Source organism: Bradyrhizobium glycinis, from assembly GCF_016031655.1.
GTDB lineage: Bacteria > Pseudomonadota > Alphaproteobacteria > Rhizobiales > Xanthobacteraceae > Bradyrhizobium > Bradyrhizobium glycinis.
In genome coordinates this window covers 57,672-103,559 of sequence record NZ_JACCHQ010000027.1, presented here as the reverse complement: position 1 = coordinate 103,559, position 45,888 = coordinate 57,672, and the positions used below count along the sequence as shown (strand labels likewise).

General features: G+C 57.9%; 33 protein-coding genes and 5 pseudogenes (1 of these 38 cut by a window edge). 22 read left to right on the top strand and 16 right to left on the bottom strand.

Features of this window, described 5'->3' with window-relative positions:
* On the bottom strand, window positions 1-208 hold a 208-nt coding region (locus HZZ16_RS30020; RefSeq protein ID WP_197947283.1), incomplete at its 3' end, for a transposase family protein.
* Between the two features lie 106 nt (window positions 209-314).
* Here HZZ16_RS30020 and HZZ16_RS38465 point away from each other — a divergent pair.
* Both HZZ16_RS38465 and HZZ16_RS30015 read left to right on the top strand, forming a co-directional pair.
* Window positions 315-425, top strand: a pseudogene (locus HZZ16_RS38465) (hypothetical protein); the annotation flags it as partial.
* A gap of 6 nt (window positions 426-431) precedes the next feature.
* On the top strand, window positions 432-929 hold the full coding sequence (locus HZZ16_RS30015; protein WP_197953506.1) for an ArdC family protein: 498 nt from the start codon (window positions 432-434) through the stop codon (window positions 927-929).
* A 44-nt stretch (window positions 930-973) separates the two neighbouring features.
* Here the strand turns inward: HZZ16_RS30015 and HZZ16_RS30010 are convergent, their stop codons facing one another.
* The gene (locus HZZ16_RS30010) at window positions 974-2,140 is read right to left on the bottom strand and encodes a hypothetical protein (protein ID WP_197953505.1); all 1,167 of its coding nucleotides are present in this window, start codon (window positions 2,138-2,140) and stop codon (window positions 974-976) included.
* A gap of 20 nt (window positions 2,141-2,160) precedes the next feature.
* On the opposite strand from HZZ16_RS30010, the gene HZZ16_RS30005 reads away from it, so the two are divergent.
* Both HZZ16_RS30005 and HZZ16_RS30000 read left to right on the top strand, forming a co-directional pair.
* Entirely contained in the window at window positions 2,161-2,433 is a 273-nt protein-coding gene (locus HZZ16_RS30005; RefSeq protein ID WP_197953504.1) for a hypothetical protein, read from the top strand.
* 148 nt (window positions 2,434-2,581) lie between these two features.
* Entirely contained in the window at window positions 2,582-3,622 is a 1,041-nt protein-coding gene (locus HZZ16_RS30000) for a S1/P1 nuclease (RefSeq protein ID WP_197953503.1), read from the top strand.
* A 31-nt stretch (window positions 3,623-3,653) separates the two neighbouring features.
* On the opposite strand, the gene HZZ16_RS29995 is transcribed toward HZZ16_RS30000, so the two are convergent.
* Window positions 3,654-4,703, bottom strand: a complete 1,050-nt coding sequence (locus HZZ16_RS29995) for an endonuclease/exonuclease/phosphatase family protein (protein ID WP_197953502.1) — start codon at window positions 4,701-4,703, stop codon at window positions 3,654-3,656.
* Between the two features lie 512 nt (window positions 4,704-5,215).
* On the opposite strand from HZZ16_RS29995, the gene HZZ16_RS29990 reads away from it, so the two are divergent.
* From HZZ16_RS29990 to HZZ16_RS29975, 4 genes are all read left to right on the top strand, one after another.
* Complete coding sequence (locus tag HZZ16_RS29990) at window positions 5,216-5,833, top strand: hypothetical protein (RefSeq protein WP_197953501.1); 618 nt, start codon at window positions 5,216-5,218, stop codon at window positions 5,831-5,833.
* 47 nt (window positions 5,834-5,880) lie between these two features.
* Window positions 5,881-6,198 (top strand): hypothetical protein, encoded by a 318-nt coding sequence (locus HZZ16_RS29985; protein ID WP_197953499.1) that lies wholly within the window; start codon window positions 5,881-5,883, stop codon window positions 6,196-6,198.
* 189 nt (window positions 6,199-6,387) lie between these two features.
* Entirely contained in the window at window positions 6,388-6,978 is a 591-nt protein-coding gene (locus HZZ16_RS29980) for a hypothetical protein (protein WP_197953498.1), read from the top strand.
* Window positions 6,979-7,502: 524 nt separating this feature from the next.
* Window positions 7,503-8,303 carry a hypothetical protein gene (locus tag HZZ16_RS29975; protein ID WP_197953497.1) on the top strand — a complete coding sequence of 267 codons (801 nt, stop codon included), beginning with the start codon at window positions 7,503-7,505 and terminating at the stop codon, window positions 8,301-8,303.
* Between the two features lie 459 nt (window positions 8,304-8,762).
* Here the strand turns inward: HZZ16_RS29975 and HZZ16_RS29970 are convergent, their stop codons facing one another.
* Both HZZ16_RS29970 and HZZ16_RS29965 read right to left on the bottom strand, forming a co-directional pair.
* Complete coding sequence (locus tag HZZ16_RS29970) at window positions 8,763-8,978, bottom strand: hypothetical protein (RefSeq protein WP_197953496.1); 216 nt, start codon at window positions 8,976-8,978, stop codon at window positions 8,763-8,765.
* Window positions 8,979-9,735: 757 nt separating this feature from the next.
* Window positions 9,736-10,044, bottom strand: a complete 309-nt coding sequence (locus HZZ16_RS29965; protein ID WP_197953495.1) for a hypothetical protein — start codon at window positions 10,042-10,044, stop codon at window positions 9,736-9,738.
* A 355-nt stretch (window positions 10,045-10,399) separates the two neighbouring features.
* Between HZZ16_RS29965 and HZZ16_RS29960 the strand changes: the two genes are divergently transcribed.
* The gene (locus HZZ16_RS29960; protein ID WP_376707605.1) at window positions 10,400-13,228 is read left to right on the top strand and encodes a TrlF family AAA-like ATPase; all 2,829 of its coding nucleotides are present in this window, start codon (window positions 10,400-10,402) and stop codon (window positions 13,226-13,228) included.
* A 49-nt stretch (window positions 13,229-13,277) separates the two neighbouring features.
* On the top strand, window positions 13,278-13,832 hold the full coding sequence (locus HZZ16_RS29955) for a hypothetical protein (RefSeq protein WP_197953493.1): 555 nt from the start codon (window positions 13,278-13,280) through the stop codon (window positions 13,830-13,832).
* A gap of 131 nt (window positions 13,833-13,963) precedes the next feature.
* Here the strand turns inward: HZZ16_RS29955 and HZZ16_RS29950 are convergent, their stop codons facing one another.
* From HZZ16_RS29950 to HZZ16_RS29940, 3 genes are all read right to left on the bottom strand, one after another.
* Window positions 13,964-15,433, bottom strand: a complete 1,470-nt coding sequence (locus HZZ16_RS29950; protein WP_197953492.1) for a HEPN domain-containing protein — start codon at window positions 15,431-15,433, stop codon at window positions 13,964-13,966.
* Window positions 15,434-15,522: 89 nt separating this feature from the next.
* Entirely contained in the window at window positions 15,523-16,152 is a 630-nt protein-coding gene (locus tag HZZ16_RS29945; RefSeq protein ID WP_197953490.1) for a hypothetical protein, read from the bottom strand.
* A 58-nt stretch (window positions 16,153-16,210) separates the two neighbouring features.
* On the bottom strand, window positions 16,211-17,017 hold the full coding sequence (locus HZZ16_RS29940; protein WP_197953488.1) for a PIN domain-containing protein: 807 nt from the start codon (window positions 17,015-17,017) through the stop codon (window positions 16,211-16,213).
* Window positions 17,018-17,156: 139 nt separating this feature from the next.
* Between HZZ16_RS29940 and HZZ16_RS29935 the strand changes: the two genes are divergently transcribed.
* The 3 genes and pseudogenes from HZZ16_RS29935 to HZZ16_RS37640 form a co-directional block, all read left to right on the top strand.
* On the top strand, window positions 17,157-17,360 hold the full coding sequence (locus tag HZZ16_RS29935; RefSeq protein WP_197953486.1) for a hypothetical protein: 204 nt from the start codon (window positions 17,157-17,159) through the stop codon (window positions 17,358-17,360).
* 12 nt (window positions 17,361-17,372) lie between these two features.
* The gene (locus tag HZZ16_RS29930) at window positions 17,373-17,969 is read left to right on the top strand and encodes a Fic/DOC family protein (protein WP_197953484.1); all 597 of its coding nucleotides are present in this window, start codon (window positions 17,373-17,375) and stop codon (window positions 17,967-17,969) included.
* Between the two features lie 324 nt (window positions 17,970-18,293).
* Window positions 18,294-19,301 (top strand): annotated as a pseudogene (locus HZZ16_RS37640) (strawberry notch-like NTP hydrolase domain-containing protein); the annotation flags it as partial.
* A gap of 28 nt (window positions 19,302-19,329) precedes the next feature.
* Here the strand turns inward: HZZ16_RS37640 and HZZ16_RS38460 are convergent.
* A complete protein-coding gene (locus tag HZZ16_RS38460; RefSeq protein ID WP_197953483.1) occupies window positions 19,330-19,740 on the bottom strand; it encodes a HEPN/Toprim-associated domain-containing protein in 411 nt (136 codons plus the stop codon).
* Between the two features lie 28 nt (window positions 19,741-19,768).
* Between HZZ16_RS38460 and HZZ16_RS29915 the strand changes: the two genes are divergently transcribed.
* Window positions 19,769-20,290 (top strand): hypothetical protein, encoded by a 522-nt coding sequence (locus HZZ16_RS29915; protein WP_197953515.1) that lies wholly within the window; start codon window positions 19,769-19,771, stop codon window positions 20,288-20,290.
* Window positions 20,291-20,875: 585 nt separating this feature from the next.
* Here HZZ16_RS29915 and cysN read toward each other — a convergent pair.
* The 3 genes from cysN to noeE all read right to left on the bottom strand — a co-directional run bounded on the left by cysN (window position 20,876) and on the right by noeE (window position 25,059).
* The gene (gene cysN, locus HZZ16_RS29910) at window positions 20,876-22,759 is read right to left on the bottom strand and encodes a sulfate adenylyltransferase subunit CysN (RefSeq protein ID WP_197953482.1); all 1,884 of its coding nucleotides are present in this window, start codon (window positions 22,757-22,759) and stop codon (window positions 20,876-20,878) included.
* Window positions 22,759-23,850 carry a sulfate adenylyltransferase subunit CysD gene (gene cysD / locus HZZ16_RS29905; protein WP_311974296.1) on the bottom strand — a complete coding sequence of 364 codons (1,092 nt, stop codon included), beginning with the start codon at window positions 23,848-23,850 and terminating at the stop codon, window positions 22,759-22,761. Before cysD ends, cysN begins: the two co-directional genes overlap by 1 nt.
* 84 nt (window positions 23,851-23,934) lie before the next feature.
* Window positions 23,935-25,059 carry a nodulation protein NoeE gene (gene noeE / locus HZZ16_RS29900; protein ID WP_311974300.1) on the bottom strand — a complete coding sequence of 375 codons (1,125 nt, stop codon included), beginning with the start codon at window positions 25,057-25,059 and terminating at the stop codon, window positions 23,935-23,937.
* An 839-nt stretch (window positions 25,060-25,898) separates the two neighbouring features.
* Between noeE and HZZ16_RS29895 the strand changes: the two genes are divergently transcribed.
* The 7 genes and pseudogenes from HZZ16_RS29895 to HZZ16_RS29865 all read left to right on the top strand — a co-directional run bounded on the left by HZZ16_RS29895 (window position 25,899) and on the right by HZZ16_RS29865 (window position 38,060).
* Complete coding sequence (locus HZZ16_RS29895) at window positions 25,899-26,123, top strand: hypothetical protein (protein ID WP_197953480.1); 225 nt, start codon at window positions 25,899-25,901, stop codon at window positions 26,121-26,123.
* Window positions 26,124-27,888: 1,765 nt separating this feature from the next.
* Entirely contained in the window at window positions 27,889-28,608 is a 720-nt protein-coding gene (locus tag HZZ16_RS29890; RefSeq protein WP_197953479.1) for a hypothetical protein, read from the top strand.
* Between the two features lie 229 nt (window positions 28,609-28,837).
* On the top strand, window positions 28,838-28,981 hold the full coding sequence (locus HZZ16_RS29885) for a hypothetical protein (RefSeq protein WP_197953478.1): 144 nt from the start codon (window positions 28,838-28,840) through the stop codon (window positions 28,979-28,981).
* A gap of 238 nt (window positions 28,982-29,219) precedes the next feature.
* Complete coding sequence (gene nopM / locus HZZ16_RS29880; RefSeq protein ID WP_197953477.1) at window positions 29,220-30,950, top strand: T3SS effector NEL-type E3 ubiquitin ligase NopM; 1,731 nt, start codon at window positions 29,220-29,222, stop codon at window positions 30,948-30,950.
* A 1,076-nt stretch (window positions 30,951-32,026) separates the two neighbouring features.
* Entirely contained in the window at window positions 32,027-34,273 is a 2,247-nt protein-coding gene (locus HZZ16_RS29875; RefSeq protein ID WP_246510534.1) for a hypothetical protein, read from the top strand.
* 683 nt (window positions 34,274-34,956) lie between these two features.
* Window positions 34,957-35,211: pseudogene (locus tag HZZ16_RS29870) on the top strand (transposase); the annotation flags it as partial.
* Between the two features lie 266 nt (window positions 35,212-35,477).
* On the top strand, window positions 35,478-38,060 hold the full coding sequence (locus HZZ16_RS29865; RefSeq protein ID WP_246510532.1) for a DUF5695 domain-containing protein: 2,583 nt from the start codon (window positions 35,478-35,480) through the stop codon (window positions 38,058-38,060).
* A gap of 343 nt (window positions 38,061-38,403) precedes the next feature.
* Here the strand turns inward: HZZ16_RS29865 and HZZ16_RS29860 are convergent, their stop codons facing one another.
* Window positions 38,404-39,645 (bottom strand): carbohydrate porin, encoded by a 1,242-nt coding sequence (locus HZZ16_RS29860; protein WP_246510530.1) that lies wholly within the window; start codon window positions 39,643-39,645, stop codon window positions 38,404-38,406.
* Between the two features lie 1,481 nt (window positions 39,646-41,126).
* On the opposite strand from HZZ16_RS29860, the gene HZZ16_RS29855 reads away from it, so the two are divergent.
* Window positions 41,127-41,645: a hypothetical protein gene (locus tag HZZ16_RS29855; RefSeq protein ID WP_197953475.1), complete on the top strand. Its 519-nt coding sequence runs from the start codon at window positions 41,127-41,129 to the stop codon at window positions 41,643-41,645.
* A gap of 404 nt (window positions 41,646-42,049) precedes the next feature.
* Here HZZ16_RS29855 and hemN read toward each other — a convergent pair.
* The 3 genes and pseudogenes from hemN to HZZ16_RS29840 all read right to left on the bottom strand — a co-directional run.
* Window positions 42,050-43,382: pseudogene (gene hemN, locus HZZ16_RS29850) on the bottom strand (oxygen-independent coproporphyrinogen III oxidase).
* A 1,138-nt stretch (window positions 43,383-44,520) separates the two neighbouring features.
* Window positions 44,521-45,262, bottom strand: a pseudogene (locus tag HZZ16_RS29845) (IS5 family transposase).
* A 146-nt stretch (window positions 45,263-45,408) separates the two neighbouring features.
* A protein-coding gene (locus HZZ16_RS29840) for a GNAT family N-acetyltransferase (RefSeq protein WP_197953474.1) crosses the window boundary here: on the bottom strand, window positions 45,409-45,888 show its 3' portion. 84 nt of this gene lie beyond the right edge of the window; 480 of the gene's 564 nt are visible here — the last part of the coding sequence; the start codon falls outside the window, past its right edge; the stop codon is at window positions 45,409-45,411.

The window sequence follows — 45,888 nt, the reverse complement described above, 5'->3', positions numbered from 1 at the left end:
TATCGTGGCTGGGAATGCCGTGTTTGAGCTCCAGAAACTCCCGCAACAGTTCCTCTCGGCCCCTCCCGAAGAATTCGAACTCGGTACAGCTCTTGGCGCCAGCCAGCGTTGCCGCCAAAGCGATGATGACGATATCAGCCAGCGCGTGCCGCGAGTTATCGGCGCGTGGATCCTTGAGAGGTCGGAGCAGGCGCCTGAGTTTGCGCATTTGGGTCTCCCTCGACAATCGAGAGAAACCCAAAGAATCCAGTTCAAATCGCTTTGCAATACACTACCAACGCCATATGCGATTCCCCTAGGCGGAGAAGGGGGCCACCGTCCGCAAGGGCCAGAAGGCCTCCTACGTCGTTTTCTACAAGGAGATCGAGGTCGAGGCCGACGAGAACTCCGAAGACGAACGCAAGAGCCGCCTGTTCGCCAGGGCCACACCGGTGTTCAACGCCGACCAGGTGGACGGACCTGAGGAAGCGCCCATTGCTGCACCCGTCGATGAGCTGGGTGACGTCGACGCCTTCATTGCCCGCACGGAGGCGAAGATCGTCCATGGCGGCAACCGGGCCTGCTTCATCCCGAAGCTGGACGAGATCCACATGCCGCCGCGTGAAGCGTTCATGGGCTCAGCCACGTCAAGCCCGACCGAGGCCTACTACTCCACTCTGCTCCACGAGTTGACCCACTGGACCGGACCGGCACACCGCTGCGATCGTGACCTGTCCGGGCGCTTTGGTAGCCAGGCCTATGCGATGGAAGAACTGGTCGCCGAGCTTGGCGCTGCGTTCCTGTGCGCCGAGCTGGGGATCGCGGTTGAGCCGCGTGCCGACCATGCGCAATACCTGGCCCACTGGTTGAAGGTCCTGACGGCCGACAAGCGGGCCATCTTCACCGCAGCCTCCAAGGCTGGCGAAGCTGTAGCGTTCCTGCACGGTTAAACGACGAGACTACCTCCTGCCTCCGATCCTTGGATGCAACAGCTTCAGAACGTGACTTTCAGCTTCAGATAGGGAAACACCGCGAGCCCGTTCCATTCGAGCGCCTTGACCGTTGAAAACTGCTGGGTGGCTTGCAGCACGCCGCTCACCTGAACGTACGGGTTCGGTGTCCAATCCGCCCGCGCCGAAGCCTGGATGATAAGGTCTTCGCGACCGCCTGGGAATTCCGTAAAGTGCCTGCCCTGGATGAAGCCGCCGGCCGAGGCGGTGAGGCCTGCGATCGGCGTTTGCCAGGTCACGGCCCCTGCCAGCCTCGCGGAGGCGTTGCGCTGGGTTGCCACGTCGGAGAACGTGAAATCGCCGACGGCGACGAACGTACCTGCAACGCAGAACGCTTCTTTGCCTTTGGGACCGCAGAGTGTGCCCCCGAGATCCATGTTGTTGCGCGCCCAAGCGACCGACGGTGTGAAGAGCTCGACCAGGTACGGGTTGAATCCAGAGCCATATACAGTGCTTGAACCCAGGGAATAGCTCATCACGTCTGAGGTCGTGGTGCCGTCCGTCTTCCCCTGCGCGACAATGTTGAGAACCCGATTGTAGGTGGCGCTGTTGATGAAGATGTCGACGTTTTTTGCCACGAGCTTGGCGTAGCGCTGGTCACTCACACCGGTTTGGAAAATGAAGCTGTCCGCGACTCCGACCGGGACATTGACTGTGATCGAGCCCGTCGTGCCGAAGACCGTATCGCCCACTGCGCTAGGCGTTTTGGCGGCGTTGGAGTCGAAAACGGATTGGGTTGAGGCCGCCACCGTTACCTTCGTCGCCCGCGGCTTCGGTACGACAACGTTCTCGGTGACGACCTTCTTCTTGGTCACCGTCCGCGTCTCGCGGTCGAGGCCGAATTCTTTGATGGCCTTCTCGCGCGCGTCCGCAGCCATCGGCAGCATCAGGTTCTTTTCTACGAGGATTTTATTCAGGCGGCGTTGTTGCTCTGCGAGTGGCACGGCGACGACTTCTTTCGTCGTGTACGTGCGCACGCTCCTTTTTGTTATGACTTCCGTTTCAGGTAGATCCGGCTTACGGTCCCTGGGCGGTGTAAGGGTCTCAATGCGCACCTGCAGGTTTGGATCAACCTGGGCGAAAGCAGTGACCGTTGGAAGGACGACAAGCGCCGCAATCAGGCAGATAAACCTCAGAAAACCCCTCTGCATGGCCAACTCCTGGAAAAAACATGAAGCAACAAACGCGCAAGAATGATCTGTTCGCAGTAGCAGTGCTGATTACTTCGGGCTGCCTAGTGCCGGGAAATGGCGCCGGGGCTGACCCGCTAATTGGTGGGGCCGATCCCAACTTGCAAAGCAGAATAGAGCAAACGTCTCCAGGCGCGGCGGAGCGCCTGCTCAATAACCTGCGGGAAAATCCGCCGCCGGCTCCGTCGAAAAAGAGCACGCGCCCCCACTCTTCCCACCAGCCACATGGCAGTGAAAAGAAGAACGCACGCTGACTGCCGGTGGCTTCAGCATCCGGGATCGCCGAATTTTATTGAACCCCCCGAGGGCAGGTTATAAAACCGCCGTACAAGTTCAAGTAGAATTTTCAACCGACACATTTTTCCACAGGCGCTCCGGCGCTTCGACATTCCGGTAAGCCGCATGTTCGCCAAATTTCCCATTTTGCGCTGGTATCCTGCTCTTGTCATTCTCCTGGGTTTGGCGCTGGGCCCGGCATCCGCGCACGCCTGGGGGTACAAGGGCCACCGCGTGGTCGGCTCCATTGCCGACCAGATGCTCACCGCAAACGCCAGGCAGCAGGTGGCACATATCCTCGGCTTCGACCTGAAGACTGCCGGCCCCTGGCTCGACTGCGTAAAAAGTGTCGCGCGCCAGGCCGACGGCACCTTCGTCTACACCACCAACCCGAATCATCCGGAATACGAGACCCCATGCACCCAGTTCAGGACGGCGGACGAGCAGCAGCGCATGGAAGACTATGTCGCGCGCAACTGGACGCAGTGCAGCTACAAGGCAGGGAACGTGGAACGCGGATGCCATAACACCTATCACTTTGACGATGTGGCAATCCAGCGTGACCGGTTCGATCGCAACTACCAGGGCACGAATGACCATGATCTGGTTGCTGCGACGAATGCCACCATAGCTGTCCTGCTCGGGCGGCCATCTCCGCCTCCCTTCTCAATCAAGGACAAGAAGGAAGCACTTTTTGTGCTCTCCCATCTGATGGGGGATCTTCACCAGCCCATGCATGTAGGCTCGGTCTACCTCGACAAGGCCGGCAATCTGGTGGACCCGGAAGTGACGCATACGATTGATCCGGCAACCGAGACCGCGGGCGCCAATAGCATCCTGGACAGGAATAGAAATTTTCATAGCGAATGGGACGACATTCCCGATGATCTCGGCGAGGCGTCAACCCCGGAGTTGCTCATGGCGGCTAAAGCCGTTGCGGCCATTCCAGGACGCATTGAGAACTGGTCGGTGGCTTGGGCAACCGACACACTTCTTGTCGCCCAGGAGGCGTTTACCGGCGCGAGCTTCGCCCCGAGCGGCAGCAAGTGGGCTATAACGTTTGGCGACCGCGATGCCTACCTGCGGCAGGCGGACGCCATAAAGCGCAGGCAACTGGCAAAGGCAGGCGCCAGGCTGGCGGCGGTTCTGAATACCATCTGGCCGTGAAGCCTGTGCCTTCGGCCGGTAAACTGCGCGGTTAGCTGCAGGAGCCTTGCTTACTTGCGTCCCAACCGGCTAGCGATTTGAGATACACGTCTGTCTGATCGACGCTGAACTCACACCACATGATAAGGTGGTCAGACATCTGATAGGTTCGCCACTGGCTGAAGGTCTTCGTGGTAGGCGCGCCCTTTCCACCTTTGAATTCCTTCGGATCATTGAAGACATAGTCGAAGAAATTGAAAACGCCCGCGTTGGTGTTCTTTACTCCGACCTTCTGCTTGAAGAAGGCAATCTGGTCGTAAAACTTGCTCTGGTCCACGTTACTGCCGCTAGGCAGCTTTTGAAGCTCGGCCGGCACCACGAACTTGTTCTTGGTGAGCGCCTCGTACGTCTTGTCTGTCCGCGAGAAGATGTTGAAGTCGCCGAGCAGCACCAGGTGTTCAGGCGAATAGTCGATGGGCGCCTTTGTCTCGATGTAGTCCTTCGCCTTGGCGGCAAGCAGCTTCGCCAGCGCATTGATCTCGTCGATGCGCCGGGGATCTTCCGCTTTGGCTGTGCCGTAGTAGATGTGGACCGTACACAGGTTGAATTTGGCCCAGCCAACCTGGAAGCCGCAGATGAACGGAGTCCGGGAGACCTGGCTCATCTTTTCAGTGGCAGCCTTGCTGGGAAGAACCAATTCGCCGGCAAGTCCCGTAAAACTGACCTTGGCCGTATTGTAGACAAAAGCGAGCCGCTCGAAATTGCCGCCGTCCGCGTGGCTGACGTCGGTGAAAATAACGTCCCATTGCCGGCCGAGCAGACGCAATATCTCCTTAAGCGCCTTGAGATTGGCGCGCACCTCTTGGACAGCAATCAGGTCGAAGCGGCTCATGCACTCCGCGATGTAGTACATGGCGTCTGTTGTTCGCCCGCCGCCCTTGGTCCCGCCGAACTCGCGGATATTCCAGGTCGCCAGAAGCAGCGTTCCGTCACTCGTGGCAGGTACCTTCTTCTTCAGCCCAGTGCGCAGTCTTCCAAGCCCTTCCACGATCCTCAGGCGCTGCTTGCCGTCTTTGACATCCCTCAAGCCTGCATAAAACATGAGATTCCTCAAACAATGAAAAAGATCGATTCCGGTGGTTGAAATTCCCCCATACAACCACTGATTTTGCCGATGGAAATAAGACACGACTGAATGGGTCAGCAAAACCCCTGCGGCGCGCTGACACAGCTTGGATATCCCCACTGATTGTTGCGTAGCGGTCGCGTGAGGGCGGGCAAGAGCCGCTACAACCCGGTTACCGGCCGCATGCGACTGCGTCCCGCGCTAATTCAGAGCACCTGGCTCTGGACACAACGAAAGATTGTGCATTAAAGCTCAAGCTGCCAGAGGGGCGTGTTGGGTCACGATGTGGCCCGAGCGGAGGGGCACATGTTCGCGAAAAACTTCTGCGTGGTTGTTGCATTGCTCATGGCGAAGCCTGTCTCGCGCGATCAGGCGAAATCCTCGCGGTCCCGGTTGATACCACGGACCTGACGGCTGCCGAGGATCATACGAGATGAAATAGCTGACGCTCGGCGGCAGCGCCGGCGAACATCAACGCGGACGCAATCATGAGCTGGAAAACGTCGCTTGCTGCGTGCATCATCGCTGCGGTTTCCTCTTGCGGGGCCCAAGCGCAAAGTCTTTCCGGCAGCGCAGGCCAACCTCACGTTGGACGGCAGTATCCCCTTGAATCAACGACAAGGACCATCACCGACTTCGGCGAAGGACTCATAAGAGCGCTCGGAAAGCGCTCCGGCCGTCCTCCGTCCGACGGCGTCGGGCAACTGGTGATCGACCTCTCGGTTCTTTCCGGGTTGGAGCTGTCGCTGGCGACTATGATTGAGCAGCTGGATCAATCGCCCGGCGATAGCTCGACAAAAGTATTTGCACTGAATCAGCAATTTTCAAAGATAAAGGACCAATACCAGAAGATCCAGACAGACTTCGCCGCGATCGATAGGCAGTGGATTGCAAGCAATGCCTCGCTTGGAATCGACATCGGAAACTTTGCGCACGACGGCGCTCTTTATTACTGCATTGTATCTTGCAGAGGTCAGATCTACTCGGGGGGCGCAGCTATCAGATTGAGCGCTGGCCAGGAGTTTCTGCTTGCTGAACAGCTGCGGAAAGACGTCACCACCATTCAGCGGTTGGCGGCAGACCTACAAGCGGCGAACAGGAAGTAATTGGGCGCAGCTGCTACGCATAACGTATGTTTGGACGAGGTGCCCTTATGGACTGGAGGCAGAAGCTCAATATCACGATCGCCGTGCTCCTTATCGCCATAGTAGGACTATTGATATTTGCCCTCTTTCGGAATCGGTTCGATCCAGTAGTAACAGATTTGGTGTTGAGAAATTTCCCAACGATTATTGGTTTGCCGTTCGCTTTTATCGCTGCATTCGTTGTAGTGGCATTGTTTCGGCAGGGCCACGCTCCCATGGAATTCAAGGGATTAGGATTGGAGTTCAAAGGCGCATCAGGGGAAGTGATCCTATGGCTGCTTTGCTTCCTGTCCATTGCCACGATGATTAAGTGGTTCTGGGCCTAGATTACGTTGATCCTCCAATCCATGGAGCTCACGTTCGGCTAACCGCAATCTTGATGCTCAGTTTAGCGTTTGGATGGGTTTTCCGCTCGATGACTGTGAACCGTCTCACACGGTTACCCGGTGCTTGGAGCTAGGCTGATTGTTTGGAGGCGCCCTGCCGAAAGACGGCTTTGCGAAGGGGACTATTCTATGGCGGACACGCAGCCATCAACATCAGCGACGGGTGGCGAGCGTCGGCGGGCTTGGCGCTTTCTCGTGAGGTATGGCACAGGCGTCGCTGTGGTCATAGCGGGTCTCTGGACCGCGACGACCTGGCTGTACACGCAACACCAGCAGGCGTCGGACGCTGCCGCCGCGGAGGTGTCCCGTCGCGAGCAGGCCACGCAAATCGCGATACGGGAATCGCAGAAGCCCTTCCTGGAGCGGCAGCTGGCGTTCTACTTCGAGGCCGCAAAGGTGACGGCGAAATTGGCTACCTCCGCCCCTGTCAAAACCTCTGCTACACCTGACCGGGCCCCGACCGAGGATTGGGCCTGGGCCCGCAGGCGGTTCTGGGAGCTTTACTGGGGTGAGCTTGCGGCTGTGGAGAGTCCTGAAGTCGCGCGGGCGATGGCGCACTTCGGGCAGCGGTTAAACGAACTCGAGACGTGTGTGGCGAAGGACGGCGAGTGTGCCCAAGCGCAGGACGCCCTCAAAGGACCGTCCATCCAGCTAGCGCACCAGATCAGGGAATCGATTGAGAAGGGATGGGGTTACTCTCTCCCCTCCCTTCAGAAGTAGGCGTCGTCGCCCCCGCCGATCATGCCCGCGTTGGACGACTGCTCAGTGAAGCCGTCCGCGAAGCTTGCGGATGATCCCCCGCAGGTGGTTGACGTACTCTTCGATAAACCGCTGCAATCCTCTTTCACGGGCTTTTTCATCGTCAGATCGTCACGGACAAGCCGGCACCGGGTTGATCCAAATCAAATCCAAGGCCAAAGCCCGACCAAATAACAATACCGCCGCGAACAGCGTGCAGGTTTGCGTCCCCGCTAACCACGCCTGCGCAGGAACGCAGCTCGTCCGAAGACAAACGGTTCGGCGCGTCGCCGGCTCCACGCGCAAGCGCGCCGGCGTCTTAAACTTGGGGAAGGTACAAGTCGGCGGCGGGCATTGGGTTCGCGAACGGCCAGTTCACAGGCTTAACGTCGGGATTCAAAGCTAAACACCGTCGTACGTCTGGACCTCTCGGTCTCATACGAGTTGCGTAGAAAAACAATGATGCGTAAGGTTGAGGTTTTCAGGATTGATCGTTGGAGACTAAATTGCCCAATACCAACCAGACAGGCAGCGATCCCCAAGACCCCGCGCAAGATCTAACGAATAGTTCGGATGCGAGCGCTCCTGTCGGAGTCCAGCTCGATCCTCAAGTAGAGCGAGCCCTGTTCATAACATTCTGGAAGTGGCTCGGCATCGTAGGCTCGCTTGTCGTCGCCGCGGTTACCGCGGTTTCAGTCTTGGTTTCGCAGGTCGTGCTTGAAACTGCGCGTTCATCCAGCGAGAGCGAAGCGCGTAAGCGTCTTGATGAGCTGTCAGCGCGCATTAAGGACATAAACGATCAATCGATTGCCACACGCAAGGAAAGCACTGACTCCTTGGGAGCCATTTATCAGGCTCGTGGCAGGAGTGACGAAGTGTTGAAGAATGCGTTGGCGCAATTGGACGAGGCAAATTCAACTATCAAGAAGCTGAAGGAGTTGCACGAGGCGAATAAGGCGGTCTTGAGCGCGCCGGCAGATGTGGCAGACGCCCTCGCAAAGAATCGGGATTTTGTGACATTGGTCCAATCGACTCTGGATTCGATCTACGCCGGCGCGATCGTAACTTTCGATCGGGAATGTCCATCCGGGTGGTCAATGTATTCTCAAGCCGGTGGTCGCTTCATTATAGGTGCGGGAGAGCACAAAAATACTGATGCCGCGAATCGCGCTCTCACGGTCTACGCGGGTACGAAGACAGGGGGAGAACAAGATCATCGCTTAGCAGCGGCTGAGTTGCCCTCGCATCAACATGATACGTTGTGGGCGTTTTGGACTCTCAAGGGCGGTGGGGGCTCGGTGATGTAAAAGGGAACATTGTTGTGGGAGCGAGCGCCGGCACGTTCAAGACCGGCCTAACTTCTCCTGCAGGCACCAATAATCCGACCCCACTGCCGTTGCCCCCCTACCTCTCTCTTTATTTTTGCAAGAAGGGATAGTGAGGGGCTCAGAAGCATGTAAACGATTGCCGGCACCCGTCCCCTCTACACTTGGCGATTGCGGCAAAAACGGCTGGACTCAACCAATCAGATCATTGCCTGCCGCGCGGCTAAAGCACTCCCGCGCAGAAACGCAGCTCGTCATTTGACAAGCGGTTCCGCGCGTTGGCGCGCCAACCGGGCTCTACGCGCAAGCGCGCCGGGCCTGGAGGTCCCGGCCTTCGGTCACGATCCCTCGCGCAAGGAAGCCAGACCTAACCGCGCGAGCTCTCTTAAGGACACGCCGCAGCATTTAGCCGCGACATGCCCTCTAAGCGTCCGGCTCAAGCTATTTCTTAGTCGAGGGCTTATTCTGCCGTCTGGTATCAGGCGCGCGAAGCACAAGCTTGCCGCTCACCGCGATCCCTGCGGCCAATGACACGTTCAGGCCCTCGCCGTCTTCGTGCTGCCAGGCCGCGCCCACCTTTGTCCAATAAGGGCTGTTGCCGGTTTCATCGACGACGAACGCTTCGTAAGCCGGTTTGGGTTTGGTGTTCTCACCCATGGTCCACTCTTTCAAATGTTGATAGATGCGCAGGTATCTGCGCCCTCAGTGTGAGCTGACCTGCGACAGGAGCAAGGAATGAGCGGCAGCCGGAGCCACGGACGTTGGTTTTCCGCGGGTTTATGCTTTTATTGTCGGTCGTCGGCCGTCCGACGTGCTGCCCGCAAACGAGAGCATTTGGGCCTTTCGCGGCCGGAATACCTTGCCGCACCTGCTGCGCCTCGCACACACTGCCAGAGCTCGCAAGGGCAACGCACCTCCGTGCTAGACCAAGAAGAAAAAGGAGGACGCGATGCGTACAGCGAGCGCCTTCCTAAGGCTCGCATGGAAAGGGCTTGAACTCGCGTTCATGCTCACCATCAGGCTCTAGGAAAAGGAAAAGGCCCCATTGCAGTGGGGCCCTCCTAGCTAAACCAAGCTCGTGCGTTAGCGAGCAAGACATATATACCCCAACGACGATAAAACTTCAAGTTGTATTAACCGACGCCGGTTGTTTTCGGTCCATCCTCGAAGAGCGCTTTCAATACTGAGGGCGCCTCAGCAGCTCGGGAAGTCGGGAGATCGCCTTCGCGATCCGTCTGGCTTCATCGCGTGACAGGTAGTTGCCGGCGTACTGGTAACCCCACGAATGCAGGTCCTCTCGGTGAAGGATGCAGCAGAGCGTAAAGCCGTTGCCGTCCTTCACGCGGAAGCACTCCTGTTCCTCCTCCACAGTCCATGGAGCAGGAAAGCGCCGGAGGTTGTCCATGACATGCGGCTATCTCGCGAGCAGACGGAGTCCTGAGCCGGGAGGGACAAGGCGCCGCTTGACCGGGTGGGGCCGCGACGGTGCAGGTGCCCGACGCGGGATGAAGAGGCTAGCGACGACGATCGGGTCGGTATCGCCCAGCGCCGCGCGCTCCTGGACCAGGCCGCTCATGACGGTCCGCATCTTGAGGATCTCTTCGGCCACGAAGGTGCAATCCTCGTCCCGGTTGCTTTGCTCATGCATGATGGCCTCAGCCTCGCGCATGCTCACGCGCAGTGCCCTGATTAATCTACGAATTTCGTTGATACGGTTGTCCATGGCTCGCTCCTTGGCTGGACGTGCAGCATAAGAACGAAACGTGAACTAAGAGTCAAGATCGACCAAGGGGGATCGCGCCGCGCCCGAAGCGCATCAAGGGTCGAGACGAGCGGCAAAGCCGCCCTTGACGCGGTCCGTGCCCGTCGCGAGCGGCTTGGCATCACCAATGCCGACGAGTCGGCATTGTGCCGCGCTGCGATCGCAAGAACACAGGCCAACGTCGTCGGCGAGTCGAAACAAGGATCGCAGAAAAGATTGTTACGGTGCAACCCGCTAAGACGACGCCTACTTTAAGTAGATTTAAGCCGTTACCTATCGTAATCTGCACGAATATTCCTTGATTTGATTGCTCGAGATGGCGTCCTTTGCATCCTTCCGGAAGTGCGACTTCCAAATTCATTCTTGTCGCGACCCCAACTGGGAAGGTCAGCGTCCGCTTGGCGTCGGAGATGCCAAGCCCGGAGGGGCGAAGGCCTCGGCGGTCGACGTAGAAGCCTCACGCAAAGCTTGGGCTAAGTCTCTCGTCGACAAGTGTGTCGCTAAGAAACTCAGGGCGATCGCGCTAACGGACCACCATGAAATGGTCATGGTGCGCTACGTGTTGGAGGAAGTGCAGACTCGAAGGAGCGCGGGCGCTGATCCGGATCTTTGGGTTTTTCCAGGAATGGAGTTGACGCTCCAAGGGGGATGCCAGTGCCTCATCCTCTTCGATGCCGAGCTTGAACCGCGATGGTGGGTGCAGGCGAAAGGCACCTTGGGCATCAACCATGCGGCTATTGACGAACATACCGCCAAGGGCGCATCTGTAACCCAGTTGTCATACCCCTATGTTGAAATCGCCTCCCGCCTCGACGCTATCAAGGGGCTCAAAGGCCGCTACATCGTTCTTCCCAACGTGTCAGGCGGTGGCCAGTATACGGTCGTCACCGAAGGTGAGCATAAGAACTTCCGCGAGATGCCGTACGTTGGGGGCTATCTCGACAAGGGACAGAACATCGACAACATCCCGCCTCGCCTGAAAAACCGTTTATCGGGCAAGGACAACGTATGGGGCGACAAATACATCTATCCTTTGCCAACTACGGACTCTCGCGAAGCGGGCTACCCTCGCTTGGGTACGAATGAAACCTGGATCAAGATCTCAGCGCCAACGGCTGAATCCATCCGGCAAGCATTTCTTGGCTGCAACTCCCGGATCTCGCTCGAAGCCCCGGCGTACCCCTCGATCGTCGTCAAATCCATCAAGGTGAAGGGTACCGACCCGCTAGCAGACATCGATCTCGAATTCAGCCCCGAATTCAACACGGTCATCGGTGGACGCGGCTCGGGAAAGAGTACCCTTCTTGAATACATCGCGTTCGGCCTCGGACGAAGTTGCTTCGACCTCTCCGAGAAGCCGTACAGCGGCTTGGCGCGCCTAACTGACCTGATCAAAGAGACGGTCATTGCAAAGGGAGGCGAAGTCACGCTCGTCGTTACCCAAGACGGTGCAGATTTCGAGATCAAGCGAGCAGCCACAACTCGGTTCGAACCACAGGTAAAATATCCCAATGGCAAGAAGGAGACGTTGAGCGCCAAGGAACTTCGCTCTCTATTTCCTGCTATTGCGTACAGCCAGGGTGAGCTTTCCGAGCTGGGGCGCGAGGCTCGTGACAAGACAAGCGTAGATGATCTGTTGACGTTCATTCGTGCGCCATACAAGGTCGAGGCCGACGAAGCAGAGACGGCCATTCGAAGGGCGAAGGATGGCATGGCTAAGGTCGCCCGTGACTTTTCGCAGCTTTGGACACTAACGGCTGAGAAAACGAAAGCTGAAAATCAGCTTGCAGCCGCCACTGCCCGCATCGCCGCCTTGCAGGCGACCTTAACCAAGCTTCAGGAAGGGGACCAAGCCGTCCTCGATAAGAACCAGGCGGTCATAGACATAGGCCAGCAGGCGGAGCGACAACAAGCTGACATCGAAGAACTCCAAGAATTGGTTGAGGACCTTTCCGGCAGGCTGGCGAGCGCCCAAAGACTTAGAAGCACCTTGCCTGACGCAGTCGTATCAGAAGTCAAAACCTCCACAGATAAGGTTTTGAGCCAGGTCGGGACTAAGCTCGATGCTCTGAGCAAGGAACTGACGGCTGGTCTTAAGGGATTGGCGCCCAGCTATAAGAAGCTGGAGAAATTTGTCGCCGATCATAAGAAGACGCATGATGGCATCGTATCCAAGATTGGCACGCAGAGGACGGTTGCCAAGCAGATTGCCGAGTTGCAGAAGGCGTGCGCAACTGAAAAGGACAAGATCAGCCAACTTGGCAAAAAAATCTCCGCTTTGGGGGACCTTAATAAACGGTACCGAGACGCGCGCACCGCATTGAGAAAGAGCGTCGAAGACCAAGCTGAAGGCTACAAAAAGTGGGCAAGTCAAATCGAGGACCTGTCCGGCGGTAGCGTATCTATCGACATCGATGAGGATGGCGACTTGTCGGACATCTATGTGGCGCTCGATACTCTCGCCGTGCGCACGTATTCCCAGGAAGCGGCGCGCAATAAGAAGTTAAACGAACGGATTTCGGCCGACGGGGCGTGGAATACCCTCGATAAGCTCTCAAGCGAAGTCGGATCGCTCCTGGGATGGAAGCTAGGCGCCGATGGTGAGAAGGCCAAGGGAGTGCCCGACTATTCGACCGTTTCCTCTATCCTAGGCGAATCGGACACGACCAAGCGCGCCACCGCCGATATGGTTGACGAAGCGAGGTACCTCTCCGTCGTTCAGGCGGCGCCAAAGCCGCAGGTAACCTTCAAGTACAAGGCAGATGGCCAAGAAATTGCTTTCGAGAAGGCTTCGGAGGGGCAGCGAGCTGCCGTATTGCTGACCATGCTGTTGAAGCAGGAGGGCGGACCGCTCATCATCGATCAGCCCGAAAGCGACCTTGACAACAGTGTGATCTCGAAGGTGGTTGATCTTCTTCATACGATGAAGAATCGCAGGCAGCTCTTTTTCGCCACCCACAACGCCAACCTGGTTGTGAATGGATCGGCGGAGCTCGTGGCCTACATGGCGAACAGCAGCTCCGGGAAGCGCATCATTGAGCATTGTGGCGCAATCGATCACCCGCCGCTTCGACTGGCTATTACAAACACGATGGAAGGCGGGGAAACGGCTTTCAAAGACCGGCAGCGAAAGTACGGTTTCTAGTGCGTACGCCGGTGCTAAATGTTTTGAACTTAATCTAAGGTAGCTGATTATGGAAAAGCGTTCAGCCGAGATCGTCACAATCTGTGAAAACATCGATCACTGCTTTTCTTTCGCCCTATGGTGTGAAGACTTCGCGCCATTTGTCAACCCGGAAGACATGATGGCGGGCCAGGCTAGAGCATTTGACCTGGTGTCAGATGCAACTCGGCTGCAGAGCTTTCTTGCGCTCCGCAAGCTGGATGATTTCTTTGGTGGAGTGAAGCCAAAAGCCGGGGACCTCACAGCCGCCGATTTCGGAATTGATGTTCCCGGCGTGCTTGGTGAAGTCGGGGAAAAATTTTTATCGAAAGATGAGCGGGAGACGGTCAACAAGGAAGTTGCTCACCTTACTGAGAGCCTATCGTTGGAACGCGAGAGCGAGGTTGGCCTTCACGAAATCCTTAAGCGCTCCATCCCTGTACTTACGAGGTTAGTTGCCGAGCTTAGAAAGCTGGATACCGCACAAGAGGCGACGCAATGGCTCGACAGAACAAGTGAGCTGGTCGAGCGAGCCAGGAACTTCAAGACTCCTGCGGAGAAGCACGAAGAGGCTCAACGGGAATAAATCCGCACCGCACTGATCTCGCGTCAAGGGTCAGGACGAGCGGCATGGCTGCTTCTCAATTCGCGCCTAGTCCGTCGCAGGCTCCCCTTATCACCGAAGCTGAAAACTCGGCATAGGTCCCGGAACATCGCTTAGGCTTTGTCCTGATTGCGCTCCTTGAGCCAGTAATATCGAGTAAATACGTTCCTCCACACCAACTCTACGAGGTCGCGAACTATACGTATCTCAGGAGCTAATGTGGCCAGGTCTTGTTTCTTAAATACTGAATGGAGTGCTTCGATAGCGGTGAGCTGCTTGAATTCGCCGTCAGCACGCTTGCTTGCTGCGCAGGCGGCGACGGCGTTTGCGACATCCTCAGCTAGACTCAGGGTACAGTCCCCAAGTACGGAGGCCGAAAGCCGCACTGCAGTGAGTTGAGTGCCAACGTCTATGCCGCCGTACACGAAGCGATAGCGTTCTAACGCCCGCAAGACTGGCTCGACGGCGGCCAATCGATTGCTGGCGCTATCTGCCGTTCTTTGGAGCAATTCGCAGAGCTTTTGAAAGCGCTCATTATTGGAAACTAGCTTTTCTCGAAGGTCCGCGCGTTCCGCGAGGTCTATGCCCACAAGCAGGGTGTTCACGCAAAGCTGGAAGATCTGGCGACCATAGAGCATAAGCGAGCCGAAAACTCCCGTGCTCTGGCCCTTGCTGGCGCCGCTAGGATAGAAAAATTGATCACCCACATTGCCTTCATGAGCCACCTGAGAACGTGCCTTGTAGAATTGGTGAGCCCACTCATCGAGGCGCTCCGTTCGACCAAGCAACAGCGAGATCGCGTCCACCAGACGGTCAGTCTTCGAAGATTCCGGCAAGCGTAGAAGTGTTTCGAAGGCTACGGCCAGGTTGAGGACCGCCTGGCTTTGACTAAGGCCATTTTCGTTGGCGGCATTGAACCAATGCAGGGCGGAAAAAACGCGCAGGGATGTCGGCGTTTCTGGTTTCTCCAATAGATCAAGCAGCAGGTGGTGATAAGGGCGACGAGCCATTCGGTGCTCGAAATCAATGTGGATGTCTTGCGAGATGTTCAATGTCATTTGCGGCTTCGGGCCATACAGGCGTGAGCCGGGTTCGACCCAGAAGGCATGTCTGAGATTATAGAGGCCATTGTAGCCGGGGACATAGTCTCCCTTATCGGGGTCTGGCCCCGATAAGGGGGTGACGCTTTCCGTGTGATGTTCTGGACGAGTAAGAAGAGTGCTCACGCGGCTAGGTGTGAACAGCACAAGGCTGATCTCTTCGGGCGATAGGAACACGGTTTCGAAGACATCATGAGGAGCTGCGTATAAGTAAGCTACGACATCCCTTAAGTGGGCGAGGTGGCGGAGGCGCGGATCGCCGGAGTGAACCTCGATATCCGGTAGAATTGCATAAGAGGCCGATTTCACACGGAGATCGCTTTGCACAAAGAGCATCCGTGCAAGCTCATCGATTGCAGTTGCTTGATGTGGTGGCAATCCTTCCACGTCCTCAGTTGACCGGAAATTATAGCCGCCGATGCGTGCCGGCGAAGACGTCTTAAGGAAGGGGAAGATTGCAACTGCGAAATCTGAGTTGGTCATGAAGGTACTGTACCACGAGCAGGTGAGGGGCCGACCATCATCTAACTATTTGAAAAGAATGGCTCCGGACAGGCGATGTTGGTAGATGCTCAGCGCTTGGTACCGAAGCGAAAGTTTTTCGACTTCAAGAGCATCTCGACCTTTTCTTCAGCGGTGCTAAGGACGCTCTTCCGCGCCACGGTTAGCCGTACGGGGACCAGAAGCTTTGCCGGGCTTGTCAGATTCTCGGCCTGGATTTCACATTCGATAGCGCCTGAAACCGTGTCCTGGTCAGGGCTGAACCAAATGTATCCCCAGAACGACTCGGGGTCACCTCCGTGTCGCCATTGCTCGCATTCGTAGACGAACTGAGGAACGGGAATTCCATTATCCGGGCGCGGCTTCCAAAAGAACTTGTTCGGATCTCGCTTTCGATCCCGGAAATTATGCAAGCTGCGTAGGCCCAATAGGTCGAGCGGCCGCTGAGAAACTTCTGCTCCCACTACGGGGACTCTTGCGAGAGCGGACAATGCAAAGCTGCCTTGAGGAGCCCAAGTCCCAGTGGGAGCCGTGGGTGGTGGTTGAAACTCGGAAACCAACGGTTCGTCGTCATCCTTTTCGCGATTGACGAGTTCGAAGTTGCCCTTCGCCTTGACGGTCACGAGCACGTCTTTAGCTGGTCGGCTGCCGGTGTTGGCTGCATAGAATGCAAACCTATTGTCGTTCTGTTCAGCCTGCATGATGTGGTGCAGGCCTTTGAGAATGGATTCGCATTGCGAGACCCAGGCCGGGTAGTGCTTATCTCTGTATCGCGCAATCGCAGGCTTGCTCGGAGGTTCGTATTGGTACACCGCGTTCGAGAACGAGTGTCCCCCGATTTGTGGAAACTTTGTCGGTGGCGTCGTAAAATCCGTAACCATAGGGAACTGCCCAGAAATTTTGCCCATCAACTCCGAAACTTCGGATGATGATCTGATAGACGATCACTTCGCCTTCAAGCCGCTTCAATGGCTTCTGATCGACATCAATGCACGCAATTCTTATGGCCGGCTCTGACCGTTCGAGTTGTTTTACCTTGGTTTCAAGGGCCTTGATTATTTTGTCCTTCTCGGTCGACTCAGGCTCAAGCAGCCAGTCGTCCGGTATGGGAGCGATCGCGACTCCGACCATTTTGGCGGAAGCCATAGGGCCGGTGTCGTGGGTGAGAACACGGACATCCTTGCCAGAATGCTTGCTTGCGAAGGCATGCGCGATACCGACGAGAGCATCGTCGTTATGCTCGTAGTCGAGTTGATCCTTGAGAGCTGAGTCCGGCTTAAGACTGTTGAGGATGAACAGCTTCACGGTGGGGGAGGGGCCAGCGACGACCTTGTGATCCGATGTACTGAGAATAATCTCGCGGAACAGGCTGGAGGTTGCTTTGGCGCGGCGCGCCAGACGGTCGCTCCCCTTGTTCTTTTGGCGGTCGATTTCGGCCTGAACCGGTCGCGAGACGATGAGGTGTATTTCATCAGCATCGCCCCAACGTGCCCAATCAAGTTCGTCGAGGGCTCGGCATTGGGCAAAGAGATTGGTATCGGGAAATAGGTAGAGGATCTTTTCCATCTGTTCCAAATATTCCTGCCGGAGAACCTTGGCTGTCAAAGACGATTCAGGTCTGCCGAGACTGACAACTAAGCAACAGGGGATGCGATCTCTAAGCTTAGTGAGTGGAATTTAGCGCCAAATGTGATAGATTCGCGATATGCCCATTCGCAAAAAGTCTGGTTCTAACAAGCGCGTCTCCGCTAAGTTCGTGCTTGGCAGGGAGCGTTTTGCGAAGATCAGTGCCGTAGAAGGCATCAAGCCGACCGCAGCCATGAAAAAGCGTGCCTCTGACTTTGAGGTGAGGGGGCTTTCGGCTAGCGAGCGGCGCCGTGAGATCATCAAGGCTTATCGCAAAGGTTGATGATCGAGTCCCATGTACGCGGCCATTGATGACCCGTACTGCTATCCCGGCACGACCGTCCTCAAAAACAAGCTAGGCCTCCGCGAGCAGCGCGATCTCGATGCTTTCGAGACGGAAATCTCGTTCCAGCGATCGACCGAGGCGATGCCTCCGGGCAGGCTTAGTTACACGCACTACCGAGCGATACACCGGCATCTCTTCCAGGATGTATACACGTGGGCGGGAAAGGTGCGGAATGTACGGATTTCCAAGGGAGGAAGCACATTTTGCTATCCTGAGCATATCGACCAGGAGATGAGCAAGCTGTTCAAGGCCCTAGCCAGAGCGAAGCATTTCAAGGGCAGCAATCCCCAGGCTTTCGCCAAACAGGCGGCCCATTTCCTCGCCGAGTTGAACGCTATCCATCCCTTTCGCGAAGGGAACGGCCGGGTGCAATTGACCTTCCTAACGCTTCTGGCGGAGAAGGCGGGCCACCCCTTAGTGCTCAGGCGGCTCGATCCGGAGCGGATCATGAAAGCCGTCATCGCAAGCTTCGGCGGCAACGAAGCGGCGCTCACGGCAGTTATTCAAGGGTTGTTGGAAGAGCAGGGCAGAGGCTCCGCCCGATGAGCTCGGTAGCGAGGCGATAGCAGACCATCCATCCCGGCTGGGGAGCTCGTCAAGATCGTTGCTTAAATGTGTGACATCTATCACACTTGAGGTTGTTTAAGTCTCTGATTTAGCACAAACTCTAGCACAGAAAAATTTTCAAGCCAAATTTATCAATTCATATCAAGTACTTATTCCAATTGCTATCCGTCTCATAACCTGAAGGTCATAGGTTCAAATCCTATCCCCGCAACCACCGATGCTTGCGAAGCGAGCCATCCAGAGCCCCGGCCTCCGAAAGGAAGTCGGGGTTTTTCTTGCTCGCCGCAAAGCGCAGGATCGCGGGACGCGGCCGAAATCGACGATCATCTTGATCCCGCCATCGTGCCGAGTGTCGTGCTGATGAACCCGCCGTTCTCGGCAATAGCGAACGTTTCCGGCCGCATAGCCGACACCGCGTATCGTCACATCGCCTCGGCCCTGGCGCGCCTCGCCGATGGCGGCCGGCTGGTCACGATATCACGCGCAAGCTTCTCACCCGAGGCCTCAGCCTGGCGCGATGCTTTCGCCCGATTGCAGGAACGCAGCAGCGTGGTGTTCACCGCTGCGATCGCCGGCGCGGTCTATGCCAGGCACGGCGCGACGATCGAGACGCGCCTCACCGTCATCGATAAGACGCTGGCCGATGACCGGAACGCGTTCGCGCAATCGCCGGGAATGGCGCCCGACGTCGCGACGCTGCTCCGCTGGATCGACGAACACGTTCCACCTCGCCTGAGCGTCGCATCAACCGTTCCGTGTCTCATGTCAGCGTTGCCGCCACCTCGCACCGTGCGCGGCTATCTCGCGCGGGCCGCCGCGCAGTCGGTCAACGCATCGGTCGCCGATCCCGAGGGCGTTGACCTCGCGTACGAGACATTCGATTGGACGCCGGCCGAGGGGGCACGCCTCAGCGACGCCATTTACGAAGGTCGGCACCTGGACCGTAGACGAGACCTTCGACCTCGTCACGGCCGCCCGCGATGATGTACCGAACGCCGTCCGCTTCCGTCGAGGTTTTATGCTCGGCGACGGGACCGGCGCCGGCAAGGGTCGCCAATCCGCCGGTATTATTCTTGACAACTGGCTGCAGGATGGGCGCAAGGCGGTCTGGGTCTCGAAGTCGACAAGCTGCTCGAGGGCGCCCAGCGCGACTGGTCCGCGCTAGGGATGGAGCGTCTGTTGCTCACGCCCCTCTCGCGCTTTCCTCAGGGGCGCGAGATCGCCTTGGCCGAAGGCGTCCTATTTTTAACCTACGCTACGCTGCGATCCGACGACCGCGGCGAGAAGCTTTCGCGCGTCCGGCAGATTGTCGCCATCGAACCAAAGCCAGCCGTCGCGATCACGCATCCGGCGATCGATCTCGTCCGGTGCCTTCTCGCGTGTACATGGTCGCGAGTACATCGGGCGCCCGCCGATACCAATCCTCGACAGAGAATGAGCGCAGTGCGGCGGCCGTCTCCTCTGCCCAGTCGCCATCGGCGCTGTATTCCTCCCAGGTCTCGCGCGTTGTTGCGAGCCAAGCCTCCAGCCGTTCACGCGCCGTAGCGGCTGTGCAGCCCAAGAGATCCAGGCGGGACAAGACGACCGCTCGGGGCGCGTCGTAGACCACGTCAGAACTTTCCTCTTCATCGACCGACGGCCTGACGGCTCGGTCGCTTTCCTGGAATAGCGCGCAAAAATGATCGGGAACGACGGACTTTGCGCCACAGATCTCGGTCCTATCGAAATAGATTCCGCAGTAACTTCCCATCCATCGCTCCTACAGTCCAATCTCCAGCATGGTGGTGGGATCCAGCGAACGGTTGGCGCTGCTGGTGAGCGGAGGTCCTTTAGGATTTCCGCTCCCCGTCGCCGCCGTTTTTGGCTATGCTGTCGATTGCGCCGTGGTGGTGGAGGCGCGACCGTCAGACCTTTATCTCACGGAGACCACTACCATAATCGTCTTTGGACCACTGCTTGTCCTCGTTGGCATCAGCTTCTTCTGCTCGTTGCTGTTCACGTTCGCTGTTTTTGCACTGCCTTTCTTCGTTGGCCTGACGATCGGCACCTGGGCCTTCCACACCGGCGCCGGAGTGCTCGGTGGTGTAGCAGCAGGGCTCATGGCGGGCTGGTCAAGAGTACTGGAGCACCCCATGCAAAAGCATACGATCTCAGCCGTCGTCCGGTTGACGGTCGACCAGAGCAGATCATCAACAGATATGGAAGAGCTCGCTGGCCTTTTCGGCCGCGCCATGACCGCCTTCATGGCGATCAACGAGGGCAGGCGGCTGCAGAAGCCCAAACCCGGCGGAGGTCCTTAGCGCAACACGGGAGGGCTGAGGCCCGCGCCTACTTTGTCTCGCAATGCGAAGGCGCGGGCGTAGGCAGGCGTTGTCCGCCGTCGAGCGGCGGGCCAAAAGGAAGCAAGCTTGCCGAAAGCCGGCATGGCCGCGACAGGAGGGAGTCGTGGTCCACTCCCAAGTTCGAATTGGTCAATATACTGGAAAGCAAGTGCCCGCTCACCGGACGCGGCTGGGCCCGGATACCGAGGTCCCTCATACTGCGTGAGAGATCGAAGCCGGCCGAGACGCTGCCCGGCTCGGCTTTAACGGGTGCTCGGCGTGTCGCTGACCGCACGCGCAGCAAGAAGCGCCAAGCGAAAATTGAACTTACTGGAAGTCGGACTTCTTCTCTGGCCTTTGTTGTCGAATCGTAGATTCTGATCTGAAGCATGGGACGACGTTTCTTGAGCTCCTCCGCTCCCGCCCATGCTCCATCTCTGCTCGCGTACTCGGTTTTGAATTGACCATGCACTTCGAGGAGATAACGGGAAGCGGGCAAGCGACAAGTGGATGAGACCATTTTGTTTCTTTATAGGCGAATCGACGGTGCGACGCGTGGGACCTTTAACCATCAAGAACTGAGCGCGCCCTCAAGACATCCACCACCGCTTCCGCTGAATGCTCCAGGGTCTGCTCCACGGTCCTGAGATGAACCTCAGGTGTTGTTGGTGCTTCGTAGCACGAATCGATCCCAGTGAAGTTCTTGATCTTGCCGGATTTTACCTTTGAATACAGGCCTTTTGGGTCTCGCCGCGCGCATTCCTCGAGCGGCGTATCGACAAAGACTTCTATGAACTCTTCCTTGCCAACCAGGCTGCGCACCCTGTCCCGCTCGGCCCTAGTGGGCGAAATGAACGAGCAGATCACGATCAAGCCGCTGTCCGCCATCAACTTGGCAACTTCGCCGACACGCCGGATGTTCTCCTCGCGGTCCGTCTCCGAGAAGCCGAGGTCCGCGTTCAGTCCGTGCCGGAGGTTGTCGCCATCCAAAAGCATGGTATGCCGCGACATCGCAAACAGCTTTTGATCAAGGAGGTTGGCAATCGTCGACTTTCCCGCGCCAGACAAGCCAGTGAACCAGATGACGCAAGGCTTCTGATTCTTGAGCGCGGCGCGCTCCCGCCTGTCCACGGATAGCGCTTGCTCAGCAATATTGGTGGCCCCTCGTAGCGGGAACGCAATCATTCCTGCCCCGACCGTACGATTCGTGTAACGATCGATGACGATAAATGATCCGGTTTTTCGATTGAGGTTGTAAGGATCGAATACTGCGGGCGTTGCGGTCACAAAATCGCAGAACGCGATCTCGTTGAGGGAAAGCGTGGCGGCGGCCAGATGCTCACAAGTGTTGACGTCGATTCGATGCCTAATTGCAGTAATGCTGCCGGAAATCGTCTGCGATCCAATCCGCAGGACGTAATTGCGTCCGGGAGAGAGCGGCTCGTTGTCCATCCAGATCACATAAGCGGCAAGCTGGTCGGCCACCTTCGGTCGGTCATTGGGCTGCGACAGAATGTCACCACGACTGATATCGATTTCGTCTTCCAACGTAATGATAACCGCATCCCCGGCTTCGGCGGCGACAAGGTCGCCATCGTAGGTCACGATCCGCTTGACGCGCGTGGTGCGCCCCGACGCAGCGACCACGATCTCGTCTCCTGTCGAGATCCTCCCGGAAGCCACCGACCCGGCATAGCCCCGAAAATCCGGGTTTGGCCGGTTTACCCATTGGACCGGAAAGCGGAAAGCTTGGCTTTCGGTGTCGGATTGGATGTCAATGCTCTCCAAATGCTCGAGCAAGCAGGGACCATGATACCACTTGGTATGAGCGGAGCGGTCCACGACGTTGTCCCCGTAGCGGGCCGAGATCGGGATCGGAATGATCGAGGTGAAGCTGAGACCGGCGGCAAAGGCCAGATAGTCACGGGCGATCCGATCGAAGCACTCTTTCTTATATGCGACAAGATCGATCTTGTTCACTGCCAGCACGACATGACGAATACCGAGCAGCGAACAGATAAACGAGTGGCGGCGGGTCTGAACCATCACGCCTTTGCGGGCATCGATCAGGATGATGGCGAGCTGGGCATGCGAGGCCCCGGTAGCCATATTGCGGGTATACTGCTCGTGGCCGGGAGTGTCGGCCACCATGAAGGAGCGCCGTGGCGTCGTGAAGAAGCGGTAGGCGACGTCGATCGTGATGCCCTGCTCCTGTTCGGCCTCCAGCCCGTCCACGAGCAGCGCGAAGTCGATATCATTGCCGGTGCTACCGTACTTGAGGCTGTCGCGTTCCAGCGCCTTGAGCTGATCGTGGTAGATCATCTTGCTGTCGTGCAGTAATCGGCCAATCAGCGTCGATTTGCCGTCGTCCACCGAGCCACATGTGATGAATCGCAGCTGATCCTTTGTCCTGGCCAGGACCGGTTCCGTTGTCGGATTCGTAAACATTAAAAGTAGCCTTCCCGCTTCTTCTTCTCCATTGAAGCAGCTTCGTCGGTATCAATTAGGCGTCCCTGGCGCTCCGACACAGTCGTAGTCTGCATTTCCGCGACGATATCTTCGATCGTCGTGGCATCGGATTCAATAGCTCCGCTCAAAGGATAACATCCAAGCGTGCGGAAGCGGACCATCCGCATTTCCGGCTTCTCATCGAGGTTAAGGGGCAATCGCTGGTCATCGACCATGATCGTCGCACCATTTCGACGCACTACCGGTCTTTGTTTTGCGAAGTAGAGCGGAACGACCGGAATCTTTTCGATCATGATGTATTCCCACACCTCGAGCTCGGTCCAGTTTGACATCGCAAACACGCGCATGGTTTCGCCCTGCCGGATCCGTGTGTTGAACAGGCTCCAGAGCTCCGGCCGCTGGTTACGGGGGTCCCATACGTGTCCGGCCGAACGGAATGAGAGTATCCGTTCTTTTGCGCGACTCTTTTCCTCATCGCGCCGGGCTCCGCCAAAGGCGGCATCAAATCCGTGCAGGTCGAGCGCCTGCTTCAGCGCGTCGGTCTTCATCACCTGGGTATGAAGCGCGGAGCCGGAATCGATCGGATTGATCCCGCGCGCGAGGCCCTCGTTGTTGACATGGACGATCAGGTCGAGGCCGAGTCGCCTGGTTGTCGCGTCCCGGAAGCTGATCATCTCGCGGAACTTCCAGGTCGTATCAACGTGAAGCAAGGGAAAAGGCAATTTTGCCGGATAGAACGCCTTGACCGCAATGTGCAGCATTACGCTTGAATCTTTTCCGATCGAGTAAAGCATGACCGGCCTTTTGAACTCGGCGACCACATCACGCATGATTTCAATCGATTCAGCTTCGAGGCGGCGCAGATGTTTCGGTAGCATATGTCTTCTTTTCGATGCAGGATCTCTGTTCTTCGCCGTTCTATGGCTCCAGCCGAGAGTGGGAATATCCGCGGCGAAACGGCCGGCTAAGACGCATGGGCTCTCGATGAGCCCAAGCCCCGCTGAACACCAGACTTGCAGATGCGCGAGCATGTCGCATTCCGCCGCTGGTGCGGCCAGCGCCTGCGTCACACCTGATCGGGAGATCAGCCTCGTGCGGGTTAAGGATCTTGGCTAAATCATGCAGCGTGTTTTGTTCGCAAGCATTCAGATGCCCTAGCGGATATTGATGATCCGCTCAAGCCGCGCGACTTCGCCTCGCAACATCTCGATCGCCGCGTCGCGGTTGCGAATGCCATCCAGCCCCGCAGCTCGATCAGCTTCTGACGCTAACAGTTTTTGTTGCAACTGGGCAGCCATCGTGTGGACCGGCCCTCCGGCGTCAGATAAGCCGGAAAATGCTTCCGCCTTGGTAGTTCGCAAATCCCACCAAGTTCGGAATATTTGACGATAAAGTTCAGTTACCTCCCTTCCCCTATCCAGGACTCCGGCTCGCTGTGCATGTAGCAGCTCCTGCTCATATCCGAGTTCTAGCAAAAGCTCGGCGCCTACAAGATCGGTCACGGTTTGCATCTCTTCGACGCTCAATTGAGATTGCCATGCCTTGACAGAGCTTTGGTCGACGGCGTTTCGTTCCAAGATTTTTCGGTCCCCGAAGCTGCTCGATCGAAGATAATCCGCTTGTCTCATCCGCGCCAATGCGACGGCCGCTGGATCACAGCCGAGCCCCGTCAACAGATGCCGGATTTCCTCGTCCGGATACGCCACGAGCCGTTCGTATTGCACGAACCGTGTGTGCGGGCGAGTGCGGTGGGCGGCGAGCTTGGGAAGGCCCAGAACCAAATCAGCGAGTGAAGTTATGATGCCGTCGGGCAGACGGAGCATGAGATCGGCGAGACTGGAGACGCTGACCGGATGCGAGATTTCTGCCCGCAGTGGGATGCCCCACGTCGATTTCAGTGAAGCCGCGATGGCATAGGGATTGCGCATCAAAAGGACGTGTGGCGCTTCTGGATAGACAGATTCAAGAAACTCAAGCGCCATCCAATAGCGTGGTGTCTTGTCTAGGATGATGCGCTTGCCCGCTTGTGCCAGATACTGGTCATATGCTGCATCTGCAAAAGCGCGGCTGGGGATCGTGTGATCTATGCGCCCCAGGAATTCAGAGGTCGCGGCCTCAATCAGTGAGCTACCCGCCGGATGGCGCTGATCCACCCTGCCAAATGCTCCAAGCGCCAGCATCAACCAGGGTTCAGGCGGAGCCACAATGTCTGGATGGTGCTGGAGCAAATGCGCCAGGAGTGTCGTCCCGGATCGTGGAAGTCCGAGGAGAAAGCACACCGTAGGCGAACGGCCAAAGCGTCCGCTCACCGTCCACACTCTCGTTCTTGAAACGCGAATCCTGTGGGCGCTCGCTCGATTGAGCGACACCAGGCCAGCCGCAAAGCGCTAGAACGACAAGTTTGTCTATCACTCATGATTTGAGAACCGTCAGTTTGATCGATCGACTGGATCGCAAAAGGACACTGGAATGCCTCCTCGATTACTCGACAGTTGAAACGAAGTCACGCGCCAGCTCAATTACACGAAGAGTTGTTGGCGTTATGGGAAGGTTGAAACGAACTATACGGACGTTTGACGGTCCGCCCACGGCACATGGAGGGTTATTACGTCCTCTGTATTAAAGACGTAAATGCGACATGCACCCCGCTGATGCTCGGCATACACCGAAAAAGGCTCGGCAAGGGAGCAGACAGCTCGGCAGGCGCGGCAAAGAGCAGACTATGTCGCGGACATCTCGGTGTGGCAAGGTGCAGCAATCTCGTCAGCGCGTATCGCTCCAACCGTGAATGCTGCCCTTGGTCCGCCAAGACACTGAGCCCTAGCTCCGACCAGTCTGTTGTTCGCTTGCCTATCGTTGCGAAGGATACCAAGTGTTTGCTTGCCTGCTCTTGGAACGTTGCCCGCCTAATCGGCACTAAGGAGGCTTGTAAAGGCTGGAACCTGACTCAAGATGCCTACGGATTTCCCTGATCCAGCAAGCGCGCTTGCCCATCTCTACGGACGGAGACGAGATTGTCCGGTGATTCATGTGGGAGATCAGATCGATCCGTGCGCGTCTCGAAGCACTTGCCAAATTAGATGTGCTGGGCATCACTCGGCCACGGTGGACGATCCTGATGGCTGTGACCTATTTGGGCAGAGAAAAGGGTGTACCGGTCAACCAGATGTCAGGATTGATGCTCGTCGACTCTTCCTTCAACAACCCACTCAAAGCTGCTAGAAAACACGATTTGCTGCGGCATAAGTCCTCCGCAAACGATGCCCGGAGGGCAGATGTTGCTGATGGCCAAAACGCGCAAGCATTTCGCGACTCTGGAGCCACGACGGCCGCCGCTAGATGAGCTCGCTTTTGATGAAAGCGGCGTTGACCGGTCAAGCGAGCTCATTGCCAAGGGCTGCTACAGTGAAACTTCGCCTGGAAAGGGCCGCTCCGGCATTCAGAAGATCAAGCACACGACTGTCAGAAATGGAGCTCGCTAACATCCTCAAATGGAATGTCGACACAGGCGAGGCGCGAGATATGTCGGGTTTTGCATGGCGGCCGAGCTCCCCGCGGTGCGCTGGCGCCAGCAGAATCTCGACAAGCTCTCACCAAAAGAACGCGCTGTCCTCGTCGCGAGACTTGAGGAAGTGCTGGCCGTTCCTGGGGCCGGACCCTCACACACGGCATGAGCCAATTCAGCGACCATCTCTGGGTGGACCTATGCGATTTCCATTCGAAGCAAACGTTGTCCACGACGCGGGGCGGTTCCTAATCCAGGACCCCGAACACCGAAAACGGATTCTTCCGCTGTTCGAATTTGCGCCAGGCGAGCCGGAAAGCCGCGTCGTCGGCCAAGGCACGGATTCCGTGCGAAGCGCGCCGATCGGGTGTCGTCTGGGACGGCAGCGGCCTCGTGATGTATTGGAAGCGGCTCGATGGCAGCGGCTTCAAGTTTCGCGTTGATCCCTTTGGAAACTGCGTCACAGCGTTCCATGTATTCGAGAGCGCCTTTTATCTTGGCAGTACGACGGCCGGGAGATGCTGATACGTCAGGACCGCAGTATCGTCGCACTGGAGGCTTGACGGAATTACTTTCGGCGCTGCGCCTGTTGCGCAAAGCCAGTGGCGGCCAATGAACGGCGCTTTTTCCTTTGCCGGGATCCAAAGCCGACCTCTACAGTCTCCGCGCTTGCAGAACGTCACCAAGCTGCTTGCCCTCTCCATCCTGCCGTCGGCACCGAAGGCCAACGGCACCGAGTTTCTGCACGTCCATTTGAATGGGTGGCGGCCCTCCATAGGGGAAGTTGTCTTAGGCGTAGGTTATCCCAATCTCGACAAGGATGAGGATGGGCCAGATGATCGTCCCATTTTCGCAAGATATGTATGGTGCCTACGGGGCCATCACTGAAATCGAACCTCTCGACCTCGGACGAAGCCGATCTTGGCCAATGGTACGTGTGAACGCAGACTGGCCAGGTGGGATGAGTGGAGGCCCCGTTTTCAATGCTGCTGGGAACGTCATTGGGATTATCAGTTCAGGGTTCGACGCGACGACCTCCACCGCGATGATTTTCGGCGGTTGGGGTCGTGTGCATCAAACGCTGCGAAACTTGGACCCGTCCAAGCCTGGTTCGTTCCTTTGCTTTGCAGTTCTCGACGCAAACGAAAAACTGATTGAAGTCGCCTCGAACCGGCAGGCCGCTCAACACCGAGCCGCAGAGATCGATTGTGCGTTCGTTTCCAAGGTGACCTTAAGATCCCGAGACCGGCCATTTCGTGCGTCTCGAGCTGTAACTCCAAATGTGTAAGCCACTCCTGAAGCTCACAGCGCGTCGCTCATGATAGACTAGCAAGAGTGTCGCTTCTTCAACTGAATGATAGTCAATGAAAGGCGAAGAAATCATCAAAACGGCAAGCAGAAAAAGCCGGAGCACGGTTTCAGGCTGTTTCGGCACCCTATCAGCCGCTGAGCCTGCAGCCGTCAGGGATGCGTTCCTCAAAAATGGCGGAGCGCAAAACCAAAGAATTCCCCACCCTCATCGAAGCAATCCTACAGGGCTTTCGCAAAAATTATCCGCCGCACATAATCGCGGTCATGGCAGGTTACGGCTTAACCGCCCCGGGTGTCAGATGCAGGCGTTTCCGCGAAACGGCTCACCTCAAAGATCGAGCAGCATCATATCGAACTCCTCCAGGCGCTGATGCTGATGCTCCCCATTTCAGAGTGGGGCGAATACCGTGCATCACCAGTCGATATCCAGAACACAATCGATACCATTGTTGAGCTAGCCGACGCATTTTTCGCGCGGCGCTACAAGGCTGTCGAAGATGCAACCGATCTCCAAGCCCGGACGGTTTTGGCGCTCCAGGAAAGACTGCGAGTGCACACACAAATGGTGCGGAATTGGGGTTATTTCTCCGAGGTCGTGCAGATCTCGTCCGAGCTCTATGCCCCCTTGGATGATGCGCTTCGCAAAGCTCTCGGCTTTAGCGCGTCCGATCTCATTGCAACGGGCCGGCATCTCGTGTGGGTGCTCGAAGACCGCAACACCGAGAACTTCAAGAGGTTGAAGCTCGCCTTTCGTGAAAGGACGACTCCGCGCCTGGTGCGGGCCTTCTTCAAACATCATCCTGAGATGAAGGGGGACGTCGAAAAATTCTTGGCCGCCATCCCGGGCAACGTGACGCTCGAACAAGTGAAGTTCAGGCTCTTAGCGCAGGCGAGCATCTGGTATGTGGCCGCCATGAGCTTCACCGCTCCGCAAGTGGCGCAAGGCACGGGGCTCGCTGTGGACCCCACGGGCGCCGTATTAGATGCGTTGTCCTGCATCCCGGTGACCTGAGTGGTCAGGACCCGGAGCGCCTGTTTATGGCCAATCAAGTCTGGCGTTCCCCTGTTCTCAAGGTCGGCAGTGCCTATTTCTGCCTGGCGCCGCAGAGCCTCTTCAGTCACATCCATGAAGTCATGCGGTTCTTTGTGGATCGAGCCCCATCGCAGCGGTGGTGCGTACTCAACGGCGGCGGAGGAGCCTTTTCGGCCGATGCAGCGGAAACTTAACGCGCATTTGGCCCGTGATCAGAAGACGGCAGGCGCTCGAACGCCCCGAGTTCGCGGTGGCCATCGCGCGCGCCAACGCGATCGGTGCCATGCTGGGCTTTGCCACCCGTGGCAAACTCGAGAATCTGGTTGTTTCTGCAGCGACACTCGTCAGCTGATCGACAGGTCGACCAACTAAGGACAGAGCGCTGCCACGTTGGCGGTCCTCGGACTTGCCTGGTCAACGAATGGCTATTTGCCGAGCTTAGGCTCTGCGAATCCGGATCCACCAGAGCGGGGCGGCAGCCGCACCGTACGCGCACACGCTCTTGCATGATCGGTGCGTTGCGCAGCCACCTGCTTCGTGACCTTGAGAAGTGGCGGGTGTCGAACCTTATTTTGACTATGGAGAGATCGATGGACGCGGGACAGGCACAGCGGAGCGCGGGTTCCTCCACGGACTTTGAAGAGGGAGAGCAAGAAAGCTACCTGGGCGGGTTCAACCGAGCCGTTGCTGATTGGGTCGAAGCCTTGACGGGGTATCGGACCGCCGCCTCCTCACGCGCCCGAAGTCTGGACCAATGGGCTGCCGAAGAGGGACAGGGCGAAAGGGAGAATCGACGACAGGGGCGCTCGTTAATTAGGGCGACAGAAAACAGGCACTGGCGTTCATTGGATTTGTCATCCCTCGCGCTGACTGCTTTACCCGTCGCCTTGCCGCCGAGGTTGCTGGAGCTACGAGCCAGGCGCAACGAACTAAGCAATCTGCCCGCTAGCTTCCCACCCGGTCTCCAGCATCTTCTCATTAGCCATAACCGTTTGACCAGTTTGCCGGACGCTCTTCCGGAAACCCTCTCTCAGCTTGAGGTAGCTGATAACAGCCTGACCAGGCTGCCAACCAACCTTCCGGATGGGCTCCAGATCCTGAACGCAAATAACAACCGATTGACTAGCTTGCCGGACGCTCTTCCGAGCAGGCTCATCTTGCTCGCGGTTGGTGGCAATCAGCTGACTGACCTCCCCGAGACCCTCCCATCGGGGCTTATTGCACTTGATGTCAGCAGCAATCAATTGACCAACCTCCCAGACCCTCTTCCCAGCAGGCTCGAATCGCTCAATGTCAGCGGTAACCGGCTGACCAGCCTGCCTGAGGGTCTCGTACCGAATAATAGCTTTAGCTACCCGCATTTGGAGGACCTCCAGTCCGGAGATAACCCACTGCCGGACGACGTCCTCGCTAATTTGGCGGCGGCTGAAGCGCCACCGCAGCTTGCGCAACAATCTCTGGATGAGGCTGCCGCGTACTGGCTTACCGATGATCCCGCGACGCTGGCCGAATGGCAGCAATTTGCGAATGAGCCAGGCGCCCAGGACTACGCACGGTTCCTGGAGAGGCTACGCGAGACCGTGAATTCCGGCAATGGCGAGTTTCGGCAGATAGTGGCTCATGATCTGCGGCAGGCGGCGACCAATCCGAGATTGCGCGAGCAGTTTTTTGCGCAGGCTTCAGAGGCCAATGCGAGCTGCGAGGATCGAGTTACCTTGCACTGGAACGGTATGCGGACCGCGAGCCTCAACGCTGACGTCGATAGCGGGGTGTATGACGATGATCTTAGCGAGCTCATCCAGCGTGGCCGAGTCGCGTTCCGCTTGGAGGCGCTTGACGACATCGCGGCCGAAAGGGTCAACTCGCTGGTTAGCTACGACCCGAATGTAGACGATGTCGAAGTCTACTTGGCCTATCAACATCGGCTGCGCGAGCCGCTGGAGCTCAATCACTTGGCGCCTGACATGCGCTTTCTGGCGGTCTCCCACGTAAGCGAGGATGATGCGACGGAGGCGCTGGACTTGGTCCGGGAGCGGGAAGCGAATCAATTCACCGATTATATGGCAACTCGCTGGCAACCTTGGGAGAAGGTACTGAGGCGCATCGCCCCGGGCGAATACGAAGCGATGCAAGAACGGCTCGTCGAAGCCATGGGCGATGAGTTTCAAACCCGTTTGGATCAACGACTGGCCGAGTATGGTCTGCTAGGCGATCCGGATGCCGAGCGAGCGCTCGGAGCCCAAGTCCGAAACGAGCTCGCTAGTGAGATCAAAGGCGAGGTCATGCATCGTGTGCTCGCAGAGCGTGGTCTCGAACTATGAGGCTCCCAAAGATGTTGGGGAGCGGACGCTGAGAACGGCTTCTCCTCATGGGAGAGCCACACATCAAATATATGTTTGATGAAGCAAGGGGTAATCCGGACGGCGCCAATGACTGTCCGGCTAAGCTCCTGCTTGGAGCCGTCCGGTGCGCAAGCAACGGCGCGAATTGCGCGGATCGATGTCAAAGACGTGGATCATGTCATCACCAAAATGGGACCTTCGGCCCGAGCCTGCATCGCGCGGATGTTGACCAGGACTACAAAGCGATAGCCGTCCAGTCGCGATGACTTCGCCACGTTCCCAGATGTCAGCCGCTCGGCGAGCCGAGCGCTCATCTGCCGCCGGAGGCCACCATCGTCTTCGCCCAGAGCCCCGTCGCAGAGATATTTATCATTGCGCTCTGGCGGTACTTAAAGAATGATCGTGAAGCCTCGCCCATCGGGGCCAAGGTACTGCACCTTGGAACGTGCGCTGCTGCCGATCAGGGCCTTTCGGTTCTTGCCGAGCGGACCGCAACGCTTGTCGTGAAGTCTGGGGACCGACCCGGTCAAACGCGCGCACGACCGCCGTGCATGCTTGAAGTCCACAACTTGCTTGCCAAGATGGAGCTCGGCGGGAAGTATCCGAAGTCAGATAGACCGTCCGAACAGGTAGCTGCCTCGCCAAATCGAGCTAGTTGGCTGCGGCAGCGTCTCCGGAACCGATAATTTCACCGCTGCGCGCCTTGATCTCCTCATCAACTTTTCAAGCGGCGGAGCTATCGTCCAACGCGGCTGACGAAAAATCCCGCGCGAGGCGAGGGCGCATCTGCGTACGGTCGAATCAATGAGCGCCTGCAAGAAGGCAAGCTCAGCGCCAAAGTTGGTGCCAAGGGCGACATGCTCGTCACCTATGATCCATCGGAGACTGGAAGCGGTCATGTGAGCCCCGCCGTGATGCTCGAATAGCTCGTCAGCTTTTCGAAAGGCTCTGGCTACAACAATTGAGGATCTGATTTTTGCTGAACAAGCTGCTACCTGGCCGTAGTCCAGGTCGTGCAGGATGCCGCAGGGTTATAAAAACAAGAGGAGAGCAGGATGGATCCGGTTGACCCATTCTTCGATTCAGGAGCCTGGATGCGGGAGTACGCCGGCCTGCAGGGGCGGACTGGGCAGCGAGCGGGCAACGCAAGCGAGCACGGCGACTTTGAACGGCGGCTGGAGGGTTTGAATCTCGATCCGTCTGATGAAAGCGAGTCAACTTCGCTTGATCGGGCTCCCGCAAGAGGTGGTCGAGCAGTCCGGCGGGACGATTTCGGCGGTTCGATGCGGGTGCCGCCGCACTCCAGCTTCAGGGAGGGTGCGCTAGGCGGCACGCGCCAGAGCGTAGACATTCCCACCTTCCAGCTTCCCGCTTCGGCGCAAGTGCCGCAGTCCAGTTTGCGAGATGATCTGTTCAGCAGCGCACGCTACAGCTTTCCGGACGCAGAGTCTGCCGCGTCGGCCAAGAGCGGAAAAAGCCGCGGATTATGGTCACGCTTCAAGTCGGGAATTGGCAAGGCCCTCGGCGGGAGCGGCAGCGGAAAGTTGTCGCGCGACGGCGGGCAATCTGACGTAGCTTCGACGAATTTACGAATTGATTACGCCAGGCAGCCGGGCCGGACGCGCGGGGTCTCTGCGGACGACGAGGAGCTTATTAAAGATTTCCGAAACAAGGCGGCGGGTAACCTCAGCGATGGAACCATCAAGAATGCCGCAACGGATTTGCGTCATTTCAGCGCGCGCCTTAGTGACGCCGGCAGGCCCTCGATTGCCGATCGAATTCGCCGGGAATTGGAAAACGCGCAGCTTGAAAATCCAGAGGTGGAAAACCACCAGCTGGAAGCTGAGCTCGATGAGGACGTCGACACCTACGCAGAGGACCGCGGCAAGCGCATCAAGGCGGCCCTGAAGAAGCTTCGTGAAGTCGGTGCCGGAAACACTTTGGCAGCCGATCTCCGCCGGCTGGCCCCTCATGCTGAGGACGCAAACCTCATCAGCATGTGGGCGGCCGCAGAAAAGGCACCAGCCAGAATCGATCCAAGGACGATCGACAGGCAAACTCGCCGCATGTTCAGGCTGAGTGAGTGGCTGCAGACGCATGGCAGACGGCCGATCGCCGGCCGACTTTCGACCCCTGGGCTTGCTCAGGACGTCGAGGAGTACAAACGCGAAACCGGGGACAGCAAGATCAACGCTGATCTGGTGAGGCTTGGACGCTACCAGCAAATCCTTGAGGCAAACAGGGCACTTGGATTGCCGCCCCCTGAGGAGGGTCAGCCTTTTGCGGAACCTGCTCGGCAGGCCCACTCGCCACAGGAGCTTCCCGCAACGCCAGCCACTCCGAGTGCGGGAGCTTGGGAATGGCTTGAAGGTCAATTGCACGGATCTGGCTCATCGATGCTTGCGCCGCAAAGCGGCTGGCAAGCCGGCTCGTCCCAACTGCTTCCCGCAACGCCGGCGACGCCGAGCGCCGGTGCCTGGGATTGGCTTGGTGAGCAGATCCATGGACCCGCCTCACCAGCGCCGGCGCCGCACTGGGGCGCGCAGGCTCATCTGCCGCCCGAGCTTCCTGCCACTCCAGCTACCCCGAGCGAGGGAGCCTGGGCCTGGCTTGGGCAACAGATGCAAGAACCCGCATCGCCATCATCCGTGAGGCCCCGATCATCAAACATCTACGGCGGTCTCGACTCCTTTGTTGATCTGGATCCGCCCACGCCGCACGACTTGCGCGACGATGCGCGGTCTGCGCCGGCACCTGAATTTGCAGCCGCCTCGTCCTACGCAAGACCGCCGGGGGCGGCGGAGCTGCGGGATATTGGAGCGATCGTTGGCGCCAACTGGCGCCACGGCTCCCAGGCTGCTTCAGACGTGTTGATGGATGTATCAGGCAACATCAATCTGCTGCCAAACCAGTTCGGGCCAAGTCAGTTTGCGATCAATGGAGAGCGCTATTCGGCGACATTTGGACCGGGAGGCCGCAGGGATATTCGCCTGATTCATCACTCGCGAGCTGGAGGGATAAACGAAGCTGGCCCATCCCAACCGCTCTATCGTCCTCCGCAGGTCATTAGAGCAACGCAATCCGGTGAAGGTCTAATCGATCTTGGCTATCTGATCCGCGGTGGATGGCAGCACCGAGAGCGATTCCTTCCGCCTTATCTCGTCCGCGTCCTGGAAGACCAGCGCATCATGCCGGAGCTCGGCCGCCCAACCTATTTCGCGATCCACGGAGTGCCTTACAGAGGCGAGTTGGTGGAAAGGGAAGGACGCCAGCGCGTTCGCGTCTATCCCGAACCTCGGTGAAGAATGCAGGTTGGTGCCATTCCAAATGCTCGGCGGGGAGCTCGCGCGAGGGGTTCGATCCACGCGGCGCTTGACCGGCCATGTACCCCATCGATGCAGATTGCAGAGGTGGGGCGTGGAGCCGACCATTCGCTGCAGGGTCGAACAAATCTTCTGCTCACCGAATGCCTGAACGTTCTTGCGGTACAGCCGGCAGCTCGTAACAACAAACTCTGCCTGATCGCAATAACCTCACAACTCGCGTCTACCAGGTACAAGCAGCCAACCTCGCCCGCGATGTGGGGCAAATCGGCCCTCGCCAAGAAATGGGGCGCGACCAGGCGGTTGGCCTCAACCATGAGCTCGGGGACGGCAATAACATCGCAGTATTGGGTCGAAAGTGATAGGCGCCGCAGCCGTGTTGGTTGCGGGTTTTCTGAGACGCATATTAAGCCCTGTCCATAAGGTCCCGGTCTTCTGTAGATAGGGATGGGGCCCCGCCGTCGACGCGAGCGGACCTGCCTTGCCTCGGCGGAGTGCTGCTCAAAGCCAAGTTGCGCGGCCTGGCTCATCTGCGGCTCTTCCGAGACGGCGTGCTGCACCTGCGACCAAGCTGGTACATCAAGTGGGTCAAAATCTTGCTGACCTTGCCCCCGGGCTCAATCCAGATTGAAGGTCGCTCTGGCCCATATGAGGATCAGAGCATGACGCGCAGCCGCTTTACGGAAGAGCGATCATCAGGATTTTGAAGGAGCACGAGGCTGGCGTGTCGGTTGTCGATCTGTGCCAGAAGCACGGCGTCAGTGATGGCAGCATCTACAAATGAAAAGCCAAGTTCGGCAGGAAGGAGGTCTGGGAAGCCAAGCAGCTGAGGACGCTATGAGAACACGCGGCTGAAGCGGCGTTTGGCCGACGCCATGCTGTACAATGCGGCGTCAAGGGGCCTCCTGAGAAAGAAAAGAAGTGGTGACGCCCTCTTAGAACCGCAAAGCCGTTGCCCGTACGTATGTCGCTTTGTCGTGTTGACGCGCACGGCGCCAAAGGGCACGCCTTGATCATCCGTATGTAGCGATAGCGGATACGGCTGCTGACGAAGATCAAAGGCATGTCTAAAGCCTGGATGTATACTGTCGTACGATGCTGTTGGGCAGTAGCTTCTTGGGTAGCGTGTTGTTCGGGGTGCGTTACGGTGCCTACACCCAATCGGCGCTAGCGCAAGGGTACCATGATGTTGAAGGCGGCCGACTCTCCTTTCGTCGTTGAGTGTACACAAGACGGCATTACCTCGTTGCGTTATCGCAACGATCCGTATGACACGGATTATGTACGGCCTGGAGCCGTGCTGGGGACGGTTCACGCTAGAGTTCGGCGTGCCGGATCCGAGTGGCATGTGCTTCGAACCGGAGCTGATGCAACAAAGCTGATGCATAGCGCGGCCATTGAACTAGCAGCCCGCGATGCCGGCATCCTTCTCACGACCCGCCTCGCAGTCGACGACGCTAGATTGACGTGGGAGATCATACTGCACAACGACGGCATGGCGAGCGTGGAGGTTGGCGACCTCTATTTGCCCATGCCGATGAACACCGAATTTCCGGCAGGGCAACCGATATCGAGGGCTGTTTTGAAGCACAGCTTCGTCTCGGGGCATGGATCGCACATCTTCTGGATTCGCGGCAACAGCACGGGACCCTTCCTCATGCTCTTACCGGAAGCGGACACCTCACTGGAATATTGGGATGTCCACAAGGAATCAGGCGAAGCCAGCGGGACGTGGTGCGCCTACATCTTGGGCGGGGCCGCCGCCGGGGAGGCACTGGCGGGCGGGACTCGCTGGCGACAGCCGACCCATTCCCTGTCTCTGTCGCCGACCGAGCAACGGCGTTACCGTCTCCGCTTCCAGTGGGTTGCCGATTACGAGGCGGCGCGCAGGGCTATCGCGGACGCCGGCCTGGTGGACGTGGAAGTAATACCGGGCATGACGGTTCCCAACGACCTGCATGTCGACATCGCGCTCGCGTCCTCCATTCCGGTTGAGAGAATCGAAGCGGAATTTGCCGCCGATACGGCGGTGCAACAGTTGCCGGACCGGGCTGGCAGGCGACTGTGGCGGGTTCGCTTTTCGCGATTGGGCGAGAACCGGCTGACCCTGCACCAGCCGGGTGCCCGCCAGACCTTTCTTGAATTCTTCGCTACCGAGCCCGTCGAGACGATGATGAAGAAGCGCGCTGCCTTCATCGTGAAACGGCAGCATCGTGACCCGTCCAAATGGTACGACGGTTTGTTTGGCGAGTGGAATATGGAGACGCAGGTCCTGCTTGGCCCGGACAATTACGACCGGATCAAGGGCTGGCGCATCTACGAGGTGACGTGCGACGATCCCGGGCTGAGCAAGCCCGCTTACCTCGCGACCAAAAATGCCGAGCATCCTGATGTGGCGGAAGTGGCAGCGCTGGATCGGTATATAGATAGGTTCGTTTGGGGCGGGCTGCAACGTACCACACAGGAGGCATACGCCTATGGCCTCTACGGGATACCGGATTGGAAGCAGAATAGGGAAAGCAGCGATCCCGGCCCGCAGGGGCGCCTGCATATCTGGCGGCCTTATGACTATCCGCACATCTTCGCGATGTATTTGGCCATGCACCGCATCGCGCGTGACCATCCGGCAATACCCACCCGCCAAAGCGCACGAGATTATTTGGTACGCGCTTACGGTACTGCGCTAGCCATGTTTACGTTGCCGATGCGCGTGGTGAAGTGGTCTGCCTACCGCACTGGCTGCAACAACGAATGTGTGATCCCCGAACTGGTTTCGGCGCTCACGACGGCGGGCTTGACGCGCGAGGCGGCAACGTTAGAGGTGCACTGGGCGCGTAAGGTGCGCGCCTTCGTCGATCCGAAGGCGGACCTGTTCAAGTCTGAATATCCGTTCGATTCGACAGCCTTCGAATCAACGCAGGCACTGGCGCGCTCGGCCCTTGACGACCCTGCCCCCATGGGAGTTTCGAAGGCGGCAGCGCGTGTCTTCGCGGAGCGTCAGATCGCTGCAAATCTGTTCTGCCGTGGCTGGCTGGAACCTGCTTATTACTACCTGGGCAGCGATTATCGCGTGACTGCGGGGGACGCCTATACGCTGACTTACATGGCGCAGATGGGTGGCTGGGCGGTACTTGATCATGCGCTGAACGATGCAGGCGACCCGCATCCGCTCCTTCGTCTCGGCTATGCATCACAACTCAGCGCGTGGGCTTTGCTGAACAGCGGCCCTGCGTCGGCCGGTCATGGCTATTGGTATCCGGGCGAGGAGAATGACGGCGCGGCCGGTGGCGGCTTCGAGCCGGCGCCGAGCGGGACCACGTGGCTCGGTCAACCGCATCACCGTGGAACTTGGTATTACTCGTGCGAGATGGACCTGGGATTTTGTGGGGCCGTCCGCGCTGCTAGGACGATCGTTGCCGACGATCCCATCTTTGGCCGGGTTTGTTACGGCGGCATCATGGAGACGTTCGCTCACACCCTGCGTATCTGGCCACGTGATGGGGTGCGGCGACGGCTCAACGTGCGGCTTCAGTCTCTCCGATTGGACATGGTGCTGCTCGACGCCCGATTCCGGGCGGATCGACCGATCGTTCTGAATCTGGGGGAGGGGTGTATCAGCCTAACGCCGGAGCCCTTTGCCCCATCTGCATCGGGAGTGACGTTCGAATGGCGGTACGATGAGGGGAGAAAGCGCAAGGAAGTGGTCGACATCACCGACAGCAAAATCGTCGTCCGCTTGCCTGCGGCGCGCTTACCGCGCGTTTAGATTCGCTAGTGTGCCGATTATCGGGTGCGATCGGCACTTATGGCCTGCTGTTCCACCCGGCTTCCGAGGCGATGACGATCATCGCCGCAAATCCGAGCATCTCGGCGCACGTATCGCATCGCCGCGGTGCTATACCTCGGGTTCGGCGATGACCGACCATCCCACATCCGCATGATGGTGCCGGGTGGCATAAGCGGCAAATTCAATAATCGCTGTGATATAGAAAAACTGAAGGCCGTGGCCTCCATCGGGGCGAACTCAGGACTGGATAAAAACTTGGGGGCAAGGTCATCTGCTCCCAAGCGTCACGAAAAGGTAGGAGTAGAACGGGCGCTTTCGATGATCAGAAGAATATCAACGTAGATACCAACAGATTAAGCGCGTGTTCCGTTCGGGGCGTGTGTGTGATGCTTGTCGGATTATGAATGTATGAGAGTCCGACGCTTGCATATATCCCCGGAGCGAGATGCGCGGTGTATGTTCCCGTGATTGCCGCGGTATCGCGGTGCGTAAGCTGGCCGTTGGCCAGGGCAGCATCCACTGCAAGCTTGCTCCAGGCCGTGTTGGTCGCAACGAGAGCAATCAGATCACTGGGCCGACTATCAAAAGCTCCCTTCGCATAAAGACGAAGCTCGTAATACCGGCTGATCTTGTTGAGGTCAGGTGGAGCTCCCATGACGGAGAAGCCGCCATAGATGCCGCGAGATGGCGAGCCAGCGGCGTCACTCTGCCAGAGCTGCCTGTCCGCCGCGATGTAGTGAAAATTATTCCCGCTCTCCCTTTGTTGCTTGGAATCCGCCAAATTGCTGTATCGGCTACTGTTGAAGCCAACTCCCGCCCGCAGCCACGTCTCGGGTACGCCGGGAGCAGCCTTGCTCTTGTAGCCGGCTTCTTCAACGAGAAGGAAGCCTGCATTGGCCGTGCTCCAGTTTAAACCAGTCGGATTTTCTGCTATCTGGGCATATGGACCATCTGGACTGATTGAGCGCTGGACGGAGACCTTGTTGTACAAGCGATCGTCGAAATTGAGCTTCAAATTGATCGCCGGCGTGGGCGCGGCATTGGTGCTCATCCCTGCCTGGATCAAAGCAGACATGTTCGATCCTGTGACCCCCCCGAACAATGTGCCGGTGAATTCATTTTGGTTTCTGAGATAGCCAAGTTTGAGCTCTAATGTCCTGTCGAAGAACGTCTGGTAGTAGGCGAGCGTATTGAGCCCCACTCGATCTGGCCCTGGGCGATCCCACGTCCAATATTGCTGCTCGGCTCCCACGACAATCTGTCCGTCGGCAATACCAAACGGGCTGAGATCGTAGGTGACGATCATGAAGTTTGCCGACGCGAAGGTCGGATTCTGGCCCATATAGAGCTGGTTTGCGATAGGGCTTCTCGCTGCATTCGGTAGCTGGTTGTTTGCAAAGATGTTGTGTGTCCAGCCGATGTAGCCGATGCCGACGTCCGCCAGCGCCGATCTAACGCCGCCCTTGTCCTGATCAATCGTATCTGCAGGACCAGGGATCGGGAACCACAAACCTTTTTCACGCAGATTGTCGTACCTCGCGAAGGGCTCGTTGCTCTTTTGCATTCTCGTCTGAGCAGTCTCGCCTGCATTGCCGCACCGCTCGTTCGGCAGACCGGGACCCGCTGTTGGCGCCGGGGCAAGAGGGCGGATTGCCTGGCGGACCAAATCGATCGGGAGCTTTGCGGCTTGATCGGAGGTCCTTCGTCTTGTGCTGGCCTGATCCACATGGTGCCGACTGGGATCAAGCCCACTCGCGCTTTGTGCCAGTACGGAACTGCCGACCAGACAAGCCGCTAGCGAAAGTGCAACAAGAAGCCCACGTTGCTTAGCCCTTGGTCCAAAATTGAAAGAAGCTGCTGGCAGAGCCGAGTATGGCCCAGGCGAGGTCGTCGCGAGAAAGCAATCGCGCATGCCGCAGTTCGGGCCCCTGTCGTCCCTGAATGGATTGAGCCGCGCCCTGATCGACTCAGAGTAAGCTCCCTGCGTTTTCGCGCCCGAGGGCGAGCCAGACGAGCTAGAACTTGATGTATCCGAAGAGAGCCACTCGGACTTCCCGAACCTCTCACCTCGGGGCGCGATGATGGTGCGGTCCGAAGCTTTGCTTGTGCATGACGCCGGTGCGCCAGACCCAGCGGCGATCGCTCGCTCCGAAAAATGCTCCTGATGAGCGCGTGGAGCTTCGCTGTCCTGGCCACACGACATCGCAAATCTCTACCTTGCTCACGCGATTTCGGCGGTGCCGCGCATTTGCATTGAAGGCGGCTTTCTCGAGGAAACGGCAGCTAACGAAAAGCAAGGCTCGCAGGGCAAGAGGCCTGGCTTCACGAAGCACTTCATTGGTTTTGTTGTCTTGGAAAGACGAGACAATCGCGAGGCTCGAAGGCCGAAGAGCCTTTGAATTGGCGCGGCCGGCAACTCCACAAGGCCTAACGCGGTGGCCCAGGAATGCGGAGGACTGGGCCATCGGGCAGCTTTGCTACGTATCGGCGAGCAGTTGCTGGCTCCGTAAGCGCCTTTGGCGCGCCGAAATCTGTCTTGCATCCGAATCCTTGACATGGGCGGTCGTTGGTCACCCTTGCCATGTGCCCGTCGTCTCGAACACTGCCGGAATCGGTAGTTGACCAGGCGCAATGCCCGCTGGTTCAGTCGGCCATTTCGGCTTGGCCGACCAGGCGTGCGCATACGTGGCTAGCTCCCAGTTGCTGGTCTCGGCAAGGCCGAGGCGGGCTCCATCGAACGCATTGCAGGATTCATCGGGCGGTGTGCAGTTGGTGCAACAGCAAGGTAAGAAAACCTGCAAGGTTCGTCTGAATGAGGAGAAAATGCTGCGCCATCGCCGCCGAAGTCGAGAGTCATTGCTAGCTGAGGACGCTATCATGGAGAACGTGCGCAAATTGTCGCGTTGCGTTGCTCAAGAAGAAGCGTTCATACGGGCAGCCGATCGGGAAGGTCGGCACGCTGGTAGCTTTTGGAGCGCGAGAGCATCGCAGGCTGTCGCGCCGCTGAAATAAGTCTGCTGGAATAGGGATGTTTTGCGAGGGACCATGGACTTGATTGATCAAGCGGCCGCTTCCGACTTGCGGCCGCTCTTGCGCCGGCCGTCAACACGGATTCTCTCGATTTTGGTGCTCCCGCTTGTCCTGATCATCTCGTGTGCTGCTGGGGCCTGGCTTTGGGCCAACCTTGAAGAGTTTGTCGAGACGCGGGAAACCCGGGAAGTCGCTTCAACGATGAGCCTGTCACCGGAGGACAGGGCATCCCTTTCCGAGATGAAATGGGCACAGCAGAAAGCTGGCGATGAGATCGCAGAACTCAACCGCCGGATCGATGCCCAGCGCGATGTCCTCAACGGAATCCTGGATCAGATCACCGTGCTGACTTCGCGGATCGATTCGCTGCAGAGTTCAACACCTGCCCCTTCTGCTGCTTCCGAGCCTCCGTTGTCGCCAGCCCGGGCCGTTTCAAGCGCCGCCAGAAAACGCCTCAAGCGGTCCAAACCACATGGACCTGTTTCCGTCGGAGGCGCCCCAGTGATCGCAGGACCGAAGACAGTCGAGCCTTGAGGTCTCAGATCGCTGCGAGGGGTGGATAATCGTCCAACTGCGCTCGATGGGTACATCGTAAATTGGCAAAGCTGGCTCCGCCCGTGACTACCAGAAGCTGGTGCAGCCGCCGGGGCTTCTCCAGCGGCATATCGCTGAGGTCCTCACCATCATCAAGAGCACTCCGGGGAAGTTGGGCCAGAGCCCTTTTCGCACGAGCGTACCGCTGAACGGCGTAATCCCCTGCGCCTCTCCTCTAAGTCTGCTTCTTTTCTAATCAGCCCCGCCGGTTTGAGGCTAAATAAGGTCCTGTCATCACACTGCCGCTGCATCCTTGAAATCTGGCCTGTCTGCCGGAGGCGCCTCTTCGGATCATTTCCTCACGAAGAGCTTAAATTTCGGATCTGCTTACGTGCTTCGATAAGTTAATAGGGGGTACGGTCGAGATAATTGTCGAATGCGGCGGCAACGGCACGAATGACAAACCGGTGTTCCTGCTTGACCCGAATGAATTCCTCTTCAATGTCGACTATCCCGTCTTCGACAAGCATTCGCAGGCGGTCCGCCGAATCGAGAAGAGGAATGGGATCAAATCCGTGAGCAGCACAGATCTTTGGAACGTCGGCCTGCAAATCGCACATCAGACGCTCGATAATCTCAGCGCGGAGGCGATCTTCGGCGGAGAGGCAGTAGCCTTTTGAGGTCGCCAGACGACCAGCCCGAATGTGTTGATGATAGGAAGTGGTTGCGATCTCGTTCTGGACGTAACCGTCACGCAGGCCGCCAATGGCTGACGGACCCAAGCTGATCACGGTTTTGCAGGTATCAGACGAATAACCCAACGAATTGCGGCGCAGCTCACCGGCATTCTGCGCCAGCGCGAGCTCGTCGTTGGGCAGGGCGAAATGGTCGAGCCCGATATGTCTGTAGCCGGCCGAGACCAGCGTATCTGCGATGGCCTCGGCTTGCTCAGCGCGGGCGACATTGTCCGGCAGCGCTGCCTCATCGATCTGGCGCTGACGCTTTATGTAGGAGGGGACGTGCGCATAGCCAAAAACGGCAAGCCGGTCTGGCCGCATCGCCAGAGCCGTTCGCGCCGACTCCACGCACGACCGCACCGACTGATGCGGAAGCCAGAACAGAAGGTCGAAATTGATGCAGCTTACCCCATGCTGGCGAAGACTTTCCAACAGAAGCCGTCTGCAGCTCGCTCTGGACGCGGTTGACCGACCTTTGAACAAGGGGGGCGAAGCTTTGCACGCCGATGCTCGCGCGGTTGACGCCGACTTCTTGTAACGTTTCGATCATCTCGGCAGTGAACGCACGCGGATCGATTTCTATCGCGATGGTAGCTGGTTTTCTGAACGCGAAGTGGCGGCGCAGGAGCTTCATCAAGGCCAGGAAAGCGTTTCCCCCAATGGTAGTCGGCGTCCCGCCGCCGAAATGCAGGTCGCTCGCCGGCAAAGCGCGCGGCGCTCGCTCCGCGACCAAGCGGATCTCCTCATGAATCGCCGCCAAGTAGTTGCGGATAGGTCGCTCGTTGCGTGTGAGGCTTGTAGGGAAGCCGCAATACCAGCAGATCGAAGGGCAGAACGGAACGTGGATGTAGAGCGATACGGGTTCGTCAGGCGGCAGCCGCCTCAACCATAACTCACAAGTCTTGGCACCAAACGTCGCGGAGAAATCCGGTACGGTGGGGTAGATCGTGTACCAAGGCAGGCGAGCATCGCAGTACTTGTTCAGGAGCGAGGTCTGCAAGGCTTAACTTTCCAATGCTCAGACAGCATAAAGGTGACCGAGACCTCTTCTTGTGTCCTTGCGCATGTCAAACGCGCCTAACTGTTCCTGAGATCTGACCCCGCTCTCGATGTGACGCCAACCGCTTTAGGGGCGCGCTGACAGCGGGTGTGGGAGCCGCTCTAGGCCCCCGCGCCAGGAGCAAAGGCCACGCAGCGCGACCAGATCGAGGACCAGGTCGCCGAGCAGTTTGCGGCCGATGGCGGCCAGCTCGTCGCCACGAAAGCAACAAGGCTCGAGACGCTGCGGCAGCCGAGCTGATGGCACAAACTGCGAGCCGGCAGAGCTTCGTCAAACCTTGGAGTCCAGCAATGCCGAGCTTGCCGCGGGCGCAGCAGGCTCAAGCCGAGCTGATCCGCAAAGCGTGCCTCGCTAAGAGAAATGTGAACTCGTTTTGACAATCAAACAGCGTACATGTCTCAATCGAGGACATCCGGCGATATTCAGGCAGGACGCCGACGAAGCCGCGCGCTAGCGTGTGCTCCAGAAGAATCAAACGATTGAGTCGATAACCCAGACGATCGAGGAGTTGACGAGCAAGGTGGAGCAGGCTCGCACTGCCGGGCTGAAGCGATCGGCTAAGCGGGGGGCGCCGAGGTCGTCTAGCAGGTCGAAGGCTCGATCAGTCGTCCAGCCAGTTGCACCGTTCGAGAATCCAAGGGTACGAAATCAGTTGCCAGGGAGGCGAGGGGCGTCTCGCCGCTCAGCTCCGATAGGCGCAAGCACTCTCAGCAGACGCCATGAGTCGGAGGGTTCCTGTCGAAGCGGTGTCACGGAAATATGTTGCTCCTAGATGACGAGTGCCAAGTGCGCCATCGTACGACGTGACACAACGTGCGATTCAAGGGCTTTTGAGCAACTCACAAAAACATTTTTGGATTCAAGCATAGAATGCATGAGCCTCAATTCCGCCACGCTGCTTGTCTCATTGCAGCTAACATCATCACGGATGTACTGATGATGTTGGGGCCGGCCCGGCGCACTTTCGTACCCGGCAAAGTGCGTCGGGGCGCCTTGGCTCGGCGTGCCGCGCCAGCTCCAATGCAGCTCACCAACTCACAACAACTTTCAGGTCCTCACTCATAGCTGGGGTTCAGACTCAATTGATCCGATCGGCGAGGATGACGACGAGGTACACGGAAGCCAGGAAGCTTCTCGCAAGTTTGTCGTAGCGGGTTACAACGCGCCGAAAATCCTTGAGCCGGCAGAAGCCGCGCTCGATGCCATTGCGGCCCTCTGCAGGCGCGTTTGCTGAAGCTGTGGAGGGTCACCCTGTTGGCTTTGTTTAGAATGACGGGCTTCGCGCCACGATTGATAATGTCGGCGCGAAAGCCGTCGTAGCCTTTGTCTGCCAATGAGAGTAGACATAGGATGCACGAGTTTCAAAAGAGCCGGACCTGCGGCTATAACGGCGTCGTGACCTTAAGTGAGATGAAATACGCAAGGTCTGGAATCAGGGTCGCTCAGCGCGTGGATTTTCGTCGTCCACCCACCACGCGAACGGCAGATCGCCTATCCACCTGCCCCTTTCCGCCGCTAGCGGAGCGATGCGCCTAATCGACGTGGAGTCGGTGGACAAAGTCACGCTGGCGTTTCCGCCCTTTCGAAGATCAGCTGCCAGTGGCGCGCTTGGCTCAGCGATTGAACCGATTGTAGTCGTCGTGGAAGGATCATAGCCGGGCCGGGCAACCGCGCCAGCGTGCGCCGCACTGAAGCATGTGAACGATACCGCTGCGGATGCTTCGGTCGTTTTCGCGCGAAAGGCCGGTCTGGTTCATTGGCAGATGCGCCTCAATCTGAGACCACTGCTTGTCGTCGAGCCAGAACGGTCCTTTGCGCATCGAAGTCCCCGCGCCCAATCAAATTGGGCGACGGAATCAGAATTCGCTGATCAAGTACAAACCATGGGGCCTCCTAGCGGTACAGTTGAGACACGTGACGAATTGCCAGCCCGGCAGTGGGGCGCAATTCATGCCGCCAGAGGACGCTAGCTTGGTCGTTCCATATCGCCAATAAGGATGACATCGTCTGGAACGACGTACCGTGGATCACTAATGTGATGCCGCATTTCTGAATTCTTCTGGCCGTGTCTTTGCCCCGTGAATCGGAATCCCTTCTTGTAAAAAAATTCTGATGCTCCCTCGTCTTGAGAAATAAGGGATAGACTGGAAAGGCCCGCTGAATCCCTAATTCGGTCGGCAATGTCCAGCATAGCAGTCCCGATTCCTTTGTACCTGGATCGCTCGTGACTCTCTATGGTGAGAATTCGCAAGGTGCCGCCACTTGGCGCTACGCTCATACTTCCCACGTTATTGCGTTCACCGGCATCAGAAAACACAGAAACACGTTGGACATTGCCGCTATCGCTAATCGCTCTGTAGAGCTTCACTTGCTCACCGCTCCTCTTGTCGATAGCGAAAGAGGCTGGTCCCTGGGCTGCTAGAGCGGCCCTAAAACTGGTCGTATC

Bases quoted from the DNA above. Each gene is read 5' to 3' on its own strand.
- HZZ16_RS30010 (WP_197953505.1), bottom strand. From the start codon at position 2,140: ATGCAGAGGGGTTTTCTGAGGTTTATCTGCCTGATTGCGGCGCTTGTC.
- HZZ16_RS30005 (WP_197953504.1), top strand. From the start codon at position 2,161: ATGAAGCAACAAACGCGCAAGAATGATCTGTTCGCAGTAGCAGTGCTG.
- HZZ16_RS30000 (WP_197953503.1), top strand. From the start codon at position 2,582: ATGTTCGCCAAATTTCCCATTTTGCGCTGGTATCCTGCTCTTGTCATT.
- HZZ16_RS29995 (WP_197953502.1), bottom strand. From the start codon at position 4,703: ATGTTTTATGCAGGCTTGAGGGATGTCAAAGACGGCAAGCAGCGCCTG.
- HZZ16_RS29990 (WP_197953501.1), top strand. From the start codon at position 5,216: ATGAGCTGGAAAACGTCGCTTGCTGCGTGCATCATCGCTGCGGTTTCC.
- HZZ16_RS29985 (WP_197953499.1), top strand. From the start codon at position 5,881: ATGGACTGGAGGCAGAAGCTCAATATCACGATCGCCGTGCTCCTTATC.
- HZZ16_RS29980 (WP_197953498.1), top strand. From the start codon at position 6,388: ATGGCGGACACGCAGCCATCAACATCAGCGACGGGTGGCGAGCGTCGG.
- HZZ16_RS29970 (WP_197953496.1), bottom strand. From the start codon at position 8,978: ATGGGTGAGAACACCAAACCCAAACCGGCTTACGAAGCGTTCGTCGTC.
- HZZ16_RS29965 (WP_197953495.1), bottom strand. From the start codon at position 10,044: ATGGACAACCGTATCAACGAAATTCGTAGATTAATCAGGGCACTGCGC.
- HZZ16_RS29960 (WP_376707605.1), top strand. From the start codon at position 10,400: ATGGCGTCCTTTGCATCCTTCCGGAAGTGCGACTTCCAAATTCATTCT.
- HZZ16_RS29955 (WP_197953493.1), top strand. From the start codon at position 13,278: ATGGAAAAGCGTTCAGCCGAGATCGTCACAATCTGTGAAAACATCGAT.
- HZZ16_RS29950 (WP_197953492.1), bottom strand. From the start codon at position 15,433: ATGACCAACTCAGATTTCGCAGTTGCAATCTTCCCCTTCCTTAAGACG.
- HZZ16_RS29945 (WP_197953490.1), bottom strand. From the start codon at position 16,152: ATGCAGGCTGAACAGAACGACAATAGGTTTGCATTCTATGCAGCCAAC.
- HZZ16_RS29940 (WP_197953488.1), bottom strand. From the start codon at position 17,017: ATGGAAAAGATCCTCTACCTATTTCCCGATACCAATCTCTTTGCCCAA.
- HZZ16_RS29935 (WP_197953486.1), top strand. From the start codon at position 17,157: ATGCCCATTCGCAAAAAGTCTGGTTCTAACAAGCGCGTCTCCGCTAAG.
- HZZ16_RS29930 (WP_197953484.1), top strand. From the start codon at position 17,373: ATGTACGCGGCCATTGATGACCCGTACTGCTATCCCGGCACGACCGTC.
- HZZ16_RS38460 (WP_197953483.1), bottom strand. From the start codon at position 19,740: ATGGGAAGTTACTGCGGAATCTATTTCGATAGGACCGAGATCTGTGGC.
- HZZ16_RS29915 (WP_197953515.1), top strand. From the start codon at position 19,769: ATGGTGGTGGGATCCAGCGAACGGTTGGCGCTGCTGGTGAGCGGAGGT.
- cysN (WP_197953482.1), bottom strand. From the start codon at position 22,759: ATGTTTACGAATCCGACAACGGAACCGGTCCTGGCCAGGACAAAGGAT.
- HZZ16_RS29895 (WP_197953480.1), top strand. From the start codon at position 25,899: ATGGCTGTGACCTATTTGGGCAGAGAAAAGGGTGTACCGGTCAACCAG.
- nopM (WP_197953477.1), top strand. From the start codon at position 29,220: ATGGACGCGGGACAGGCACAGCGGAGCGCGGGTTCCTCCACGGACTTT.
- HZZ16_RS29875 (WP_246510534.1), top strand. From the start codon at position 32,027: ATGGATCCGGTTGACCCATTCTTCGATTCAGGAGCCTGGATGCGGGAG.
- HZZ16_RS29865 (WP_246510532.1), top strand. From the start codon at position 35,478: ATGATGTTGAAGGCGGCCGACTCTCCTTTCGTCGTTGAGTGTACACAA.
- HZZ16_RS29860 (WP_246510530.1), bottom strand. From the start codon at position 39,645: ATGCAAAAGAGCAACGAGCCCTTCGCGAGGTACGACAATCTGCGTGAA.
- HZZ16_RS29855 (WP_197953475.1), top strand. From the start codon at position 41,127: ATGGACTTGATTGATCAAGCGGCCGCTTCCGACTTGCGGCCGCTCTTG.